At 66.9% G+C, this 55,811-nt stretch carries 55 protein-coding genes and 1 pseudogene (1 of these 56 running past the window's edge); 34 read left to right on the top strand and 22 right to left on the bottom strand.

Annotation, left to right across the window (positions count from 1 at the left end; translation table 11 throughout):
* The 3 genes from gcvP to GO986_RS11130 form a co-directional block, all read left to right on the top strand.
* On the top strand, positions 1-1,415 hold the end of the coding sequence (gene gcvP, locus GO986_RS11140; protein ID WP_157459382.1) for an aminomethyl-transferring glycine dehydrogenase. The gene continues 1,453 nt to the left of window position 1, outside the view; 1,415 of the gene's 2,868 nt are visible here — the last part of the coding sequence; its start codon lies beyond the left edge, outside the window; the stop codon is at positions 1,413-1,415.
* Between the two features lie 309 nt (positions 1,416-1,724).
* A complete protein-coding gene (locus GO986_RS11135) occupies positions 1,725-2,174 on the top strand; it encodes a nucleotidyltransferase family protein (RefSeq protein ID WP_198170601.1) in 450 nt (149 codons plus the stop codon).
* Complete coding sequence (locus GO986_RS11130) at positions 2,171-2,368, top strand: hypothetical protein (RefSeq protein WP_157459381.1); 198 nt, start codon at positions 2,171-2,173, stop codon at positions 2,366-2,368. The genes GO986_RS11135 and GO986_RS11130 overlap by 4 nt, the downstream gene beginning before the upstream one ends.
* A gap of 181 nt (positions 2,369-2,549) precedes the next feature.
* On the opposite strand, the gene GO986_RS11125 is transcribed toward GO986_RS11130, so the two are convergent.
* Together GO986_RS11125 and GO986_RS11120 are read right to left on the bottom strand one after the other, a co-directional pair.
* A complete protein-coding gene (locus tag GO986_RS11125) occupies positions 2,550-3,125 on the bottom strand; it encodes a type 1 glutamine amidotransferase domain-containing protein (protein WP_157459380.1) in 576 nt (191 codons plus the stop codon).
* 127 nt (positions 3,126-3,252) lie between these two features.
* Entirely contained in the window at positions 3,253-3,570 is a 318-nt protein-coding gene (locus tag GO986_RS11120; protein ID WP_157459379.1) for a cupin domain-containing protein, read from the bottom strand.
* Between the two features lie 218 nt (positions 3,571-3,788).
* Between GO986_RS11120 and dnaG the strand changes: the two genes are divergently transcribed.
* Complete coding sequence (gene dnaG, locus GO986_RS11115; RefSeq protein ID WP_369409324.1) at positions 3,789-5,564, top strand: DNA primase; 1,776 nt, start codon at positions 3,789-3,791, stop codon at positions 5,562-5,564.
* 567 nt (positions 5,565-6,131) lie between these two features.
* On the opposite strand, the gene zapE is transcribed toward dnaG, so the two are convergent.
* Together zapE and GO986_RS11105 are read right to left on the bottom strand one after the other, a co-directional pair.
* Positions 6,132-7,136, bottom strand: coding sequence for a cell division protein ZapE (gene zapE / locus GO986_RS11110; RefSeq protein ID WP_369409316.1), 1,005 nt, complete (start codon positions 7,134-7,136; stop codon positions 6,132-6,134).
* Between the two features lie 2 nt (positions 7,137-7,138).
* A complete protein-coding gene (locus GO986_RS11105; RefSeq protein ID WP_157459377.1) occupies positions 7,139-7,837 on the bottom strand; it encodes a S4 domain-containing protein in 699 nt (232 codons plus the stop codon).
* Positions 7,838-7,885: 48 nt separating this feature from the next.
* Here GO986_RS11105 and GO986_RS11100 point away from each other — a divergent pair, with 48 nt between their 5' ends.
* From GO986_RS11100 to GO986_RS11090, 3 genes are all read left to right on the top strand, one after another.
* Positions 7,886-8,284: a DUF3197 domain-containing protein gene (locus GO986_RS11100; RefSeq protein ID WP_157459376.1), complete on the top strand. Its 399-nt coding sequence runs from the start codon at positions 7,886-7,888 to the stop codon at positions 8,282-8,284.
* A gap of 134 nt (positions 8,285-8,418) precedes the next feature.
* Positions 8,419-11,055, top strand: coding sequence for a sensor domain-containing protein (locus GO986_RS11095; protein ID WP_157459375.1), 2,637 nt, complete (start codon positions 8,419-8,421; stop codon positions 11,053-11,055).
* Between the two features lie 237 nt (positions 11,056-11,292).
* Complete coding sequence (locus tag GO986_RS11090) at positions 11,293-12,309, top strand: MBL fold metallo-hydrolase (RefSeq protein WP_157459374.1); 1,017 nt, start codon at positions 11,293-11,295, stop codon at positions 12,307-12,309.
* A gap of 184 nt (positions 12,310-12,493) precedes the next feature.
* Here the strand turns inward: GO986_RS11090 and GO986_RS11085 are convergent, their stop codons facing one another.
* Entirely contained in the window at positions 12,494-15,409 is a 2,916-nt protein-coding gene (locus tag GO986_RS11085) for an insulinase family protein (RefSeq protein WP_157459373.1), read from the bottom strand.
* Positions 15,410-15,676: 267 nt separating this feature from the next.
* On the opposite strand from GO986_RS11085, the gene GO986_RS11080 reads away from it, so the two are divergent.
* The 5 genes from GO986_RS11080 (at position 15,677) to GO986_RS11060 (ending at position 18,473) form a co-directional block, all read left to right on the top strand.
* On the top strand, positions 15,677-16,654 hold the full coding sequence (locus tag GO986_RS11080) for an Ig domain-containing protein (protein WP_157459372.1): 978 nt from the start codon (positions 15,677-15,679) through the stop codon (positions 16,652-16,654).
* Complete coding sequence (locus tag GO986_RS11075) at positions 16,651-17,109, top strand: hypothetical protein (protein WP_157459371.1); 459 nt, start codon at positions 16,651-16,653, stop codon at positions 17,107-17,109. The genes GO986_RS11080 and GO986_RS11075 overlap by 4 nt, the downstream gene beginning before the upstream one ends.
* Positions 17,106-17,627, top strand: coding sequence for a hypothetical protein (locus GO986_RS11070; protein ID WP_157459370.1), 522 nt, complete (start codon positions 17,106-17,108; stop codon positions 17,625-17,627). The genes GO986_RS11075 and GO986_RS11070 overlap by 4 nt, the downstream gene beginning before the upstream one ends.
* A gap of 109 nt (positions 17,628-17,736) precedes the next feature.
* On the top strand, positions 17,737-17,937 hold the full coding sequence (locus tag GO986_RS11065) for an RNA-binding S4 domain-containing protein (protein ID WP_157459369.1): 201 nt from the start codon (positions 17,737-17,739) through the stop codon (positions 17,935-17,937).
* 2 nt (positions 17,938-17,939) lie between these two features.
* The gene (locus tag GO986_RS11060; protein ID WP_439648709.1) at positions 17,940-18,473 is read left to right on the top strand and encodes a DUF1684 domain-containing protein; all 534 of its coding nucleotides are present in this window, start codon (positions 17,940-17,942) and stop codon (positions 18,471-18,473) included.
* A 40-nt stretch (positions 18,474-18,513) separates the two neighbouring features.
* On the opposite strand, the gene GO986_RS11055 is transcribed toward GO986_RS11060, so the two are convergent.
* Together GO986_RS11055 and GO986_RS11050 are read right to left on the bottom strand one after the other, a co-directional pair.
* The gene (locus GO986_RS11055; RefSeq protein ID WP_157459367.1) at positions 18,514-19,158 is read right to left on the bottom strand and encodes a ComF family protein; all 645 of its coding nucleotides are present in this window, start codon (positions 19,156-19,158) and stop codon (positions 18,514-18,516) included.
* A complete protein-coding gene (locus GO986_RS11050; protein ID WP_369409315.1) occupies positions 19,155-19,664 on the bottom strand; it encodes a hypothetical protein in 510 nt (169 codons plus the stop codon). The genes GO986_RS11055 and GO986_RS11050 overlap by 4 nt, the downstream gene beginning before the upstream one ends.
* Positions 19,665-20,103: 439 nt before the next feature.
* Here GO986_RS11050 and GO986_RS11045 point away from each other — a divergent pair, with 439 nt between their 5' ends.
* The gene (locus GO986_RS11045) at positions 20,104-20,382 is read left to right on the top strand and encodes a hypothetical protein (protein WP_157459366.1); all 279 of its coding nucleotides are present in this window, start codon (positions 20,104-20,106) and stop codon (positions 20,380-20,382) included.
* A 332-nt stretch (positions 20,383-20,714) separates the two neighbouring features.
* On the opposite strand, the gene GO986_RS11040 is transcribed toward GO986_RS11045, so the two are convergent.
* Together GO986_RS11040 and GO986_RS11035 are read right to left on the bottom strand one after the other, a co-directional pair.
* Positions 20,715-21,152, bottom strand: coding sequence for a hypothetical protein (locus tag GO986_RS11040; protein WP_369409314.1), 438 nt, complete (start codon positions 21,150-21,152; stop codon positions 20,715-20,717).
* Positions 21,149-21,676, bottom strand: coding sequence for a DinB family protein (locus tag GO986_RS11035; RefSeq protein WP_157459365.1), 528 nt, complete (start codon positions 21,674-21,676; stop codon positions 21,149-21,151). The genes GO986_RS11040 and GO986_RS11035 overlap by 4 nt, the downstream gene beginning before the upstream one ends.
* 36 nt (positions 21,677-21,712) lie before the next feature.
* On the opposite strand from GO986_RS11035, the gene GO986_RS11030 reads away from it, so the two are divergent.
* Together GO986_RS11030 and GO986_RS11025 are read left to right on the top strand one after the other, a co-directional pair.
* Entirely contained in the window at positions 21,713-22,195 is a 483-nt protein-coding gene (locus tag GO986_RS11030; protein WP_198170599.1) for an erythromycin esterase family protein, read from the top strand.
* 314 nt (positions 22,196-22,509) lie between these two features.
* Positions 22,510-22,917, top strand: a pseudogene (locus tag GO986_RS11025) (erythromycin esterase family protein); the annotation flags it as partial.
* A 61-nt stretch (positions 22,918-22,978) separates the two neighbouring features.
* On the opposite strand, the gene GO986_RS11020 reads toward GO986_RS11025, so the two are convergent.
* From GO986_RS11020 to gatC, 4 genes are all read right to left on the bottom strand, one after another.
* Entirely contained in the window at positions 22,979-24,889 is a 1,911-nt protein-coding gene (locus GO986_RS11020; protein WP_157459362.1) for an endonuclease, read from the bottom strand.
* A 72-nt stretch (positions 24,890-24,961) separates the two neighbouring features.
* Entirely contained in the window at positions 24,962-25,675 is a 714-nt protein-coding gene (locus GO986_RS11015) for a hypothetical protein (protein WP_157459361.1), read from the bottom strand.
* A 63-nt stretch (positions 25,676-25,738) separates the two neighbouring features.
* The gene (gene serS / locus GO986_RS11010) at positions 25,739-27,016 is read right to left on the bottom strand and encodes a serine--tRNA ligase (RefSeq protein WP_157459360.1); all 1,278 of its coding nucleotides are present in this window, start codon (positions 27,014-27,016) and stop codon (positions 25,739-25,741) included.
* A gap of 70 nt (positions 27,017-27,086) precedes the next feature.
* Positions 27,087-27,380: an Asp-tRNA(Asn)/Glu-tRNA(Gln) amidotransferase subunit GatC gene (gene gatC / locus GO986_RS11005; RefSeq protein ID WP_157459359.1), complete on the bottom strand. Its 294-nt coding sequence runs from the start codon at positions 27,378-27,380 to the stop codon at positions 27,087-27,089.
* A gap of 175 nt (positions 27,381-27,555) precedes the next feature.
* On the opposite strand from gatC, the gene GO986_RS11000 reads away from it, so the two are divergent.
* Positions 27,556-29,034 (top strand): serine hydrolase, encoded by a 1,479-nt coding sequence (locus tag GO986_RS11000; RefSeq protein ID WP_157459358.1) that lies wholly within the window; start codon positions 27,556-27,558, stop codon positions 29,032-29,034.
* Positions 29,035-29,259: 225 nt separating this feature from the next.
* A complete protein-coding gene (locus GO986_RS10995) occupies positions 29,260-29,829 on the top strand; it encodes a flagellar hook assembly protein FlgD (RefSeq protein WP_157459357.1) in 570 nt (189 codons plus the stop codon).
* Positions 29,830-30,027: 198 nt separating this feature from the next.
* On the opposite strand, the gene GO986_RS10990 is transcribed toward GO986_RS10995, so the two are convergent.
* The gene (locus tag GO986_RS10990; RefSeq protein ID WP_157459356.1) at positions 30,028-30,312 is read right to left on the bottom strand and encodes a DUF427 domain-containing protein; all 285 of its coding nucleotides are present in this window, start codon (positions 30,310-30,312) and stop codon (positions 30,028-30,030) included.
* A gap of 106 nt (positions 30,313-30,418) precedes the next feature.
* On the opposite strand from GO986_RS10990, the gene GO986_RS10985 reads away from it, so the two are divergent.
* The 4 genes from GO986_RS10985 to GO986_RS10970 all read left to right on the top strand — a co-directional run bounded on the left by GO986_RS10985 (position 30,419) and on the right by GO986_RS10970 (position 35,897).
* Positions 30,419-33,502, top strand: coding sequence for an alpha-amylase family glycosyl hydrolase (locus GO986_RS10985; protein WP_157459355.1), 3,084 nt, complete (start codon positions 30,419-30,421; stop codon positions 33,500-33,502).
* Between the two features lie 129 nt (positions 33,503-33,631).
* Entirely contained in the window at positions 33,632-34,270 is a 639-nt protein-coding gene (locus GO986_RS10980) for a DUF47 domain-containing protein (RefSeq protein ID WP_157459354.1), read from the top strand.
* Between the two features lie 17 nt (positions 34,271-34,287).
* Positions 34,288-35,286, top strand: coding sequence for an inorganic phosphate transporter (locus GO986_RS10975; protein ID WP_157459353.1), 999 nt, complete (start codon positions 34,288-34,290; stop codon positions 35,284-35,286).
* 71 nt (positions 35,287-35,357) lie between these two features.
* Entirely contained in the window at positions 35,358-35,897 is a 540-nt protein-coding gene (locus GO986_RS10970; protein WP_369409313.1) for a GNAT family N-acetyltransferase, read from the top strand.
* Between the two features lie 115 nt (positions 35,898-36,012).
* Here the strand turns inward: GO986_RS10970 and GO986_RS10965 are convergent, their stop codons facing one another.
* Positions 36,013-36,498: a DinB family protein gene (locus GO986_RS10965; RefSeq protein WP_157459352.1), complete on the bottom strand. Its 486-nt coding sequence runs from the start codon at positions 36,496-36,498 to the stop codon at positions 36,013-36,015.
* A gap of 157 nt (positions 36,499-36,655) precedes the next feature.
* The gene (proS, locus tag GO986_RS10960) at positions 36,656-38,140 is read right to left on the bottom strand and encodes a proline--tRNA ligase (RefSeq protein ID WP_157459351.1); all 1,485 of its coding nucleotides are present in this window, start codon (positions 38,138-38,140) and stop codon (positions 36,656-36,658) included.
* A 111-nt stretch (positions 38,141-38,251) separates the two neighbouring features.
* Between proS and ybiA the strand changes: the two genes are divergently transcribed.
* The 8 genes from ybiA (at position 38,252) to GO986_RS10920 (ending at position 45,935) form a co-directional block, all read left to right on the top strand.
* Positions 38,252-38,725, top strand: coding sequence for a riboflavin biosynthesis intermediates N-glycosidase (ybiA, locus tag GO986_RS10955; protein WP_157459350.1), 474 nt, complete (start codon positions 38,252-38,254; stop codon positions 38,723-38,725).
* Between the two features lie 79 nt (positions 38,726-38,804).
* Positions 38,805-39,068, top strand: a complete 264-nt coding sequence (locus tag GO986_RS10950) for a DUF2171 domain-containing protein (protein WP_157459349.1) — start codon at positions 38,805-38,807, stop codon at positions 39,066-39,068.
* A 198-nt stretch (positions 39,069-39,266) separates the two neighbouring features.
* Positions 39,267-40,103 (top strand): alpha/beta fold hydrolase, encoded by an 837-nt coding sequence (locus tag GO986_RS10945; RefSeq protein WP_157459348.1) that lies wholly within the window; start codon positions 39,267-39,269, stop codon positions 40,101-40,103.
* 111 nt (positions 40,104-40,214) lie between these two features.
* Positions 40,215-42,149, top strand: coding sequence for an alpha-amylase family protein (locus GO986_RS10940; RefSeq protein WP_157459347.1), 1,935 nt, complete (start codon positions 40,215-40,217; stop codon positions 42,147-42,149).
* Positions 42,146-42,283 carry a hypothetical protein gene (locus tag GO986_RS10935; protein WP_157459346.1) on the top strand — a complete coding sequence of 46 codons (138 nt, stop codon included), beginning with the start codon at positions 42,146-42,148 and terminating at the stop codon, positions 42,281-42,283. The genes GO986_RS10940 and GO986_RS10935 overlap by 4 nt, the downstream gene beginning before the upstream one ends.
* A 341-nt stretch (positions 42,284-42,624) precedes the next feature.
* Entirely contained in the window at positions 42,625-43,047 is a 423-nt protein-coding gene (locus tag GO986_RS10930) for a pyridoxamine 5'-phosphate oxidase family protein (RefSeq protein WP_157459345.1), read from the top strand.
* 144 nt (positions 43,048-43,191) lie between these two features.
* Positions 43,192-44,832, top strand: coding sequence for a diguanylate cyclase domain-containing protein (locus GO986_RS10925; RefSeq protein ID WP_157459344.1), 1,641 nt, complete (start codon positions 43,192-43,194; stop codon positions 44,830-44,832).
* Positions 44,833-45,338: 506 nt separating this feature from the next.
* Positions 45,339-45,935 (top strand): HD domain-containing protein, encoded by a 597-nt coding sequence (locus GO986_RS10920; RefSeq protein WP_157459343.1) that lies wholly within the window; start codon positions 45,339-45,341, stop codon positions 45,933-45,935.
* Positions 45,936-45,988: 53 nt separating this feature from the next.
* On the opposite strand, the gene sufD is transcribed toward GO986_RS10920, so the two are convergent.
* The 6 genes from sufD to sufC form a co-directional block, all read right to left on the bottom strand.
* A complete protein-coding gene (sufD, locus tag GO986_RS10915) occupies positions 45,989-47,341 on the bottom strand; it encodes a Fe-S cluster assembly protein SufD (protein WP_157459342.1) in 1,353 nt (450 codons plus the stop codon).
* Positions 47,342-47,372: 31 nt separating this feature from the next.
* Positions 47,373-47,729: a DUF1304 domain-containing protein gene (locus GO986_RS10910; protein WP_157459341.1), complete on the bottom strand. Its 357-nt coding sequence runs from the start codon at positions 47,727-47,729 to the stop codon at positions 47,373-47,375.
* Between the two features lie 78 nt (positions 47,730-47,807).
* On the bottom strand, positions 47,808-48,227 hold the full coding sequence (locus GO986_RS10905; RefSeq protein WP_157459340.1) for a DUF7832 domain-containing protein: 420 nt from the start codon (positions 48,225-48,227) through the stop codon (positions 47,808-47,810).
* A 5-nt stretch (positions 48,228-48,232) separates the two neighbouring features.
* Entirely contained in the window at positions 48,233-49,639 is a 1,407-nt protein-coding gene (gene sufB / locus GO986_RS10900) for a Fe-S cluster assembly protein SufB (RefSeq protein ID WP_157459339.1), read from the bottom strand.
* A gap of 12 nt (positions 49,640-49,651) precedes the next feature.
* Positions 49,652-50,263, bottom strand: a complete 612-nt coding sequence (locus GO986_RS10895) for a hypothetical protein (protein WP_157459338.1) — start codon at positions 50,261-50,263, stop codon at positions 49,652-49,654.
* 9 nt (positions 50,264-50,272) lie between these two features.
* Positions 50,273-51,028, bottom strand: a complete 756-nt coding sequence (sufC, locus tag GO986_RS10890) for a Fe-S cluster assembly ATPase SufC (protein ID WP_157459337.1) — start codon at positions 51,026-51,028, stop codon at positions 50,273-50,275.
* Between the two features lie 178 nt (positions 51,029-51,206).
* On the opposite strand from sufC, the gene GO986_RS10885 reads away from it, so the two are divergent.
* The 5 genes from GO986_RS10885 to GO986_RS10865 all read left to right on the top strand — a co-directional run bounded on the left by GO986_RS10885 (position 51,207) and on the right by GO986_RS10865 (position 55,756).
* Complete coding sequence (locus GO986_RS10885; protein WP_157459336.1) at positions 51,207-51,899, top strand: MotA/TolQ/ExbB proton channel family protein; 693 nt, start codon at positions 51,207-51,209, stop codon at positions 51,897-51,899.
* Positions 51,900-51,903: 4 nt separating this feature from the next.
* Positions 51,904-52,326 (top strand): ExbD/TolR family protein, encoded by a 423-nt coding sequence (locus tag GO986_RS10880; protein WP_157459335.1) that lies wholly within the window; start codon positions 51,904-51,906, stop codon positions 52,324-52,326.
* Positions 52,323-54,110, top strand: a complete 1,788-nt coding sequence (locus GO986_RS10875) for a hypothetical protein (RefSeq protein ID WP_157459334.1) — start codon at positions 52,323-52,325, stop codon at positions 54,108-54,110. The genes GO986_RS10880 and GO986_RS10875 overlap by 4 nt, the downstream gene beginning before the upstream one ends.
* Before the next feature lie 119 nt (positions 54,111-54,229).
* Complete coding sequence (locus tag GO986_RS10870; protein ID WP_157459333.1) at positions 54,230-54,931, top strand: hypothetical protein; 702 nt, start codon at positions 54,230-54,232, stop codon at positions 54,929-54,931.
* 48 nt (positions 54,932-54,979) lie between these two features.
* On the top strand, positions 54,980-55,756 hold the full coding sequence (locus tag GO986_RS10865) for a type III pantothenate kinase (protein ID WP_369409312.1): 777 nt from the start codon (positions 54,980-54,982) through the stop codon (positions 55,754-55,756).
* The last annotated feature ends 55 nt before the right edge of the window (positions 55,757-55,811 follow it).

The raw sequence follows: 55,811 nt of genomic DNA, 5'->3' as shown, positions 1-55,811 counted from the left end.
GCTACCTCAAGTCCCTGGAGAACAAGGACTACAGCCTGACGCACGGCATGATTCCGCTGGGCTCCTGCACCATGAAGTTGAACGCCACCACGGAAATGATTCCCGTGACCTGGCCGGAGTTTGGGCAGCTGCACCCCTTTGCCCCCGCCGACCAGACCGAGGGCTACGCCGAGATGCTGGCGGAACTGGAAGCGTGGCTGGCCGACATTACCGGCTACGACGCTGTGTCCCTGCAGCCCAACAGCGGCGCCCAGGGCGAGTACGCGGGTCTGCTGGTTATTCGCAAGTACCACGAGGCGCGCGGTGAGAGCCACCGCACCGTCTGCCTGATTCCGGCCAGCGCCCACGGCACCAACCCTGCCAGTGCCGCCATGATGGGCATGCAGGTGGTCGTCGTGAAGACCGACGCCGACGGCAACATCGACATGGACGACCTGAAGGCGCAGGCCGAGAAACACAGCGCCAACCTGGGCGCCCTGATGATCACCTACCCCAGCACCCACGGCGTGTACGAGGAGCGCGTGACGGAAGCCTGCGAGCTGATTCACCAGCACGGCGGGCAGGTGTACCTGGACGGCGCCAACATGAACGCCCAGGTGGGCCTGACCAAGCCCGGCCTGATCGGTAGCGACGTGAGCCACCTGAACCTGCACAAGACGTTTGCCATTCCCCACGGCGGCGGCGGCCCCGGCATGGGCCCCATTGGCGTAAAGGCGCATCTAGCCCCCTACCTGCCCAACCACGTCGTGCGCGCCGTGAACGAGAGCGAGACGGGGGCCGTGAGTGCTGCGCCCTATGGCAGCGCCAGCATCCTGCCTATCTCGTACCTGTACATTCGCCTGCTGGGCGCGCAGGGGCTGAAGAAGGCCACGCAGGTGGCCCTGCTGAACGCCAACTACATTGCCCAGGGGCTCAAGGGCGCCTACCCCGTGCTGTACACCGGGCGCAACGAGCGCGTGGCGCACGAGTGCATCATTGACCTGCGCCCGCTGAAGCAGGCCACGGGTGTGACCGAAGAAGACGTGGCCAAGCGCCTGATGGACTACGGCTTCCACGCCCCCACCATGAGCTTCCCGGTGCCCGGCACGCTGATGATCGAGCCCACCGAGAGCGAGCCGAAGGCCGAGCTAGACCGCTTTATTCAGGCCATGCTGGGTATTCGCCGCGAGATTCAGGATGTGCAGGACGAGCTGATTACGGCTGGGGACAGCCCGCTGAAGCACGCGCCCCACACCCAGGCCGACCTGATCGCGGAGAACTGGAACCGCGCGTACAGCCGCGAAACGGCGGCCTACCCCACGAGCACGCAGAAGGCGTGGAAATACTGGCCGGCCGTGAACCGCGTGGACAACGTGTATGGCGATAGGAATTTTGTGTGCTCTTGCCCGCCCGTGGAGGATTACGTCGAGGCGTAAATCACCTCACGATTCCAGACCTGCAACGGCTCCCAGATGGAAGCCGTTGTTTTTCGTTGTGGCCCAGCCCATTTCAGGCCGCAGCATTTAACGGACTGTGAGCGTTTTCTCGCATTGCAGTCAGTTGATTGAGGACGCAAGCGATCTAGCCTCACTCCGTCTTTCACCCGCTACACCAGTCAGGCTCTATGAAGACGCCATATCCCACGACCGCCCTGAACCGCTTCACTAAAATTCCTGGGCTGCCCCAGCCTGGGCCTGGGCGGGCCGGACTCCAATAACGAGCTGAGCCCGTTCTAAACTGAAGTCGTGACGCACCTCTCCGACGATTTCCGTGACTTTTTGGAAGCGCTGAATGGGCGTCAAGTGCGGTACCTGGTAGCAGGCGCATTTGCCTTAGCTGCCCACGGCCACCCGCGATACACCAAAGACTTGGACATCTGGTTAGAGATCAGCGTGGATAACGCACAGAGACTTGTAGCAGCTCTGCGTGACTTCGGTTTCAGTAGCCTGGGCCTGACTGAGCAGGACTTTCTGACAGAAAACATCGTGGTTCAACTCGGTTATGAACCGAACCGCATTGACCTCTTGACCTCCCTGGATGGCGTGACATTTAGCGAGGCCTACCCGCGTCGCGTGATGCTCTCGCTGGCAGGTTATTCAGCCCCTGTGCTGGATATAGAGACACTCAAGACGAACAAACGCGCCACAGGCCGCTTGCGCGATCTGGCCGACATAGAAGAACTGGGAGATTCATGACCCGCAAAGCCACCGTCAAGATTTACCAGAAGGGCGCCGAGCCCCCGGCTTCAGCCGAATGGCGTGACCGCACGCCAGAGGAACGGGTCATGGAAGTATTCCGCCTGCGCGCTATGTGGGGTGCCGACAAAGAGCCGATGGAGCGCGTCGTGACCATTCGTCCTTTGAAGAAGGAGATAGCCGTTCAAAGGTAAACTCGTACAAAATAAAAAACCCGCCTTCTTCGGCGGTGATAAAACCAAGATAGCCCGATATGCACCCAGTGTCAACTCTCACGCATTCAACTGATTCACAGCGTCCAGCACAGCATTTCCAAACTGCCTCAATCTCATGTATGCAAGGGAGAGGCGGGCGCTGCGGCCCGCCTCTCCCCTTCTACCGTTTGCTGCTGTGATCCCCCTCTTGAAATTCCTCAATCATTTTCTCAATAAATGCAGGAATATCGTCCGGCTTCCGACTGGTCACGATGCCCCGGTCCACGACAACTTCCTTGTCCACCCACTCGGCACCCGCCAGCTCCAGCTCGTGCTTCAGGCTGGGCCAACTGGTCATTTTCAGCCCTTTGGCGATCCCCGTTTCGCTCAGGCTCCAGGGCCCGTGGCAGATCGCGGCCATAGGCTGCCCGTGGTCATAAAAGGCGCGCACAAACTGCATGGCGTAGGCGTCCAGCCGCAGCTTGTCGGGGTTGACGGTGCCGCCGGGTAGCAGCAGGCCGTCGTAGTCGCTGGGGTTGGCCTGCGTGACCGTGTGGTCCACGTCGTATTTGTCTTTGGGCGTGATGTCGCCTTCCATACTCTGAATCTGGCCTGGCTTCAGGCTGATCAGGTGGGTGGTGGCCCCGGCAGCTTCCAGCGCCTCTCTGGGTTTCACCAGTTCCACCTGCTCCACTCCATCGGCGGCGAGAATGGCAATCACTTTGCCGGCCAGCGGCTTCCCTGTCTGGTCGCTCATGCGCCTTAGCGTGCCGGGAAAGGGCTCAGGCGGGGTGACGGCGCCCTGAAGGCAAGTTCATGAGGGCTTGGGCAAGAAAGAGCGCCGCCCCAGCGGTGGGCTGAGCGGCGCCTGGACTCCAGTGCGTTTACTTCTCGGTGGGCGGGCTGGTGACTTCCACGGCCGTCAGCGTTTCCAGAATGCGGTAGGCGTGCGGCGCGTTCATAGGCACGCGGTAGGAATCGCCGGGCGCCAGCGCAATGGTCTGGCCGTCCACGGTCAGCTCGGCGCGGCCTTCGATGACGTAGCCCAGCGTCTCGTACTCGTTCATGGTTTCGGGCTTCTCGCCGCTGGGCTCCTCGCGGTGCCACAGGCGCATGCTGCTCTGCTCGCCGCGAATCAGGTGGTGCTCGCCTTCGGGGCCGTGGGTCGTGTCGCTCTGGCTGACTTTGTAGCTGCTGGTCATGTGCCCAGCCTCGCCTGTCCGGTTTCCGGGGGGATGAGGGACACCTTCAGACGCGGTTATGTGGACTAAAGGGGGCGGGAGACCGTTCAGGCCGGCCTCCCCGTCTCTCATGCTTTTTTTGCTGTCCCAGAGGTCATTTTCTGGCTCTAGCGGGAACACGCAGAGGCAGAGTACACTGGCCGTCTATCGGGCCGCTGAGCCCAGGGGGGTGAGGACACATCGGCACCAAGGAGGACGTTCGTTCGCGGCTGAACATCGCGGACGTGGTGGGCGAATACGTGCGCCTTACCCCAGCAGGTAAGGGCCGCCTGAAGGGCCTGTGCCCCTTCCACAAGGAAAAGAGCCCCAGCTTTCAGGTGGACACCGAGCAGGGCTATTTCTACTGCTTTGGCTGCAAGGCGGGCGGCGACGTGTTCGCCTTCGTGCAGCGCACTGAGAACCTAAGTTTCGGGGACGCCCTGCGCAAACTGGCCGAGAAGGCGGGCGTGCAGGTAGAAGCCAAGTACGGCGAGCGCAGCAGCCGCGACCTGTACGACGTGAACGCCTTTGCCCTGGGCTATTTCCGCGACAGCCTGGCCGGTCCTCTGGGCGCAGCGCCCCGCGACTACCTGGCCCGGCGTGGCCTGACCCCGGCGACCATTGACGCCTTTGAACTGGGCTTCGCACCCGACGGCTGGGACGGCCTGCTCAAGCACGCCCGCGTGAAGGGCGTCAGCGAACGGCAACTGCTAGAGGCCGGTCTGTTGACCGAGAACCCGGAATCTGGCCGCGTGTACGACCGCTTCCGTGCCCGCGTGATGTTTCCTATCCGCGACCATCTGGGCCGCCTGGTGGGCTTTGGGGGCCGCGTGCTGGACGACAGCAAGCCCAAGTACCTGAACACGCCAGAAACCGAGGCGTTCCGCAAGGGCGAACTGCTGTATGGGCTGGACAAGGCTCGGGGTGGTCTGAGCAGCGGCGCCGATCTGGTGGTGGTCGAAGGCTACATGGACGTGATTACCATGCACCAGCACGGCTTTACGGGGGCTGTGGCGTCCCTGGGCACCGCCCTGACCGCCGAACACGCCGCGCTGCTGGAACGCCTGGGCGCCCAGAGCCTCGTGCTGCTGTTTGACCGCGACGAGGCGGGGCTGAAAGCCACCCTCTCGGGGCTGGACCAAGTGCTAGGGGCCAAGTTCCGGGTGCGAGCAACCAGTGTGCCCAGCGGCAAAGACCCCGCCGACACCCTGCTGGCCGGCGATGACGAGAGCCTGCGCCGCGCGCTGGCCAGTGGCCTGGATGAAGTGCGCTACCGCGTGCAGGCCGCCATTGAAAAACACGGCACCGCCACCAGCGAGGGCAAGCGCCGCATCTTGATGGAACTGCTGCCCCGTATGCAGAACCTCGACCCCCTGGACGAGATTGCCGAGGGTGTGCGCGCCGCCGCCTGCGAAACGCTGGGCATCAAGCCTGACGCCCTGATGGAATGGATTGCCAGCAAGGCCAAGCGCCGCACGCTGACCGATACCCACCTGGCGGGCATGAGCACCGCCCGGGCCGAGGAAGACCGCGAGCTGGCACTGCTCAAACAGCTTTTGGTAGATCCCAGCCTGCTGGCCAAGCTGGACGGTTCCATGCCGTGGCGCAACGAGGCCGTTCGCAAGGTCATGCTGGCGGCACGCGGCGCCCAGAGTCCTGACGATATTCTGGAAGTGTTCCGGGGACAGCCTGAGGAACAGCTCCTCATTCGCCTGATGTTCGAGGGCCGCGACGCGGGCACGATTGGGCGGGAGAACAGTCAGCAGTACGAGCAGAAGGTGGGGGCGTATGCCGCTGCTGCTGTAGACGACATTCAGGTGGGCCTGAGCATTGACGCGCTGCGGGCTGAGGTGGATCTACTGAAGGCGCAGGTGGCAGGGGCGGCGCCCACCGAGCAGCTCGGGCTGCTGCGGCAGATTCAGGATTTGCAGCGGGCGATTGAGGCGGAGAAGCGGATGCGGCGGGGGAGTGCTTAAGGGCGGAGAAGGCTGGTTGGACGCGCTCGTTTGCCCGGATTGCCCCACCCCCCAGCCCCCTCCCCCAGAGGGGCAGGGGGAGCAGCGCTGCGCTAGGCAGGGATAAGTGGCGCGGCGGAAAGGCCAGGCCTCTCAGCGCTGTGGACGCCGTGGCATACCTGCCGCCCATCGTCTCACGCCCGCGCGCTGCGCGCACGACGGCTTCCGTTGCTTGCCTTGTAAAAGTGGCAGGCAGGAACGCTTCAAACACGAGGTTCTACTTTTCAAAGGCAAGCGCACAAGAGCAACGGCGCCTTCTGTCTTTTCAAAAGTAGAACCTACCGAACGCACCAAGCCTTCCTGCCCCCTATCGCCCAGGTCCAGGCGAGGCCATTGTGCGCGCAGCGCGCAGGCCCTTCCGGTGCGGCGAAGGATGGCGTCGAAGCCGGACACGTTACCGAATGGAGCAATCCCGCCAACTCCAGTCAAAACTCTTGCCCAGTGCCAACGTCTGCTCCCCCTACCCCTCTGGGGAAGGAGGCTGGGGGGTGGGGCAATCGGGGAAACATACATCTACATAACCCCCCTTCACCCCACCCGCGCCTCCTTCAACACCTCCGAAAGCCGAGACAAACACCGGCTGTACTTCTTCGCATACGCCCCATGCCGGTACGTATCGATAAACAGCCCCCCCAGACTCTGCCCCGTAAACGCCGCCGGCAGCCCCAGGTCATACAACTTGTCAATAAAATGCACGAACCTCAGCGCCACGTTCTGGTCAGGCATGGCCGCCAGGTCCGTGACCCCCACCGCCCCCACCCCCTGCAGCAACTGCGCAAACCGGCTGGGATGCACCTGCAGCAGATGCCGGCTCAGGTCCCGGTGACTGATCCGGGCCAATGTGACCGGATTCTGGCGCGCTTCCCAGGCGGCGTATTCTCCGGCGCTCAGGGTGTCCTCGGGCCGCACACCGCGCTGCCGGTAGTCGGGGCCGTCAATACGCCAGGTGTCAAAGCGGCTGGCAATGCCCTGAATCTGCCGCTGAAAGTCGGTGGCGTTAAAGCGGCCCTGCCCCAGCGCGCCGGGTTCAGTGTTGCTGGTGGCGATGACGCTGGTGCCGCCCGGCATCAACTGGCCTAAGAAGGTATTGGCCATGTGCGTATTGCCCGGATCATCCAGCTCAAACTCGTCAATCAGCAGCAGGTCATGCTGCCGGAAGGCGTCCACCGCGCGGATCATGCCCAGGGCGCCGATGATGTACATCAGGTCTTGAAAGCTCATCAGGGCGGCGGTGCCCTGCGCGGCGTGCCAGGCGCTGGCCAGCAGGTGGGTTTTACCCACGCCGAAGCCGCCGTCCAGATACAGCCCTCGGCCCTCGGGCTTGGCGCGGCGAAACAGCCGAAACCCGCCGGGCCGCACCTGCGCGCCCTTCAAAAATGCCTGGAGGGCCGTGCGGGCCGCCGCCTGGCTGGGGTAATCGGGGTTGGGGTGGTAGGTCTCAAAGCGCACCTGCCGGTAGCGCGGACTGGGCACCAGTTCGGCCGTCAGGTCGCTGGGGTTGGGCACCGGATTGCGCGCGGTCAGGTCAATCACGGTTACTTGTGGACGTCCAGTTCGACCTTGTAATTGCCGCGCCGGGTTTCGTTGACCACCCGTTTGAAATCAATGCGGCCCAGGCCGTCAGCACTCAGAGAGTCGCCTTCCCGGATCTCGCTGCTGGCCCGCGCCGGGGCCCCGTTCAGGCGCACCTTGCCGCCGTCAATGCCCTGCTGAAAGTACGCGCGGCTGACCCCAAAGCCCTTGGCGCCCACCACGTCCACCCGCATGGACGGCACCACGACCTCGCGCAGCTTGCTGCCTTTGCCGGCGCTCTCGCCGACCTCTTCGACCTCCACCGGGCGGCCGCCCAATTCGCTTAGAGCACTCAGGGCCTGCGCGGCCTTGCCCGTGGCCGCCAGCAGAAAGCCGCCGCGTTCCTCACGCAGGTCACCCAGCTGGTCTTCATTCAGGCCCAGGCGCCGCAGCTGCACGCTGAAGTCCTGCAGGTCCCAGGGCGGGCCGCCCTCATCTGGGGTCACGCGGTAGACGGTCACGCCGCTGTCCACTTCGGGAATATGGGCGGGGTACAGGGTCAGGACCACCCGGCGGGCGTCGGGAAAGCCGCCGGCCAGCTTGTGTTTCAGGTCGTCGCCACTCAGCAGGCGGCGGTCTATGTCGTCGGCGTTCAGAAACGGCGTGCGGACGACCCGGCCGCCCCGTGCCTGGGCGATAAGGGTGGGAAGGGGGGCGCTCATGCCGCCCAGAATAGTGCGCGCCCAGGGGCACAGGGCTATGCTGCACCCATGAACATTACAGAGCCGCTGGGCGTGGGCGGCGCCCCACAGGAATCGTGGGCCGCGGTCCAGGCGCGCTTTGGGAGCGCTCACCTCTCGGGCGGGCAGCTGATTCTGGTCACCGACCGGCAGGGCGAACGCGAGGGCGCGGCTTACGGCGCGCTGCTGCACCTGCCGGGCGAAACGGTCGTGCTGGCCCGCGCCTTCGGGCCACGCTTTGGCCCGGCGGGCCGGCGCGCCCTGACGGAGCTGGTGCACTGGGGCGCCTCGGCAGGGCTGGCCTTGCGAGAAGCGGTGGTGGGCGCCCCCGAGGCCGCTGAACTGCTGACCGAACCGGACGCGGCCCGTGTGGCGCGGGTGGTGGCGGCCAGCGCCCCGGTTGACCCTGGAATCTTTGGCGGGCGGTAGGGCCGCCGCCCCCGCCCCAGTGTCCGGAGTTTGCACGAAGGCGGTAAGACTTGGCGTGACACGATGCCAGATGTGCGCCCTGTCTGCGTTTTCTCACTCCCCGCGCCGCTGCGCGGCCTGAACCGAGGTTTAGCATGAGTCCTGCGGCAACCTTTTCTGCCGTGCAGTCGGCCCTGAGTGACCTGCTGCGCGTTCACGCCCCCCACGCCGTCCTGCTGGCCTCGCTGGGCGAGGAGGTGCTGCGCGTCCAGGCCGGCGCTCCGGCCCAGAATGCTGGCCCCGACCTCGTGCCCCCCGACGAGTGGTTCGAGCGCGGTGAGATGACCTGGCTGACCCGCGACGGCGCGCTGCTGGGCCTGCTGTGGTCCGATGGCCCGGCCGTCCCCGACGCCGCCGCGCAGGTGCTGACCATGCTGCTGGCCGCCGCGCGGGTGGACAGTCAGGGCCGCGAGACCGAGGTGCTGGTCACGCAGCTGCCGGTGGCGACCGCCTGGCTGACGGGCGACCTGGCGTTTCGCAAGGTCAGCCGGCCTTTTCTGGAACTGTTTGGGATCAGCGAAGCCGAGGTCACGGGCCGCCCCGCCACCGAGGTCTTTCAGGACCGGCCCGGCTGGCTGAGTGCCCTGGCGCAAGCGGGGGCGGGGCGGTCGGTGCGCCTCCCCGACGAACAGCTGGAACAGGGTGGACAGGCCCTATGGGTGCGCGGCGAGGCGAGACCCTACTACGGCGCGGCCTCCGCCGGGGTCATGCTCACCCTGCAGGATGTCAGCGGGGAATACGAACGCGCCGCGCGGGTCTCGGCGCTGCTGGACACCGAAACCCCAGCGGCGCTGCTGTCCGAATCGGGGGCGGTCTTGCAGGCCAGCCACGGCCTGACCGAACTGCTGCCAGCGGCGGCGCCCGTGACGACCGGGGCGCCGCTGTGGGTGTGGCCCTGCTTTGCCAACGTGCCGTCCGAGCCGGTGCGCGACCTCGTGCGGCTGGCGGCGATGGGCGGCGCAGCCCGTTCGGACGTCGAGCTGGCGGCGGGCGGCACTCTCAGCCTCAGCGTGCGCCGGACCTCGGAAGCGGGCCTGCTGGTCGCGCAGGGCGAGCTGAGCAGCCAGGCCGGGCGCGCGCCGCTGGGCGTGATGAATCAGGTGCTGTCGCTCTCGGAGGACGCCACGATTCTGGTGGATCACGCCGGCCGTGCCCAGCTGGTCAGCGAGCGGGCCGCCGGCCTGCTAGGCGTGGACGCCGCGCGGCTGGTGGGCCTGGCGGTGTCGCGGGTCATGAGTGAGCTGGGCGTGCGCCTCTTTACGCCGGACGGCGAGCCGCTGACAGTGCCCGAATGGCGCGACCTGAAGCTGCCGCTGCGCCGCGAAATTCTGCTGGCCCTGCCCGACGGCACCGTGCGCCAGATGGAACTGCGCGCGGCGGGCGTGGGCGGCGAGGCCGGCGGGTCGCGCGGCAGCGTGCTGCTGACCCTGCGGGACTTGACGGCGCTGCGCCGCGCCCAGGCCAAGATTCGCCACGACGCCCGCCATGACGCCCTGACCGGCCTGCTCAACCGCACCGGCCTGCGTGAAGCGCTGGGTGGCGCGCAGCCCGCAGGCGAAGGCGCCACGGTGGTTTGCCTGGACCTGGACGGCTTCACTGAACTGAACGCGGCGCTGGGCCGCACCGCCTGCGACCGCCTGCTGATTCAGGTGGCCGCGCGCCTCAATGACCTGGCCGCCGAGACGCAGGGCCAGGCAGCCCGACTGGCCGACGACTCGTTTGCCGTGCTGCTGCCCGGCCTGGACGAGGCGGCGGCGCTGGCCCGCGTGCAGAGCGCGCTGGAGGTGCCGCTGCGTGCGGGGTCCCGCGACGTGGCCATCACGGGGGCGCTGGGGGCCGCCAGCCGGGTGGCGGGCGCCGCCGGGGACACGCCGCTGGCCGACGCTGAGGTGGCCATGCAGCACGCCAAGCGGCAGGGCCGCGACCAGCACAGCGTCTTTAATCCGGCCCTGCGCGCCCAGGTGGCCCGCGCCTTCGAGATGGAAGAGGCGCTGCGCGGCGCGCTGGACAAGGGCCAGTTCACGCTGCTTTACCAACCGGCCGTGTCGCTGCGCAGCGGGCGGGCGCTCAGCGCCGAGGCCCTGCTGCGCTGGAATCACCCCACACTGGGGATGCTGAGCCCCAGCACCTTTCTGGACCTGGCCAGCCGCAGCGAACTGATTACCCATATCAGCGAGTGGGTCGTGCAGGAAGCCGTGCTGGGCCGCCAGGCCGTGCGCGGCGCCCTGGCAGGGGCCTACAGCGAGTGGGCGGTCAGCGTGAACCTGGGCCTGGAGGAACTGCGCCGCAGCGCGGGCCTGCGCCGGCTGCTGCCGCTGCTCTCGGCCGAGGGGGCGCCCGACATCGAGGTGGCGGCCGGCAGCCTGCTTGACCACAGTCAGGAAACCCTGGGGCTGCTCGAACAGTTGCGTTCTCTGGGCGCCCGCCTGAGCGTGGACGATTTCGGCGAGGGCGCCAGCAGTCTGACCGCCCTGACCCGCTTTCCCCTGAGTGCCGTCAAGCTGCACCCCACCCTGACCGCCCGCCTGCCCGGCGACGAGAAATCGCTGACGCTGACCCAGGCCACCATCGACCTGGCGCACCGCCTGGGCCTGCAGGTGGTGGCGGTGGGGGTGGAGACCCAGGAGCAACTTGACGTGCTGCGCGACCTAGGCTGCGACGCCGCGCAGGGGTACGCGATCACCCCGCCGCTGGCCGAGCCCGAGCTGCTGGCCTGGCTGCGCGCACACTGAGGCCGCCAGTCCTGAATTTGACGCTGATTCGGCTACAGACTTTTGTCAGTTCAGTCCACCTGACTTAGCTCTCTTCAAGACCTAATCGCAGCCCGCATGAGCTGAGGGTCAAGCAAGCCTGAAGGTCCTCAGGCAGAAAAGGCAGGCCCAGCAACACCTTGACGGTAGCCGGGCCATTTAACGTGAAGGCGTCCGACTTGCCGCCTGCCGCCGCCTTTCTTCTGGAGGTTTTCTGTCATGGCCCCTGACCCCGCTGCGCCCGCCCTTCCTGATCTTCAGCCCAACGCCCGCCGCGACACCCTGCGGCTGCTGGGAGCGGCTGGGGCCGTCCTGGCCGCCGCGCCGCTGGCCCGCGCCCAGACGGCGCCCGCCACCCCGGCGACACCCGCCACGCCCGCTGCGCCGGCCACCCCTGCCCTGCCCATGAACGGCAACGGCTTTTACCGGCAAAAGATTGGGGACATGACCCTCACAGTGGTCAGTGACGGCGCCGCACCCTTACCGGCGTTGCTGCCCACATGGGGCGCCAATCCTGAGCGCCAGGCCGAGTTTGCCGCCACCCTGGCCGAGTACAGCGTGGCCGCTGCGAACACGGTGAACCACTTCAATCCGGTGGTGCTGGACATGGGCACGCAGCGCATTCTGGTGGACACCGGGCGCGGCGGCACGGGCGGGCAGCTGGCGGCCAATCTGGGCCGGGCAGGCATCGAACCAGGCAGCATCACGGCCGTCTTTATCACGCACGGCCACGGCGACCACATCGGCGGGTTAACCACGAACGGCTCGCCCACCTTCGCCAACGCCCAGCACCTCATGGGGGAAGCCGAATACAACTTCTGGGCAACTCAGGCCAGCCCCAGCGCCGCCGTGCAGGCCAACCTGATTGCCCTGAAAGACAAGTTCACCCTGGTGCAGCCAGGACAGACCATCCTGCCAGGCCTGACCACGGTGGCCACGCCGGGCCACACCGCCGGGCACCTGAGCCTGCTGGCAGGCAGCGGCCCCAGCGGCGTCATGGTGCTGGGCGACGCCGGCGGGCATTTCCTGCTGTCTCTGAAGCACGAAGGGGCGTACGTCAGCTTCGACACCGACGGCGCGCTGGCGGCCCGCACCCGGCAGACTATCTTTGACCGGATTGTCACTGAAGGGCTCTGGGTCACGGGCTACCACTTCCCCTTCCAGGCCCTCGGCCACCTGCGCCGCCTGGGCGCCGGGTCGTATGAGTACGAGCCGACCGTGTGGAACTGGAGTTAAACCGCAGCAGAAGGGGGCCGCTCAGCATCACGCTGGCGGCCCCTTGTCTTGCCCGGCTTAGACAGATGGCGCTTTGTAACGGTCAAGAAGGGGACTGCCTACGCCTCTCTCACGGCAATCCTTTTCCTGCCCACCCTGCCCAGAGTTCACCGGGCCTCCTGCTTAAGGCCGGTCGGAGGCCGGCTTAAATGCTCTGCACGTCGAACGTCAGGCCCAGGTCCTGCACACCCGTGTCCTCGTTGGGGTCGCGGCCGGTGACCACGCCGTAAGCGGCGCGCTCTGGGGTCAGCCAGGCGGCCATGACGCGGCGCAGGTCGGCCAGGGTGACGGCCAGCAGGCGGGCCTTGTACGCCGCCTGCACGTCGGGGGTGTAGCCGGCACTGTCGCTGAAGACCCGCGCCGAGCCCGCCGTGTCCGGGCTGGTCAGCGGGTCCAGCACCTTGCTGGCCGAGAGAATCGCCTCGGTCAGTTCACGGTCGCCCAGTTCGGTGTTCAGGAAGTCGCGGGCCGCCGCAAACACGCCGAAGGTGCGGGCAATGTGGGGATCACGGTAGCTGCTCATGGCAAAAAGGCCGGTGCGGGGTTCAAAGCTGGCGCCGCCCCCGTAGGCCCCGCCCTTTTCCCGGATTTCCGAGAGCAGGTATTCGCCGCGCAGCAGCCGCGACAGCACCAGCAGCGCCGGACTGTCCGGGTGGGTGTAGGGCACCGTGGGCCAGGCCAGCGCGTTGTATGACACGGGCGTGTCGGTGGTGCGGGCCTGCGGCTGCCGGGGGGCCAACGCCGGGGCAGGCCGACCGACTGGGGCGCCGCCGGTCAGGGGCTCTGTCAGGGCGCTCACGTCCAGCCTCAGGTCGGCCTCGGTGGCGGTGACCGTCAGCAGGGCCTCACTGCTGAGCAGCAACGCCTGTAAGCGGGCGAACTGCAGCAGCAAGGTCTCCAGGCCGTCCTCTTCTACAGTGCGCTGCAGAGTGGCCAGCGCCGAGAGGCCGCCAAAGCGCTCGCTCAGCGCTCCCGACAGGCTGACCTGCGCGGTCGCCAAGCGCTCGGCGTACACGTTGCCACTGCTCACCACATTGGCTTTAAAGCCTGCCAGGCGCTGCTTGAGCAGCTGCTCCAGACGCTCGCGGGTAAACTCGGGGGCCACGAGCAGATCGCGCAGCACACCCACCAGTTCGGGAGCGTTGCGGGACAGGGCTTTGCCGCTCAGGGTCACGGCCAGGCGCAGGGCGTCCACATCGTCCGGCGGGTTGCCCACGCCCACACTCGCGCTGACGCCGCCGGTCACGGCCTCAATGCGGCGGGCCAGCGCGGCGTAGTCCTGACCGGCCGCGCCGCTGCGCGTGAGGGCGTAGGTGTACAGGGGCAGCGCGTCCAGCAGGTCATCCGGCAGGGCTGGCAGGCGCAGGCGCAGGTCCAGATAGGTCAGGCCGCCGGTGGGCTGCGGCGCGCGGGCCACCTGAACGTGGGCCTCTCCCTGGGTGATATACGGCGCGGCCGGCACCTGAGCGGGCACATCGGCCAAGGTGAGGGTGGGCAGGATATTCGGGTCGCTGGGCTGGCCCTGCACCTCCTTCAGGCGGGCGCTGTCGGCCAGGATGCGCGCGCGGTCCTCGGGGGTAAAGTCGGCGCTCAGGCGGGCCACCATCGCGGCCTCGTCGGCTTCTACCTGGGCGGCCAGGGCAGGGTCAGGCACCAATTCCAGGGTGACGCGGTGGGGGTTGTCCAGCAGGGCGCGCAGCAGCGGCTCGAAGACGGGGCCTGCCGCCAGGTCGGCGCGCAGGGCGTCCAGGGCGTCGTCCAGGCGCAGGCCCGTCACGGGATCGCCGCCGTGCAGCCACGGTCCCAGCAGCCGGAACATCACCTGCAGGCCGTAGGGCTGCCCGCTGTTGCTGACCTCTTTTTGCATGATTTCAAACTGGTGCAGGCTGCTGCTAATCAGCTCGGGGTCCAGGCCCGCCCCGGCAATCTCGCGCAGGGTGTCCAGCACCAGGGTTTCCACCTCGGCGGCTTTGCCGGCGGGCAGGCCCTTGAGGCCCGCCGCAAAGGCGCCCTCGCGGAAGGAATCGCGGTAGCCGCTCAGGTCACTCAGGGCGCTGCCCAGGCCCGACTCGATCAGGGGGCGCGTCAGGGGCGCCGCCGGGTTGCCCAGCAGCACGTCGCTCAGCACACTCCAGCGCAGGTTCAGGTGCGGGTCGCTGCTGTGACCAAGTTTCCAGCCCACCAGCACCTGCGCGCCGCGCTCGGTGTCGCTGCTGGGGTAGCGCACGGCCTCGCGCTGGGGCGCCGAGAATGGGGCCTGGTCAGGAATGCTGACATCCAGCACCTGCGGCGAGAAGCGGGACATGACGTGCGCTTCAATCTCCGCCAGGATGCGCTCCAGGGGCAGGGCGCCGTAGGTGTAGAAAAAGGCGTTGCCGGGGTGATAGTGCGCGGCGTGAAAGGCCCGCAGCGCGTCGTAGGTCAGGCCCGGAATATCGCCCGGCGCGCCGCCCGAGTTGTTGGCGTAGGTCAGGTCCGGGTACAGCGCCTTGCCAAACGCCCGCCACATCACCGAACTGGGGCTGGCCATCGCGCCCTTCATCTCGTTGTAGACGACGCCCTGCATCTTCAGCGGCGTGGTGGGGTCGTCGGGCGTCTCGAATTCAAAGCGGTGGCCGTCCTGCCGGAAGCTCTCGTAGCGCATCAGCGGAAAGAACGCCGCGTCCAGATACACCGAGAGCAGGTTGAAAAAGTCCTTTTCGTTGCGGGTGGAAAAGGGATAGGTGGTCCAGTCGCTGGCCGTCATGGCGTTCATGAAGGTGTTCAGCGAGCGCGGAATCATGGAAAAAAATGGGTCCGGGACAGGAAAGCGCTGGCTGCCCATCAGGACGACGTGCTCCAGGATGTGCGCCACGCCCGTGCTGTCCCTGGGTACTGTGGGAAAGGTGACGCCAAAGGTGGTGTTGTCGTCGGCGCGAATGACGTGGGCGTGCCGGGCACCCAGGTCGTGGGTCAGCAGCACCAGCGTGCCGCTCATCTCGGGCAGAGGTTCCACGCGCTGCACGGTGTAGCGGCCCAGGCGCTCGCCCACGCGGGGCGGGGCGGGAAGTGTCATGGTCATGGCGGGCAGTGTAATGCGGCTGGGGACCGCTCAACTCTGTCAAAAGACTCAGAACATGGCCTGAGGGGTCGTGACCAACCTAGAACAGCCCTGGACCGCCGTGCCCAGCGGATGCCCGAACCGCAAGCTGACCCACTGCCCCTGGCCTGAGTTCACCCCTGATCCCCGTGGCTGCCGGCCCAGAGGACGCCGCCGAGTCTCCCCCTGGCCCGCCCACATGCAGACCTCACCGCAGCAGGGCGGGGACGCGGGTAAACTGCTGTGCATATGGCACTCTCCCGTTCGACGGGCCGCGCGGGTGCGTGGCTGCTGGGCGCCCTGCTGGCCGGCGCGCTGGCTGGCTGCGGCCAGGAAATCACCGGCACCTCGGCCACCACCGGGCGCGACGCCCTGGCGTTTGTCGAGGCGCCGTCCGGGCTGCCCCCGGTGTACCTGAACGAGCCGTACACGGCCCCAGTGACCGTGGCGGGCGGGGCCGGACCGTACACCGTGCGCGCGACGGGCGGCACCCTGCCGCCGGGCATCAACCTCAAAGGGCAGCAGCTGGTGGGCACCCCCACCAAGACCGGCACCTACACCTTCACGCTGGAAGTCACCGATTCGACCCTCAGCACGAGGTCGAAAACCGTCACGCTGACGGTGCAGGACCTGCCGCCCCTGAGCCTGGCCCTGAACCTGCCGGCCGGACAGATTCGCGGCGAGACCCGCATCCCACTGACCATCAACGCGCCGCGCGCCGTTCGGGCCGCGCGCTTTGGCTGGGAGCTGCCAGCCGGCGTGACCGTCACGCGCGTGCAACCCGAGGGAAGCAACGTGGTGTTCTGGCGCCAGGAGGGGCGGCGCGTGCTGGTGGACATCGGCTTCAAAGCGGTGCCGCGCACTGCCGCGCGGGTAGCGCTGCTGACCGTCAAACCCACTGCCATGGTGACCCTCGCCAGCCCCGTCCTGGCCTACGAGGGCCGCGACGGCGAGGGCAAGTTGCTGGCCCAGAAGCTCTTTCCCGACGAGGAAAAGAAGCTGGCAGAGCAGAAGGCAGCGGAACAAAAAGCCGCAGAACAGAAGGCCGCAGAGCAAAAAGCAGCCGAGCAGCAGGCAGCGCCGGCAGTGACACCCACGACCACCCCAACCGGGACGTCAGGAACGACCCCGGCGGCGCCAGCCCCAACCACACCAGCGCCGACTGTCCCAGTCACCTCCCCAGCCCCAGTAACGCCCCCGCCGGCGGCACCCGGAGACCAGAAATGAGGGCCATCCTCCGCACCGCCCTGACCGGCGCGGCCCTGCTGACTTCGCTGGCCGTGGCCACCACCGCCCCCACCCTGACCCTGGCCCAGCAGGCCAAGAAGGCCGAGGTGATTGTGCGCGCCAAGCTGGGCACCAGCGTGGAAGTCAAAGATGGCGCCGTGACCTACCTGGTTTACCCGCTGACGGTCACCGAAACCATCGCAGGCGACCCCGCGCAGTTGCCGAAGCAGGAGGGCGCCCCGGCCCTGTTCGTGCTCAAAGACTTGGCCGACGTGCCGGCCCTGCGGCCGGGGCTGGAGGTAGTGGCGCTGCTGTACACGGCGCGGCTGGACAGTCCCTTTGTGGGCTTTAACCAGGGCTTTTATCCGGTGACCGACGGGCGTGTGGAAGCCGGCACTATTACCGACCCGGTCAAGCTGCGTGAGGCCCTGGTGGCCGCGCGGGGAACGCCATGAAGCGGGTGCTGCTGGCCCTGCTGCTGCTGGCCCCTCTAGCCAGTGGCGCCCAGGCCGCCACCGTCAAACTGCGGCCCCAGGGCGACGAGCTGACCAGGGCGGTGCAGGCGGCCCTGACGGCCCTGAGCAGCCCCGACCTGCCGGTTACGTTGGACACCAAGAGCGGCGTGGTGCTGGCCCTGGGCGGCGCGGCGCCCTTTAACCCGGATGTGGCGGCGCGGGTGGTCACCGTCAACGGTGAGCGGCGCATCGAGTTCAACCCGCGGGGGCCGCTGCCGCTGCAAGACGCCCTGCGCACGGAGCTGGCGCGCGAACTGCGCCTGACCGACTGGACGCCCGCCTCTGCCCGCACCCGCCTGAGCGGCGCCGACCTGAACGGCGACGGCAAGATTGACCTGGCCGACCTGGCCGTGCTGATGAACAACCACGGCAAGACGACCCCCGTGGGCGACCTGAGTGGCGACGGCAAGGTGGACGACGCCGACGTGAGATTGTTTGCCGCGCAGTACAAACCCTGAGGGCAAGCCTCGATTGACCGCACGATTCCCGCACTGCACGGGGCCGGTCAGGGCTGAGGGACCGGCCCCTCACGGTTCCGGGCGGCCCAACCCTGTTACGCTGCCCGGCATGACGAATGAACAGGACACCATGGACCTTCAGGATTTCCTGAAACTGCGCGGGCTGGTCGAGACAGGCGGCGAGGCCAAGTTCCGGGTGCAGGGCGGCGAGGTGCGCCTGAACGGCGACATTGAAACGCGCCGCCGCAAGAAGCTGCGCCGGGGTGACGTGGTGGAATACGCCGGGCAGCGCGTGAAGGTGGACTGGTAAGCGTGACCGCCTACGCGGACGCCCTGCTGGACTTTCGCCGCCGCAAGGATGAGCATTTTGCCGCTGGCAACGGCCCCGTAAACACGGGGACCTTTCGCGGCCTGAGCTACTTTGCGCCCGATGAAGCGTGGGCGTTTACCCTGCCGCTGACCCGGCTCCCCCAGGACGCCAGCGCCGAGTTTCCGCTGGAGACCAATACCGGTGAGGTGCGCGTGATGGCCCGCTACGGCGAGGTCACGGTGCCGCTGCCCGGCGGTCAGCACACCCTGCTGGTGTTCACCCCCCTGGGTGAGGAAGTGCCGGCGCGCGTCTTCCTGCCATTCCGGGACACCACCAGTGGCGCTGAGACCTATGGCGCCGGGCGCTATCTGGACGCCCCGCTGGACCAGCAACTGGGCGGCGACGGCCCCCTGATCCGGGTGGATTTCAATTTGGCCTACCACCCATACTGCGCCTACAGCCCGCAGTGGACCTGTCCCCTGCCACCCCGCGAGAACTGGCTCAGTGAAGCCGTACCAGTCGGGGAAAAACTGTAGGCAGAAGGCGGTGCGCGGGAACTCACCGCGCACCGCCTCTTCATCTGGCCACCACAGCCATATACACAGCGGGGACGCCGGCCACCCGCAGCACTTCCTGGCAAGCCAGGCCAGTCTGACCGGTGGTAAACACATCGTCCACCAAGAGCACCGCGCCTGGCGGCAACACGGCAGAACCCCGCTCAAAAGCCCCCCGGAGGTCTTCCCGTTCGGCGGCGCGGCGGCGGGCCTGCTGGGCGCCTGCCTGCGTGCGGCGCAGGGCGTTCACGCACGGCACCCCCAGCCCCGTGGCCAGGGCACGGGCCAGCAGTTCAGCCTGGTTAAAGCCGCGCTCACGCTGACGGCTGGGATGCAGCGGCACCGGTATCACCGCCTGCACCGCCCACTCGGCGGGCACGCCAGCAGCCAGGGCGGACCCCAGCACCCCGGCCAGCTCGCGCACCTGGGCGTATTTCAGTGCCCTCACCGCGCGCCGGCGGGCCCCCGAATACGGCCCCAGCGTCAGTAGATGCGCCTCGGGACGTGGGCGCAGGGGGCTGAAGTGTTCCACACGTGCGCGCAGGTCTACGCGGCACGCTGCACAGAGGCCGACCTGCGTTCCCAGTTGCGCGCCGCAGCCGGGGCAGGGGCGGGGCAGCAAGGCGCGGCCCAGTTGCCCCAGCCGGGCCAGCAGTGGCCCACTCATCCGCTCAGCTCGTCCAGAAACAGGGGCGGACGGGTGGCCTCAACGCGCTGCCAGGCCGTGTTCAGGCCGTCGGGGTCCAGCATGGGCGCGGCCAGCGCAAAACAGGCAAGGTGGTGGGCGCACACCTGCGCCACCCCGGCTTCGCCCAGCCGGGCACGTTCTCCCGGCGTCAGCAGGGCCGCAAACGCTGCCGGTTCGCCCAGCGCCGGGTGACTGCCCTCACGGATGGCCGCCCGCAAAAAGGCCGCCACCTCGGCCGGATTCAGCCAGAAGCCAAACATCAGCTGGTCCGACAGGCTGTCCAGGCGCCGCATCCACACCGCGTCCAGGCCCTCCCGGACCAGGCGGCGGGCCAGGTCCTGCCGTTCCAGCCGCACGGCCGCGTAGCCGGCCAGGGTCAGTTGGTCCCCCGGCGGCGCCACCCGGCCCCCCACAGCGCGGCGCAGGCGGTAGGCCAGCACATACCCCTGATATTCCTGCAACAGTTCGGACACGGGGGCCGTCACACGGGCAGTGTAGGCCAGAGGCGGCGGCCATACTGCCAGTTTGAGCGGCGCAACCGATGGCACTGTGCTAGCGGAGGCTGTTCTCTTCCAGGTACAGGCGCCAGGCTGGCCCCTGCGGTGAGAATGACCGGTTGACCAGGGCGGTGGCAGACCGCTAGTGAGAGAGAAGCCTTGCCAGTGGAGGCACACCCAGCCTGAAAGCGCCTCCCGTATGAGCGCCCCCAGACCAGACACACCCCTTTTTCACGCCCGTCCAACAGAGCTCGGTCATGCTGCGCCCATCAGCAAGAACACCCCGGCGGGGGGGACAAAGGCCACCAGGCCACCCCGTAAGCTTGAAGGCGAACCTCAAGCCGTGCCCCGCTGTCCACACTGTCCCGGACACTGCTGTCGTCTGCCGTTTTCTTCGCCGCTTTCCCCTTCCAAGGAGCCAAGACCTATGCACCTGCTGCGCCGCGCCCACGCTTTCGAGTACCGCGCCCCCACTGGCGATGACCGCCTGGGGACGGCCGATATCTGGACGAACGCCGGCGCCACACGCGCCGTGGTGGTCTTGCAAGGGATTCCGGCCAGCGACAGCGCCCGCGCCCTGTCGGCACTACATGACTCGGCGCTGCCGTACCTGCTGCGCCCCGACACGCGCCTGCTGGTCCTGAACCTGCGCCCGCGCGCCCAGGGCGAGAAGGCTCGGGCAACCGTCCTTCCCCTGAGCGCGTAAGGCAGCGCCGGGCAGGCATAGGGTGGCGTCGGTCTCCCCAGCAGTGCTCAAGGGGCAGCGGGGGAACCGACACGCCAACAGACGACGATGGCCCCACTGATACCGGCGGGGCCATTCAAGTGGCTGGAGAGAGCAGCGCCGTCAGGCGGGCAGATGCAGAAACGAGGCGGGCGCGATTCCGCTTAGTGAGCGCGCTAGACAGCGGGCTGTGTCAGCGGAGTCGCTAAGAACGGGTGACGAGGTCAACTGCGCCCCCGCCCCCGTTGCAGACCGGCGTTTGCGTGTAAAGGCCTGCTGATTCCCTCTGAACGGCCGTCGCCCCTCCCTCTTCCCTACTCCAGCACGAAGCGCACGCCCGGTTCAAAGGTCACCTCGGCCACCCTGGCGCGCGGCAACACGGCGTTACGGCGCCAGGGCATCCAGTCGGTCTGCCCCTGAGCGCTGCGCAGAAAGCCGCGCACGCCGACCTCCACATAGCGGGCCGGGCCAACCAGCAGCGCAGCCAGAGCCGCGCGGACGACTTCCGGGTCGCGCAGGGGACCGGTCAGGCGGGCTGAAGGCACACCTGCGTCCGCGTCCAGGCTTGCCTCCTCCCCTTCCCGGCGCAGGGCCGCCGGATGCGGGCGGTAGAGGTCCAGCGTGAAGCCCTCCAGCATCAGCAGCGCCGCGCGGGCCTGGGCTTCGGGGAGAGGCTGGGCAAAGGCCACATGCAGGTCCAGCTCAAAGCCGCGCACCCCCTTGTCGGTGCGGGTCTGGGCGGGCAGCGTCACGCGCTGGCACTCCGTTCCAGGGCGCGGCGGTGCTGGTACAGGTGGGCAGTCACCATCCGCACCCAGTCCAGGGCGTCCAGCTCTCCAAAAAAGGGATGCCAGAGGGTGCGGCCCGGCGTGGCGCGCAGGTCAGCAGTCACCGTGTCCAGCGCGGCGCGGCCCTGTGCCCAGCGGTCTGGCCACTCGGCCCAGGCCACGCCGGCTTCACTGGGACGGGTGTGGGGAGGCGCCACGCGGCGGCCGTCCGGCGTCAGTTCGCCGGGGGTCTGGGGACCGGGGCGCACCTCGCGGTCAGACAGCAGCAGGCCAATGCCGCGCGCAATCCCGCTGTTAATCAGCAGGACGTGTTCGGTCTCCTGGGCCGGGGTCCAGTCGCGGCCCGGCTGCACCTGCGTCCAGTCGGCCTGCCGGCCCTGCAGGTGGGCTTCCAGGCGGTCAAATTCGCGGTTCAGGCGCTCGCGGGTGGCCTCGGGCGTGTCGCCAAACGCCGCCAGCACCGCGCGGTCAAAGGGAGAGGTGGACATGGGCGCAGTGTACGCTGGCCCTTACCCTGTGGACTGGTGAACACCGAGAGAGAATGCGAACTGGCCCAGAGACCGGAGGTGCGCGTGCTGGGGCTGGGCGAACCCACCCACGGCAGCGCCGAAGCCTTTACCTGGAAAGGGCAGGTGCTGCTGTCCCTGGCCCAGACGGGCCGGCTGCGTGTGCTGGCCTGGGAATGCGGCTTTGCCTCTGGCCGGCGCCTGGACGCCGCCCTGCGCGGTCACAGCCAGGAACCACTGGCCAGTGCGCTGCGGGCCCAGGGCTTCTGGTGCTGGAACACCGAAGAGATTCTGGCGGGCCTGCGCGACTTGCAAAGCTGGAATGCGGCCCAGCCTCCGGCCGAGCGGGTGCGTTTTGTGGGCGTGGATGTGCAGCCGCCGCACGTGGGGGTGCAGCTGCTGGTAGATGCCGGCCACGAGGCGCCGGTGCTGCGGGAGCTGTGTCTACGGATTCCGCTTAATTGCAGCACAGCCGGAAAAGCACCGTCTGCGCTTCCATAACGCAAAATCCGTATCTGTTCCTGCTCGCTCCGCTCGGATTTCATCGAGCATTCTGCTCGATTCAATCGGAGTTTGTATCAGGCCGGCAAACTTGAACCCGGCTACCCACGCGCCCACGACGCCCTGCGGGCCCTGCGCCAGATCGAGACGGTAGACACCGACCCCCAGCGGTAAGCCCTGGCCCGCAACGCCGCGCGTTTTGTGGATGCCTACCTGCTGGAAGCAGATCATGCCCGGCTGGGCTTACGCGACACTTTCATGGCCCAGACCCTGCTGGAGGAGGCGCTGGAGCCCAGGGGCTCACGGTCTTCTGGGCCCACAACGAACACATCGCCGTGAACCCCGATTTTGCCGGTTCCCCCGCCGCCGGCTGGGTGCTGCGTGAGGCGCTGGGACAGGGGTACAGCGCGGTTGGGGCCCTGACAGGCCAGGGAACCTTCCGCGCCCGCACACTGGAAGGGGCCGGACGGCCTGTTACGGCTCTGTCCCTGGGTAGGCCTCAGCCTTACCAGACCGACACCTTGTTTCTGGGTCAGTCAGCAGGTCTCTTTCACACTCAGGACCATCCACACCCTGGCCCCCGGCGCTTCCTGGGCGGGTTTTACGGCACGCAGCGGGCCGCAGCCCAACCGGAACTTTTTGAGATGAACCGGCCGCTGAGCGACTTTGACCAGATGCGCTGGTTTCCGCAGACGACAGCCGCTCGGGGACTGCCAGAATGACGCCCAGAGCCGCACAGGCTTCCGCCTGGAGAGAGTTGACCGGCTCCAGCCCAGACCGCTATCAGCCCCCCAGACCCGCTGCGAAGTCCAGCTCCGCCGCCCACTCCGGGTGGTCAATCAGCGGGTTGCGGTTGCCCTGCGCGGCAAAAATCGTGGCGTTCCGGTGGCGTTCCCAGTCACCCGGAGGCTGCGCCGCATGCCAGGCCAGCAGGGTTGCCAGGTGGCGGGGCGCGTACTGACGCACCACGCCGGGGTAGCGCAGCAGGAAATACAGCGTGGCCCGCGCCGCCGCACCCTTGCCCGCCGCCGGCTCGAATTCGCCCGGTTCACGCCGGCCACACTCGCTGCGCAGCGCCTCGCCGAAATCGGGAAAGTCGAAGTACGGCGTGTTGCCCCGGAATGAGTTGCAGTCTGGCTCGCAGGCAAACAGGTGGTGCAGGTCACCGCGCATGGGCTCGCGCGCCCCAAACCAACTTTGCGGCACCACATGCTCGCAGTTGTAGGGAAAAGCTGCTTCCAGGGTGTCGGGGTGCAGCCCTTCCTGCGCGGCCAGGCGGGTGCGGCGATCTTCAGCGGCCTGGTCGGCGGCGATCAGTTCGGCAGGGCTGTGCACACGGCCCGAGTACAGGCTACGAATCTGCCCGTCCGGCCACAGGTCCACCCAGGGGTACAGCTCGCGCGCCGGGTTATACCGCCTGGGGCGGGTGTGGGTGCGGGTCAGCAGGGCGCTCAGGGCTGAAAAGCGTTCGGCTGGGAGGCTGCTGTCCGGTAGATCGCCGTAGTAGGCGGCGGCCTGGGCAGCGTCGGCGGGGTCCAGGTAGGGCTGGGCCTCGTCGGGGACCGGGGCAGCTGAGGGGGCTACCCGCAGCTTCAGCGTGATGGGCAGCGTCACCGTGCCGTCGGGAGTGGGGGTCACAGTGCCCAGATTCAGGGTGCCAGCGGCTGGCCCGGCACGTTCCGTGGGCGGCGCAGGACGCGGGGCATTCAGCAGGTCACGGATCAGCGGCGTCTGGGCCTCGGGACGGCCCCGCAGGTCCTGCAGAATCCGGCTGACCCGCACCCCCTCGTTGGCAATCCAGTCAATGACAGTATCGGGGTCGCCGGGCGCGGCGGGGCGGCCATCCCGGCGCAGCACCCGGCCCTGCGCGTCGGTGCGCGGCACGCCGCTGTGATGCAGGGCCACGACCTCCCAGGCGTCGTTAAACACGGGACTGCCGCTGCTGCCAGGCGCCGTGTCGGTCTCGTAGTGCAGGAAGTCCGGCAGCCGGTCCACCAACCGGTTTTCCCGCAGCGCGACCTGCTTGGGTTCGCCGCTGGGGTGCTGAATGATGCTCAGGGCCTCGCCAATCACATGCTTGTCGGGAGCGTCCAGCAGCGGCAACCAGCCGAAGGCCGCCGTGTCCCCGGCGACGGCCACCAGCGTGTAATCCAGCGCCTCATTCGTGATGAACAGGGTCTCCGGTGCCAGTGGAAGGGTCACGCGCTCCCGCAGGGTGCCGTCCATGCGCAACTCGTACCAGAACTCCGCCTGGGCGGCGCGGGCGTCCTCGGCCGTGCCCAGCACATGGTTGTTGGTCACGATCACCTGCGGGCTGCACAGCCAGCCGGTGCCGTAGCCCACCGTACGCCCCTGCGCACCCCGCAGCACGATGCGCGCCACGGCATTGGCCGCTGCCCGCGCCTGTTCCAGATACGCCACGCCCACCAGATCGTTGGCGCCCAGCAACCGCTCCAGGTTGCCGCGCGCCTCTGGGGGCAGGCGCGGAGCCACGTCGGCGGGGGCTTCCTCGCCGCGCGCCAGCGCCTGAGCGTCGGGCAAGGGCACATGCAGCCGGGTCAGGCGGGCGGCCAGACGCTCGGGGCTGTCGGCCACCTCGCCAAAGGTCAGCCCCTCCAGCCGGGCGCGGCGCTGCGACTGGCGCAGGGCAAAGCGGGCCTGCGTTTCCTGCACGACCTGACTGGGGGTGTCCATGTGACCAGCATAACATTCTGTCCACAGTTACTTTTTTAAAAGTTTTTTGAATTAAACAGAATGCCCGTCGGCTCAGGGCTTGGGAAGACTGTCACTCAGAAAGGTCCAGGTGACACCGCTGCCCAGGGTATCGCCCTGCACCGTGACCGTACTGCGGTAAATCGTCTGCCCAAACGCCTGCACCTGTCCGGTGGAGCGCGACTGCACCGCCAGCGCGTTCCAGCCGATCTTCAGCGCGAGGTTCACACTGCGCGCTTCTTCCAGCAGGACAGTGGGCTCTGAGGTGCGGCTGCGGCACACCCGCTGCCCACTGACGGTAACGTCGTGGGGCACGTACAGCAGGGTCACAGCGGCCTCACCCCGCTGGGCACGCAGTTGGGGCGGTTGGACGACCGGACTGTTGGCGGCGCCGAGGGCCGGTGCGCCCACGGGCAGGGAGGTCAGCACAAACGCCTCGGTGCCTGGGCGGCTGAGGGTCACCGTGTTCAGCGAGCAATCGGCGCCTTCCCACAGACCCAAGGCGGTCAGCAAGGAGACCCGAGGCAAACCGGCGGGCGGCTGAGCAGCACTGACGGTAAAAGCACCGTCCGCTGCCACCTCCCCTATCGCCGCGCCGCCCGCCACCCAGCGCAGGGTCGCGGCCTGGCCCGGCCACCGCTCGGCGCGGCCCGAGAGGCTCAGGGTCTGACCAAGCGCGCTGCTGGACAATGGCGGCAGGGGATCAGGGGTCAGCGGCGGGGCGCAGGCGGTCAGGGCCAGCGCAGAGACCAGAACAAAACGCTTCATGCCCCCAGCGTAAAGGGCAGGCGCCGCCGCTGTGGCCGCACCTGCCCTGCTGGCCGCCCTGACTTACCGCACCGGCTGGCCCAGGGTCGCCTTGCCGCCCAGATAAGGGCGCAGGGCGGCGGGCACCCGAATGGTCCCATCGGCCTGCTGGTGGTTTTCGAGCAGTGGCACCAGAATGCGCGGCGCGGCGATGCCTGTGTTGTTGAGGGTGTGGGCGTACACCAGCTTGCCGGCCTCGTCGCGGTAGCGCAGCCCGGTGCGCCGCGCTTGCCAGTCGCCCAGGTACGAGCAGGAGTGCGTTTCGCGGTACAGGCCCTCGCTCGGCACCCAGGTTTCGATGTCGTACATCAGCACCTTGCCCGCGCCCATGTCGCCCGTGCAGTTCTGCACCACACGGTAGGGCAGCTCTAGCGCCGCCAGCAACGCCTCGGCGTTGCCCAGAATCGTCTGGAACCAGTGCAGGCCCACTTCCTCGCTGGCCTCACACAGCACGTACTGCTCGACCTTGCGGAACTCGTGAACGCGAATCAGGCCGCGCACGTCACGCCCCGCCGACCCAGCCTCGCTGCGAAACGCTGCGCTGATGGCCGCGTAGGTCATGGGGAGCTGGTCCAGGGTGAGCTGCTCGCCGGCGTACAGGCTGTTGACGGGCACTTCGGCAGTGCCGGCCAGCATCAGCTCGTCGCCCTCGATTTTGTAGACCTGATCCTCGCCGCCCGGAAAGTGCCCGCTGCCCACGAATGCGTCGGGGCGGGCCAGCGCGGTGGTCGACAGTGGTGTAAAGCCGCGCCCCGCCAGGAAATCCATGGCGAACATCAGCACGGCCATTTCCAGCATGACCGCGTCACCTTTCAGCAGGTAGCTGCGGCTGCCCGACACGCGGGCCACGCGCTCGGGGTCGCTCCAGCCCTGGCGGGCCAGCAGGTCCACATGGTCCAGCGGCGTAAAGTCGAAGGTGGGTAGGGTACCCTCACGGCGCAGTTCCACGTTCTCGCTGTCGTCCTTGCCCACCGGCACGCTGGGGTGCGGAATGTTGGGCACGCGCAGCAGCAGCTGTTTGAGATTGTCCTCATGGGCGCGCAGGGCGGGTTCCAGGCCCCTGAGTTCCTCGGCCAGGTCCTTGCCCTTCTGAATCAGGGCGGGGCGCTCGTCGGGGGTGGCTTTGGGCACCAGCTTGGCGTTGGCGTTGCGCTCGGCCTGCATGGCCTCTATGCGCTGCTTGAGTTCCACGAGTTCGCGGTCCAGCCGCAGCACCTCGTCAATATCCAGGGCCACACCCTTGACCTGAACGGCGTGTTTGACGGCCCCGACATGTTCGCGGATGAATTTCAGGTCGAGCATCACAGCCTCCCAGGGCGGCCGGCGACAAGCAAGACAGGCGAGGGGCCGCCCCTGAGCTTCAGGCCAGCCATCAGCCGGCCTCGACCGTGCGGGGCACGCGGATATGGCCGTCGGGTAGGCTGTCGGGGGCCAGGGCCGTCACGACCGATTGCGGCAAAACCTCGCCGGGCACGTCGTCGCGCAGCACATTCACCAGGTTGACAGGGCGCTGCATTTCTTCAACCCCACTCGTGTCCAGTTCACCCAGTTGCTCGAAGTAGCCCAGCATGCGGTTCAGGTCACTGTGCATCGCCGCGCGTTCTTCTGGGGTCAGGTGCAGCCGGGCCAGCTGCGCGAGGTGGTCGAGTTGGGCCGCGTCAATCATGCCGAGCAGTATAGAGAGCATTCAAGGGCCGGGCGGCAGCCCCCGGAAGGGCCCACAGGGCAGCCAACAAGGCAGAGCCGCTGCCGGGTGACCAGCCCAGGAACGCCCTGGCCCGCAGTCGGGCCACGCCTGACCTCTTTGGAACCTCTTTCACCATTCGCGCGTAAATCAGAGCATGCGACCTCTTTCCGTCCTCGCCGCTGCCCTGACCCTTACGGCCACTGCCCAGGCCCAGACCCCCGCTGCTGTCGCTCAGGCGGTCACGCGCCTGCTGAGCGGCCAGACCCAGGAGGCCGACTTTGCGCCGTCCTTTCTGGCGCAGGTGCCGTTTCAAGCGCTGACTCTGAACCTGGACGCCCTGCGCACCCAGTACGGCGCCTTTGTCCGGGTCGAGGAACAGGGCGGGACGCTGCGGGCGGTGTTTGAACGCGGCGCGCTCCTTCTTCCCTCGGTGTCACTGGATGACCAGGGCCGATTTGTCACGCTGCTGTTTGCCCCGGTGCCGCCCAGCACTGCCGAGGCCGCCGGGCGCGAGGCAGCGCTGCGCGCCCTCTTTGAAGTGCCGCTGAAAACCGACCTCCTGACCCCAGAGTTTCTGGCCGCTGTGCCTGCCGCAGAGCTGAGCGCCCTGCTGGACAGCATCCGGGCAGAGTCCGGCACGCTGCAAACGGTCACCATAGAGGGCCAGGGGGCCCTCCTGACCTTCTCGGACGGCACGGTGCGGGTCACGAGCCTGACGCTGGACCCCCAGGGCCGCATTGCCGGGCTGCTGCTGGCCCCGCCGCGCGAGGCCGTCAGCTTTGCCTCGCTGGAGGAGGCCCGCGCCGCCTTCGCCGCCCTGCCCGGCCAGGTCAGCCTGCTGGTGCAGGAGGTGGGCGGCTCTGGGCTAGCCAAGCCCGCGCTGACCGAACTGAATGCGGGGCGCCCACTGGCAGTAGCCTCGGCGTTCAAGCTGGCGGTGCTGGGTGAGCTGCAGGCCCAGGTGCAGGCGGGCACGCGGGCCTGGACCGACGAGATCACGCTGCAGGACGCCGACCGGGTGCCGTCCAGTGCAGCGCTGGAGGGCGCCCCTGTCGGCAGCCGCTTCACGCTGCGCGACCTGGCCGCGCGCATGATCGCGGTCAGCGACAACACCGCCACCGACCTGCTGCTGCGCGCCGTGGGCCGGGCGGGCGTGGAAGCGCGGCTGGGCCAGGCCGCCCTGCCCAGCACCCGCGAGGCCTTTGCCCTGAAAAACCCGGCCAATGCGGAATTGCTGCGCGCCTACCGCGCCGCCACCCTGAACCCGACGGCCCGGCGCGCGGTGCTGGCCCAGGCGGCCACGGCGTCGCTGGCCGGTCTGGAGGGCTGGGGCAACCGCCCCCTGGCCCTGGACGTGGAATGGTTCGTCAGTGCCCGGCGGCTGTGCACCCTGATGGCCGGTGTCTCGGCCCTCCCCGAAACCCAGCTGAATCCGGGGGTGGCCAGCGCCGCCGACTTTCGGGCGGTCAGCTACAAGGGCGGCAGCGAGCCCGGCGTCCTGAACCTGACCACGCAGGTCACCACCCAGGCGGGCCGGACCTTATGTGTCACCGCCACCTGGAACGCCCCACAAGCCCTGAACGAGGAGCGCTTTACCGACCTTTACGGAGCGCTGCTGAACCTGCTGCGGTAGTCCACTCAGGCCAGAACCTCACCTCTGGGGGCAGATCACACCCCCTCAATGCCGCCTCCGCCGCGGACTCTTGCGGTCACTTGTCCTGTTCGCCTCAGATCGGCTGAGGTTCTGCCGTTCACCGCCCTGGGCTCCGCTGTCCGTGACCTGCTCTGTGGACAAACCCTCACGCTTTCTTCAGTGGGCCTCACGCAGCGTCAGGCAGCCCGCCTCAGAGTGAAGGGCATGACCCCGCGTCTTCTTCTGACCGCTGCCCTGCTGGGGACGTCCCTGGCCCATGCCCAGACCACCATCTTCACCATTCCGGCGTTGCCGCCAGGCCGCACGGCGCCGGCCACGCCTGCCACGCCGGCCCCCACCACCCCGGCAGCCCCCAGCACCGGCGCCACCACTCTGCCCACCACGGGCGAGGTGCTGGAGATCCCGCACAGCGCGGCCCTGAGCGGCGCAGGCAGCCTGAAAGTCGGGCAGGCCGATACCTGGACCTTTACCCTGAGCAATCAGGGCGAGGAACCCATCCGCCTGGAACACGGCGCCTGCGACGTACGCTTTGAGGTGCTGAACGCCGCTGGCCAGGTGGTACGCCCCAACCCCACCGACACCATCTGCACCCTGCAAATCGTGCTGACCGAGGTGGGACCAGGCGAAACGATGGACGTGCAGGCCATCCGCTGGGACGGGCGCGACGCCCAGGGCCGCGCGCTGCCAGCAGGCGAGTACATCATCCGCGCGGTCTTCAGTGGCGCGGGCGTGCGCATTGTCGCTGAGGACTTTCCGGTCACGCTGGAAAACTGAAGTCGGGTTAGACGATGGGCGGAGGGGTAACCTCTCCGCCCTTCCTTTTGCCCCTCCAGCGGCTAGCGGCCATTCGCCATTCTCCTGCCTTGCCTGCCTCAGAGCGGTCAGAGGACGCCCAGCATGACGCCCGACAAGGGGACACCGAACCGATTGCGCAGGCAGCGGCCTTCCTTTCGACCAGCGCCACCTCGTTCTTCACTCCTCAGACACCTGCACGCCCTTCCAGAAGGCCACGCGGCCCTGAATCTGGCGGGCGGCGTCTTTGGGTTCAGGGTAGAACCACGCCGCGTCCCTGTTGTCCTGACCGTCTACAGACAGGGTGTGATAACTCGCCTCGCCCTTCCAGGGGCAGGTGGTGTGGGTGGCGCTGGGCCGCAGATATTCGGCCTTCACACTGTCAGCCGGGAAGTAATGGTTGCCTTCCACGACCACCGTATCGTTCGACTGGGCAATGACGGCGCCGTTCCAGGTGGCTTTCATAGAGCCCAGGGTAAGCCGTGCCCAGTTGGATAACCGTCAGCCTTCCTGCTGACCCGCCGGCTCCCATTGACATTCGGAAGCGCTTCCCCATTCAATAAAGCTCTACATGAAACGCTTCCAGACCTTCGGGCATGCCGGTGCCCTGATTGCCCTGACCCTGTCGCTGTCGGCCTGCCACCCCTTTCGCTCGCCGGAAGCGGCGCCCCGCAGCTGGCAAGATGAGGTGATCTACTTCGCCATGACCGACCGCTTTGCCAGCGGCAGCGCGGCCAACGACAACGGCCTCAACCGGGAGGCAGGTGACCGGGCCGACAAAACCAACCCTCTGGGCTGGCACGGCGGCGACTTTGCCGGCCTGAAGGCCAAGATTGAAGAGGGGTACTTTAAGCGCATGGGCTTTACGGCCATCTGGGTGACCCCGGTGGTGGTGCAGGTGCCGGCCATTCCCGTGGGCAGCGGCCCCAACCAGGGCAAGGCGTTTGCCGGCTACCACGGCTACTGGGCCGAGGACTTTAAAAAGATTGACCCCCACTACGGCACCCTGGCCGAGTACCAGGCCCTGATTGACGCGGCGCACAAAAATGGCCTAAAGGTGATTCAGGACATCGTGGTCAACCACGCTGGCTACGGCGCAGCCCTAACCAAGACCAACCCCGAATGGTTCCATACCGACAACCCAGACGGCAACCCGAACACCGATGACGGCGACTGCCAGCAGTCAAGCAACAAGACCACCGACTGTCCTCTGGCCGGCCTGCCAGACTTTAAGCAGGAATTGCCCGCCGTGACCGCGTACCTGAATGACTTTGTGCGCTACTGGCGGGACACCACCCAGATTGACGGCCTGCGCATTGACACCATGAAGCATGTGCCCGACAGCTACTGGCAGCAGTTTTTCGCAGCGGGCGGCGCGGGTGACCCGGCCAGACTCTGGTCGGTGGGCGAGGTGTTTGACGGCAACCCGGCGTATCTGGCGGGCTTTATGGACAAGCTGGGATCGCCCAGCGTGTTTGACTTCGCGCTGTACTTCGCCATGAAAGACCACCTGACGAGTGCGGGCGGCAATCTGGACCGCGTGGCCGACGTGTTCGCGCAGGACGGCGCCTACCGCGACCCCACCCGCCTGACCACCTTCGTGGACAACCACGACGTGCGCCGCTTCGTCAGCGAGGTCGCCGACCGGGGCGGCAGTGCGGCGCAGGCGGCCGAGCGGCTGGACATGGCGCTGTCCACCATGTATTTCTCGCGCGGGACACCCAGCGTCTGGCAGGGTACCGAGTACGCCCAGACCGGCAAGGGCGACCCCTACGATTACCCCCTGGGCCAGGGCAACCGCGAGGACATGGACTTCAGCCGGCTGGCGGGCAGCACCCTGGATGAGCGCCTGGGCGCCCTGGCTGCCGCTCGCGCCCAATACCGCGCCCTGACGCGCGGGGCCCAGCAGGAACTGTGGCGTCCCAATGGCGGGGCTCCCGTGCTGGCCTACCGCCGGGTGGTCGCGGGCGTGAACGGCGCCGCCGGGCAACCGGTAGTGTTTGTGGTCAACGGCGGCGACACGGCCCTGGACCTGTCCACCCTCAGCGGCGGGGTTCCGCTGCTGGGCACCTTCTCGGGGACGGCACTGACCGAGGTCACGGGTAAGGCAAGCACCCTGACCGTCAGCAGCGGCAAACTGGTGGGCACCGTGCCGCCGCGCAGTGTGCTGGCCGTCACCGCCCCCGCTGGCGCGGGAGCGGCGGGCACCGTCAACCCCAGCCTGCCCGAGGTGGCGGCCCTGAGCGTCCAGGCGGGCGACAGCGCCGCCCAGCTGTCATGGACCCCCAGCAGCGACGCGAAAGTCAGCGGCTACCGCCTCTATGTCCGGCAGGGCGGCGCCGAGCGCCTAGTGAATTTTGCGCCGCTGGGCCGTGACCAGGGGACTTATCTGCTGAGGGGCCTGAGCAACGACACGGCCGCGACCTTCCGCGTGGTGACAGTGGACGCCAGCGGCGCCGAAAGCAAGGGCAGCAGCGTGACGGGCACCCCCAGCACCAGCAACACCGTCAAGGTCACCTTCACCGTGGACGCCCGCAGCCAGGGCAACGGCCCTATTGAGCTGCGCCGCTTCGATACAGGGCAGCAGATCGAATTGCCCATGACCCAGACCTCGCGCGGTCTCTGGAAGACCGAGGTCACGCTGCCCCTCTTCCGCGAGATCAAGTTCAAATTTGGCAACGACGGCCCTGGAGCCAAAAACAGCGGCTACGAAGGCCCCGGCCAGGGCGACCGCGCGTATGTGGTGGGCGTCAGCGGCGCCTACACCGGCACCTACGACTTCATTGATAAGCCTGTCCCGACGGCGACCATTGAGGGCCAGGTGACCGGCGCAGGGCAACCCCTGAGCGGCGCCCTGGTCGAGGCCACCACGGCTGACCCGAACCTCAACTACGCCCTGACGTTTGCCGACGGCACCTACACGCTGTTCGCCCCAGCCGGCGCCCAGACCCTGAAGGCCAGCGCCGGCGGCTACCTGGACTCCACCCGCGCGGCCACGGCCCCGCAAACCGGCGCGGACCTGACCCTGAGCCGCGACGCCCGCACCAAGTACAGCATTGACGGCAACCTGGCCGATTGGACGGCGCCCAAGGTGACCGTGCAGAGCCCGGCGGAGGGGGTCTTTGGGGCCAACAACAACTGGCTGGGTCTGCGCGCTGACAGTGACAGCCAGTACCTTTACCTCGCTTACACCTACCGCGTGGCAGGCAACAGCGCCATTCTGTACCTGGACACAGGCGCAGGCGGCGCGGCCCAGGCCGACAATTTTGACGCCTGGAGACGTGCCGCCACCTTCAGCGGCGGCGTGAATGGCGTGGACGCCTTTGTGGCCCGATACGAGAACCAGACCGCACAACTGCGGCGCGTGCAGAGCGCCTCGGCCACGCCGGAAGTGAACGCCGCTGACTACTTCCAGGCCGCCAGCGGCACCTTGCCCGAGCAAACCGTGGAGTTGGCCATTCCCTGGACGGCCCTGGGCCTGAGTGCGCCGCCCGCAGGCGGCGTGAAGGTCATGGGCGGCATCTTTGGCGGTGACGGCTACGGCGCCGGCGACATCATCCCCGACGCCGGCAGCACACCGGGGGGCGCCAACACCATTGGCAGCGACGGCGAGCAGCGGCGCGCGACCTTCACGGCGCCGATCACGGTGCCCTGACGCCCGCGCTTCCCCATCACTTACACTAGACCCCTAAGCGGGAGGCCCACCCAGACGCCTCCCGCTCCACTTTGCCCGCCCGAGCTGACATTTCTATGACATTCGGGCACAAGATTCGGGAGGATTGTCATGGTTCTGTCTAAATTCATGCCCAGCAACCCCAAGTTCAGCGAGAAGTTCACGGCGTCGGCGCGCAACGCCCACGCCACAGCCCAGGCCCTGGTGGACCTGCTGGAGAACTACACGGATGTCGAGGCCAAGGTCCAGCGCGTGCGCGACCTGGAACACGAGGGGGACCGCCTGACTGGCGAGATCACCAACCTGCTGGCCGAGTCCTTTATCGTGCCATTTGACCGCGAAGACATCATCAGCCTGAACAACGAGCTGGACGACCTGGTGGACGACATGGAAGACGCCGCCCGCAAGCTCAGCCTGTACGGCGTGCAGCAGCCGCTGCCCCAGATGGCCGAGCTGGCGCGCGTAGTGGCCGCGCAGTGTGACCTGCTGGCCCAGGGCATGCCGCTGCTGGAACAGGGCAGCCGGGTGGGCGAACTGACGCGCATCACCAGCGAAATCCGGGCGTTGGAAGACCAGGGCGACACCATCAGTGACCAGGTGCAGCGCCACCTGTACGACAGTGTCAAGGATGTTCCTGACATGATTCGCGCCATGCGCGGCGGCGAGATTGTCAATCTGATTGAAGACGCCAGCGACCAGGCGCAGCGCGTGGCCAAAACCATCGAGAGCATCCTGCTCAAGAACGCGTAAGGACTGACGGCCCAACTATGGAAACGGCTCTGATTGGCCTGATTGTCATCGTGACACTGGCCCTGATTTTTGACTTTATCAACGGCTTTCACGACACCGCCAACGCCATTGCGACCAGCGTGGCCACCAAGGTCCTGACCCCGGCCCAGGCCATCGCCATGGCCGCCGTCTTGAACGTGGTGGGCGCGCTGACCGGCACGGCGGTCGCCAAGACCATCTCCAAGGACATCGTGCCGCAGGACTTCGCCACGCTGGAACTGGTGGGCGCCACGCTGCTCAGCGCGATTTTCTGGAACCTCTTTACCTGGTGGAAGGGCCTGCCCAGTTCGTCCAGTCACGCGCTGGTCTTCAGCCTGGTGGGCGCCGGGGTGGCGGCGGGCGGCTGGGGCATCATCATCCCCAAGGGCGTGCAGAAAACACTGACGGGCCTGGTGACCAGCCCGGCACTGGGCTTCATCGTGCCGATTCTGCTGATGTTCCTGCTGTCGTGGCTGGTGCTGCGCTGGATGAAACCGCGTGTGGTGACCCGCACCTTCCGCACCCTGCAAATTTTCAGCGCCGCTTTCATGGCCTTTTCGCACGGGGGCAACGACGCCCAGAAGACGATGGGCATCATCACCTTCGCGCTGGCGGCTTACCTGGGCACCGAAATCGAGACAGTGCCGCTGTGGGTCATCCTGTCGGCGGCGGCCGCGATGGGTGCCGGCACCGCCATTGGCGGCTGGCGCATCATCAAGACGATGGGCTTCAAGGTCGTGGACCTCAAGCCAGTGGACGGCTTCGTGGCCGAAACCAGCGCCGCCCTGATTATCGAAACCGCCAGCCGCCTGGGGATTCCGGTGAGCACCACGCACACCATCTCGACCAGCATCATGGGCGTGGGCACCACCAAGGGCTTTAAAAAGGTCAAGTGGCAGGTGGCCGGGCGCATCGTGCAGGCGTGGATTTTTACCATCCCGGTGTGCATCGCGCTGGGCTGGGTGTTTCACAAAATCATCCTGGCGCTGGGCGTGTAACGCCGGAGGCCAACACGAAGGCGCCGCACGTGCAGCACGCGGCGTCTTTTTTGGTCTCTACACTGCCGGGCGTGTCCACCTTAACCTTGCGTGACCGTCAGCCCGGTGACCTCCCTGTCCTGTGGCGCTGGCTGCACGGGGAACCGTCACCTGCCTGGCAGCAGTGGGACGCCCCCTATTTTCATGCGGCGCGCCCACCGTCAACCACCACCCTGGAACTCTTCATGGCCCGCGTGCAGGCACAGGAGCCTTCATCAGACCGGCGCATCATTGCCCTGGACGGCCAGTGCATCGGCCAGGTGACGAGAGACGAGGAGGCCCCCACGGGCGGCGGCTGGTGGGAGCTGGGCATCCTGATTTACGATCCACAGCACTGGGGCGGCGGCCTGGGCACGGAGGCCCTGCAGCAGTGGACGGCCGCCACCTTTGCCGAGACAGGCGCCCACGTCCTCACCCTGACCACCTGGGACGGCAACGGGCGCATGATCCGCGCCGCCGAACGGGTGGGCTACCGCGAATGCGCCCGGATTCCGGAAGCGAGGCTGTGGCAAGGCCGCCGCTGGGACAGCGTGAAACTGGCATGCCTGAGACGGATGGCGTCCGATTCCTGAGGATTCGGGAAAGCACCGCGTCCTCATCCATCTCCCGTAACCCGTCTCCTTTGCTTCTCGCTCCGCTCGGGTTGACCGTAACGGGTCAACTTCTATAAGGGGCAGCTGGCCGCCGTCAGGCTTCGCCCGTTGACAGACGTTCGAGCAGCACCAGCTGCCCCAGGTGATAGGCATTGTGGTCCGCCACCAGTAGAAAGGCCCGCAGCCAGGTCTGGTCCTCTTTGCCGTTTGGCACGAGGGCCAGCAGGTCGGTGTGCGGGTCATCCAACAACTCCAGCAGCGCTGCCTGATCGTGCCGAAAGGCTTGTACCTGGTTCTGCCAGTCCTGCGCGCTTCCCTCTTTTTTCTGCGGCCAGTACGCCTGGGGCCAGGGCACCGCCTCGTAAGGTGCTGGCCGCACGAAGTCCAGAATGTCGCGCTGCGTAAAGCGCAGGTGCCAGAGCACCTCGAAGGCGGAATACGGCACGCCGGCCCACCGCCGGTTGATGCTTTTCAGCGGAAAGTCAGCCAGCACGGCCTCTGCCGTCAGGTGGGCTTGTCCCTGGGTCAGCAGGGCGCGCACATGGGCCCGCAGGGCGGCGTCGGTAGCGGCAGGCAACATAAGCCAGTGTAAGTGGGGCCAAGACAAACCGCCGCCTGACACTCAGGCGGCGGCTCATCTTCGCTCAAGGGCACTGGCGTCTACCCATTCTCCGTTTGTTCGGCTCCCCAGTCAGAGCAATCTGTCTACCAGAGGTTTTCCCACTGCCCAACCGCCCTTAGTACTGACGACCGAAAATCACGCGCTTGCCGTAGGCGCTGGGCCGGCCGCACTTGACGCAGACGCCCTCTCCGGCTTCGTGGAAGAACTCGGCGTCGTCCAGGGGCACATTGCGGGTGGTGGCCTTGGTGTCGTCCTTGATGCTCTTTTCGCACGCCGCGTCGCCGCAGTGGTAGGCGCGCACCCAGTTACCGCCCTCAATAGCCTCCTGGAACGCCTCGTAGGTGTCCACAGTCAGGGTGTGGTTCAGCAGGTACTCGGTGGCGCGGCCATACAGCCAGTCGTGAATCTCGTCCAGGCGGGCCGTCATGCCGCTGACCGCCTCGGCGCGGGCCAGGGTTTCTTTTTCCTCGCCGTTGCGGTTTTTCACGACCACAACGCCGCTCTCCAGGTCACGGGGGCCCAGTTCAATCCGCACCGGCACGCCTTTGAGTTCCCAGTTGTTGTACTTGAAGCCATTGGTCACGCCGTCGCGCTTGTCCACCTTGACGCGCAGTCCCTGGGCGCGCAGTTCGGCGGCCAGCTTTTCGCCTTCCTCGACCATCTGGTCAAAGTTGTCTTTGCGGCCCACCGGAATCACCACGACCTGAATGGGCGCGATGCGGGGCGGCATGATGAGGCCAAAGTCGTCCCCGTGCGTCATGATGATCGCGCCAATAATCCGGCTGGAAATCGCCCAGGAGGTCGTGTGGGCAAATTCTTCTTTCTGCTCTCGCGTCTGGAACTTCACGTCGAAGGCCCTGGAAAAGTTCTGGCCCAGGTAGTGGCTGGTGCCAGACTGCAGCGCCTTGCCGTCCCGCATCATGCCTTCAATGGAGTAGGTCGCCACGGCGCCGGCAAAGCGCTCGCTGGCGGTTTTCTCGCCGCGCACCACGGGCAGCGCCAGAATGTCACGGCAGAACTCGTGGTAGATGTCGAGCATCTGGCGCACTTCGGCGCGGGCCTCGGGCTCGTCGGCGTGGGCGGTGTGGCCCTCGTGCCAGAAAAACTCGGAGGTGCGCAGAAACGCCTTGGTGCGCAGCTCGGCGCGGAACACGCTCCCCCACTGGTAGTGCAAGAAGGGCAGGTCGCGGTAGGAGTTGAGCCAGCCGCTCCACATGTGCCCGATGATGGTTTCGCTGGTGGGACGCATGACGTAGGGCTCGGCCAGTTCCTCGGTGCCGATTTTGTTCACCGTGAACAGCTCGGGGGCAAAGCCTTCAACGTGGTCGGCTTCTTTCATGATGAAGCCCATGGGAATCAGGGTCGGGAACACCAGCGACTCGTGGCCCGTCGCCTTGAAGCGGTCGTCCAACCAGCGCACGATGTTCTCCCACAGCGCGCTGCCGTAGGGCCGCACGACCATAGCACCGGCCACCGGGCTGTTGTCGGCCAGATCGGCTTTTTTCACGACCTCGTTGTACCAGTCGTTAAAATCTGCGCTCTGGGGGGTGACGCCGTACTGCGCCGCCTTCTTGTCCTGTTTGCCGCCGTCTTTCGTCATCGCCCCGCATGATACCGGGCGCGGGGACAAGCTGAATCGGCCAGATAGAAGAGGCGGGCCAAGCCAGGTGGCGCAGGACACGCACGCGGGCAAAGGGCAACACTGTCACGCATGACCGTGCCCACCCATTACTTTTACCGAACGGCGCACCCGTTCTCTAATTTTCACCCCAGCCTGTTTGTTGAGGGCGGCGTGACCTACCACTGGGCCGAGCAGTACCTGATGGCGCGCAAGGCCAGCCTGTTTGGCGATGAAGCCACGCTGGCACAGATTCTGGCCGCCTCTACCCCAGCCGAGTGCAAAGCGCTGGGCCGGCGGGTCACGCCCTACGACGATGACCTGTGGGCGCAGGTGCGCGCCGAGATTGCCCTGGACATGCTGCGGCTGAAGTTTGGGCAGAACCCGGACCTGCGCGACTTTCTTCTGGGCACCGGAGCGGCCGAACTGGTCGAAGCCGCCGCTAATGACCGCATCTGGGGCATAGGCTTTGACGAAGCCCAGGCCGAGGGCGCGCGGCAGGCCTGGGGTCAAAATCTGCTGGGCAAAGCGCTGATGGCGGTGCGGGCCGAGCTGACGGGCACCTAAGCATTCACTCAAGGCCGAGTTGAAGTGCCCTGAATCTTCCTGCCATCAGGCGGCCATCTTGGCGGCACACACTGGCGGCATGACCCAGAACCAAGCCGGTGAAATCAGCGACCGCATTGCCCAGAGCGTCAAAACCCGTCTGGAACAGGGCGGCGACCACCTTCAGGTCAAAGACGTGAACGGCGAGCATGTCGGCACAGTGGACCATCTGGAAGACGGCCGCGTGAAGCTGACCAAAAACGACAGCGCCGATGGCCAGCACCACTATGTCGAGCTGTCGCAGGTCGAGAGCGTGGATGACGTGGCGGTGTACCTGAACGTCGAGCGCAGCGCCATCGCCTGAGCGTAGACCCCTTCTGTCCACCACTGCGGCTTGCCTTGCGGTGGTGGTTTTTATGGCCTGCCGCCAGTCTTCAAGAGCGGCCAACAGGTGCTCAGGGGGCCTCAAGGGGCGCCTCAGAGAAGCGCAGCTGTAATTCCCTACGGTACGAAACACACGCTTTCACCCTTCTCCTCGCCTTTCTTTCCCCGGAGGTTGTCTATGCCCACCATTCAGACCAAACACACCCTGGCCCCCCAGACCGAGCTGTATTACGAGACTTACGGCGAGGGCCGCCCCGTGGTGCTGATTCACGGCTGGCCGCTGTCAGGCCGGATGTGGGAAGCGCAGATTGACGCCCTGCGCCACGGCGGCTACCGGGTCGTCACCTATGACCGCCGGGGCTTCGGGCAATCCGGCAAGACGGCCACCGGCTACGACTACGAGACCTTCGCCCACGACCTGAACGACCTGCTTGAGAGCCTGAATCTGAACGACGTGACCCTGGTGGGCTTCTCGATGGGGGGCGGCGAGGTCAGCCGTTACGCGGGGCTGTTTGGCACCCAGCGCCTGCGCAGCGCCATGCTGGTGGCGTCGGTGGCGCCGTACCTGCTCAAAACGGCCGACAACCCGGACGGCGGCCTGACCCAGACCGAGGTCGAAACCATGGTCGAGCAGGTGGCCAAAAACCGCCCGCAGTTTCTGGCGGGCTTTACCCAGAAATTCCTGAACTGGCGTGAACACAAGGGCAAGCTGGGCGACGAGTTTCTGGATTTTGCGGCCAGCCTGTACCTTCAGGCCTCGCCGGTGGCCACCCAGGAGTGTGTACGCGCCTTTGGCATGACCGACTTCCGGGCCGACCTGGCCAAACTAACGGTGCCCACGCTGGTCGTGCACGGGGACAAAGACCAGATCGTGCCGCTGGAAGCGAGCGGGCAACGCGTGTCGCAGTACCAGCCTGGGGCCGAGCTGCACGTCATGAAGGGCGCGCCACACGGCCTGAACGCCACTCACGCCGAGGACTTCAACAAGATTCTGCTGGACTTCGTGGCCCGCTGACCGCCACGCCCCGCCGGGCCGCCAGCCCCAATAATCTGGGCTGGCGGCCCCTTGTCATGGGGCGGCCTTGAAATATGGAAACAGTTCCAAATTCAGTTTATGCTGGGCGATATGGCTCAAGTTGACCCCCTCCTGCCGCTGGATGCTGGGGCTGTGCGGCATGCCTTTGACGATGACCGCGAGGCCGATACCTTTGCCCTGCGCCTGAAGCGCTACGGCCCCGAACTGCAAGAGAGCCTGCGGGCGGTGTACGGCGACCAGATAGGGGCCCTGCTGCCGGAGCTGTTAGAAGTCATGCTGCACGCCTTTCACACCCGCCCCGCTGACCTGAAGCGGCTGGACGAGGCCCGGCTGCTGCGCCCGGACTGGTTACAGCAGCCGGACATGGTGGGCTACGTGGCCTACGCTGACCGCTTTGCCGGCACCCTCCGGGGCGTGCAGGACCATGTGCCGTATCTGGAAGGGCTCGGCATCAAATACCTGCACCTGATGCCGCTGCTCCGGCCCAGGGACGGCGAGAACGACGGCGGCTACGCGGTGGCCGATTACCGAGCGGTGCGCCCTGACCTGGGCAGCATGGATGACCTCTCGGCGCTGGCGGCCGACCTGCGGGGGCGGGGCATCAGCCTGGTGCTGGACCTCGTGCTGAACCACGTGGCGCAGGAACACGACTGGGCGCAGCAGGCACGCGCCGGAGACCCCGTTTACCGCGACTACTTTCACCTCTTCCCCGACCGCAGCGGGCCAGACCAATACGAGCGCACCCTGCCTGAAATCTTTCCTGATTTCGCGCCGGGCAACTTCACCTGGAATGACGAGGTGGAAGGCTGGGTCTGGACCACCTTCAACACCTATCAGTGGGACCTGAACTGGGGTAATCCGGCGGTGCTGCGCGAGTTCGTCGAGCTTATCCTGTACCTGGCCAACCGGGGCGTGGAAGTGTTCCGGCTGGACGCCATCGCGTTTCTCTGGAAGCGGCCGGGCACCGACTGTCAGAACCAGCCCGAGGTTCATCACCTGACCCGCGCCCTGCGGGCCTGCGCGCGCATTGTGGCCCCGGCGGTGGCTTTCAAGGCCGAGGCGATTGTGGCCCCTGCCGAGCTGATTCATTACCTGGGCACGCGGGACCACCACGGGCGGGTCAGCGACATGGCGTACCACAACAGCCTGATGGTGCAGCTCTGGAGCAGCCTCGCCAGCCGCAACGTGCGCCTGTTTGAAGAGGCCCTGCGCGCCTTTCCGCCCAAGCCGACCAACACCACCTGGGGCATGTACGTGCGCTGCCACGACGACATCGGCTGGGCGGTCAGCGACGAGGACGCGGCCCGCGTGGGCCTGAGCGGGCCAGGTCACCGCCACTTTCTCAGTGACTTTTACAGCGGCGAGTTTCCGGGCAGTTTTGCGCGCGGGCTGGTGTTCCAGCACAACCCGCAGACCGGCGACCGGCGCATCAGCGGGTCGTGCGCCAGCCTGGCCGGCCTGGAAGCGGCGCTGGACGCGGGCGACCCCCGGCAGACCGACCTGGCCGTGCGGCGCATCCTGCTGCTGCACGCCGTCACGCTGGGCTTTGGCGGGGTGCCGCTGCTGTATATGGGGGACGAACTGGCGCTGCTGAATGACCCCGACTACGGCGACACCCCCGAACACGCCCTGGATAACCGCTGGGTTCACCGCCCCCGCATGGACTGGGCGCGCGCGCAGGAGGCAGCGGCCGACCCCAGCACCCCGCACGGGCGCGTGAATTCGGGCCTGCGCCACCTGATTGCGGCGCGCCGTGGGCTGGCCCACCTCCACGCCAGCGTCGAAAGCCGCCCTGTGGACAGCCCCGACCCCTGCGTGCTGCTGCTGCGCCGCGACCATCCGCAGGGCGTGCTGCTGGGCGTGTACAACTTCAGCGAACACACCATCAATTTCCCAGCCTGGGCGCTGCGTGACCAGTTGGGTCCGCAGGCGCTGGACCACCTGGCGGGCAGCGCCTTTACCTTCGGGCACGCGCCCGTGGTGCTGGACCCCTACCGCGCCCTGTGGCTGACCGCTGCGCCGTGAACACCGGGCGCCTCCGCTCGCAGTGCGGCGTGCCGAACAGCAGCCAGCCGGTGCGACTAGACCAAGCGGCCGTGGTGAGCACCCCGGCGCAGCTTGACACCCGGCTGGCTGACCACGGCTGGACCACTGCCTAGCGTGGTGGCAGCTATGAGTGTCACCACCCCCATTCCACCGCACATGAAGTGCTGGTGGTGATGCGCGGGCAGGCAACGGTCACGCTGGGCGGCGTGCGGGTAGTGCCCGCAAGCACGGGACACGGCAACGCAGGAAGCAGCCTCAGCTGTCTCATGGTGGGCGCCTCTGCCGGGGGCCGTGACAGGGACCTGTGCCGCCCTGAAGACACGGGACTGTACGCCGCATCGCCCGCGTGCCCAACCCTGAACGCGACCCCGTGATCGGCGGCGACCCTTAGGCGTAACCAAACGGTCAAGGCCGCTGCATCATCCGGCGCGCGGGGCTGCCTACCATCGGAGGCATGGCAAAACCATCCATGAAAGCCCTGGCACAGCTGATGCGCGGCCTGGACTACTGCCTCCTGACCACCGTGACCAGCTACGGCCACCTGGGCTCGCGGCCCATGAGCAACAACGGCGAGGTGGACTACGACGGCACCAGCTATTTCTTTACCTGGGCCGAATCCCGCGCCGCGCGCGACATTGAGAAAAACAAACACGTACAGCTCAATTTTCAGGCCCAGAAACGCACGCTGTTTATCGCCGTGCAGGGCGAGGCGACCCTGACCAGTGACCGCGAGGCGATGGAGCCCCACTGGCAAAGCAGCCTGGAACAGTGGTTCAAAGACGGCCTGGACACGCCGGGGCTGACCATGATTCAGGTTGAGGCGAGGCGCATCAAATGGTGGGGCGAGGAAGAAGGCGAGCTGGAACTGGAGCGGTAGCCCCAGGGCAGGGCCGCTGGGCCCGGCGACCAGGAAGGCAGAAAGGCGGCCGCTGGTCGCCTTCCTTTTCACAGGGATGCTAGAGCTGACTTGAGCCTCGTGTTCTGCAAGGTGGGTGTCAGACGCGCGGCTTATCCTCAGGGGATGAACGGCGGGGCCACCACACGAAGCGCGCGGGTCCAGCCGACCGACACAGAGCGGCTGGACCTGGACGCGCAGCTGGCCCTGGCAGACGAACTGCTGGTGGTGGACCCGGCCCGCGCCGAGGCCGTGGCGCGCGGCGCAACCGCGCAGGCCCAGCGCGACGGAGACCAGTTGAGGTTTGGGCAGGCCCAGGTGCTGCTGGGGGCCACGCTGTTTTTCCAGGCCCAGTACGAGGACGCCCAGAAGGCCTTTGGGCGGGCGCTGGACGCCGCCCGGCAGCAAGGGGACCAGGCGCTGGAGGCGCGGGCGCTCAACGGAATCGGCAACGTTATCAGCCACCTGGGCGACTACGCCGGGGCGCTGGAACGCTTTCTGGACAGTTCGCGGCTGGCCCTGGCCGCCGGGGACGAGCAGGGACGTGTCCGGGTACTGAACAACATCGCCGCCGTCTGGTCCGAGCTGGGTGAAAACGCCAGCGCGCTTCAGGCGCATCAGGAAGTGGTAGAGGTGGCCGGGCAACTGGGCGACAGCGCCCTGCAAAGCAGCGCCCGCGTCAATCTGATGGTGGATTATCACGCGCTGGGCGACTACGAGCAGGCCCTGGCGCTGGCCAAAGACATGCGGCCAAACCTTCAGACCAGAGACCTGAAACAGCATCTGGTCGTGACGCAGGCGTATGAAGGAGACAGCCTGCTGCGACTGGGCCAGCTGGACGCGGCCCGGCAGGCCCTGCTGAGCGCCCTGCCGCTGGCCGAGGCCATCGGGGAACAGGTGCATCTGTGCATGATGCTGCTGAGTCTGGGCGTAACCTACCTGCAGCAGGGCCAGACGCTGCTGGCGCTGCCTCACCTGGAGCGCGCCTTGCAGTTGGCGCAGGAACACAGCATTAGCGGGCAGGAACGGGACGCGCTGGGCGCCCTGAGCGAGGTCCGCGAAACCCTAGGCGACTACCCCGGCGCCCTGAGCGCCCTGCGGGCCCACCACGCGCTGGAACGCCAGATTCATGCCGAGGACGTGGACCGCAAGACCCGGTTCCTGACCGCGCAGTTTCAGCTGGACACCCTGCGGCGTGAGGCCGAGCAGGAACGTCAGCGCACCCAGAAGCTGCTTGAAGACCACACCGCGCTGCAAGAGGACCACGCGCTGCTGGCCCACCGAGCCGCCCATGATCCCCTGACGGGCCTGGCCAACCGGGCGCACTTTCAAGCGGTGGCTGAACAGACCCTGCAACGCAGCCAGGCCCTGCCGGTGGGCCTGCTGTTTCTAGACTTGGACGGCTTCAAGGCGGTCAATGACACCATGGGCCACGACGCCGGAGACGACCTGCTGCGCCAGGTGGGGGCGAGGCTGCGCGCCGAGGTGCGCCGCGAAGACCTGGTGGCCCGGCCCGGCGGCGACGAATTTACCGTGCTGCTGCCGGCCCTGCGCGACCCTCAGGACGCCCGCGCTATTGGCCTCAAGCTCTTGCAGGTGCTGTCCCAGCCTTTCACGGTGCAGGGGCAGCCGGTGGCCATCAGCGCTTCTGTGGGCGCAGCCGTGGCCCCGCAGGACGGCCTGGCATTTGCAGAGTTGCAGCGCCGCGCCGATGAAGCCATGTACCGCGTCAAACACAGTGGGCGCAACGGCGTTCAAACCGCCTGAAAGGACGACGTGGGCCGCTGTGGACAGGTGGCCAGTGTCTGTGAAGAGCAGTTCGCGCTGAGGCGCCGTTCTCCAGGTGGACTTGCCCCAGAGCCTCTTCGGAAGACGACCTCTATACACTTATGGGGAAGGAGTTGACGCGCTGGGTTCAGGCCAGGAGAGCGAACGGCGCCCTCACGGCTTGGTCGGAGGGCAAAGACGTTCAGAGTGCCGCCCGGTCTCTGTGGCCTGACGCCACGGAACAGCGGTCTTGCGTTCTGCTGATGGAGCACCAGCACGTCCCCATCAGCCTGTCGTCTGCTCCGCCTATACACCGCCAGCGCATCAGTTTGCCTCTCCTCCTGCGGAGTTGGCTCAGTCTCCAACTCCGCCCGACTTGAACCGTTCTTGCGAACGGTGGGAACAGCGTCTGTCTCAACTCCACCGACTGTTAGGGCTATCACTCCCTCCGACTGCGTGAAAGCAAAAAAGGCTCACGCCGGCCGAAGACCTTTATATGCTGCCTCATGCCGCCGCACCTGCCCGCCCAGCTGGAGTTTCTGCTCATGTGTGACCGCCTCAAGGCCGTAAGCCGCAGCACCTTTCTTCACGACGGCAGCCGACCCGAGAACAGCGCCGAACATTCCTGGCACCTGGCCTTGATGGCGCTGACCCTGGCCGAGTACGCCGCGCCCGGCACGAACCTGCCGCGCGTGGTGGAACTGCTGCTGACCCACGACCTGGTCGAGATTCACGCCGGAGACCTGCACTTTGCCGCCAGCCCCGAAGCGCACGCCCGGCAAGCCAGGGCTGAGACCGAAGCCGCCGCGCAGCTGTTCGGCCTGGTGCCCGAGCCGCAGCGCGCCACTTTTCACGCCCTGCATGCCGAATTTGAGGCTGCGCAGACGCCCGAAGCCCAGTTTGCCCGCGCGCTGGACGCCCTTCAGCCTCTGCTGCTGACCTGGGCCGGGGGCGGCCTGGGCTGCGCCATGCGCGAGCCCGACCTGACGGCCGCGCGCCTGCGGGCGCTCAAGGAGCCTCGCCTGCGCGCCTTTCCGGCGCTGTGGACCCTGGCGCAAACGGTGCTGGCCGACGCGGTGGAGGTCGGAACCCTCCCGGCATAACAACGCCGCCCGACCTTACAGGGGTGGGGCGGCGAAGGCAGCTGCCTCTGGCGTTAAACCGCGCCGACCTTGCGGGCAATGATGCCCTCAATGTACTTTACGACGCTTTTCAGCGGCACGCGGCCCAGCACGTCTTCCAGGAACGCTGTGACCAGCATCTTCTCGGCCGTCTCCCGGCTGATGCCGCGCGAGCGCAGGAAGAACAGGGCTTCCTGGTCCACCGGGCTGGTGGTGCTGCCGTGCGAGCAGCGCACGTCATTCGCGTTGATTTCCAGCTGCGGCACCGAGAAGTTGCGGGCCTCGCTGGACAGCATCAGGGTGCGGTGCTTCTGGTAGGCGTCGGTCTTCTGGGCCCCCAGGTCCACCTTGATCATGCCGCTGAACACGCCGACACTGGCGTCGTCGTTCACGCCCTTATACAGCAGGTCGCTGTGGGCGTTCGGGGCGGCGTGGTGCTGCAGGGTGTAATGGTCAAAGTGCTGGTTTTCGTTGGCAAAGTACAGGGCCAGCATCTCGCTGTCGGCGCCCTGGCCGCGCAGGTAGCTCTGCATCTCGGTGCGCGAGAGGGTGCCGCCCATCGTGACCACCAGGCTGTTCAGGGTGGCGTCGCGCTCCACGTCGCCGCGCTGGCGCTGAATATGGGTCACGCCCTCGCCCCAGTTCTGAATGGACACGTAGCGCAGACGGGCGCCGGCCTTGACCACCAGTTCCACGGCGCCAATCGCGTAGGTGCCGGGCAATGCGTCGCTGGCCTGCTCATCAATGAACGTCACCTGGGCGTTGTCCTCGGCCACGACCAGCGTGCGGGTGGCGGTGTAGGTGCCGGCCTCGCTCATGACGCGGAAGGAACCCAGGGGCAATTCAACCTCGACCCCGCGCGGCACGTACACGAACGCCCCATTGGTCCACAGGGCCGCCGCCAGCGCCGAGAACTTCCCTTCGCTGGGGTCAGGGCTCTTGCTGGGGGTGGTGCCGGGCGCGGCAATCGTGGTGTCGTCGGGCACTTCGGCGGGCACCACGGAGTAGAGGTACTGCTGCACTTTGTCAGCGTGCTGCTCTACGGCCGTTTTCAGGTCGGTGAAGATCACGCCTTTCTCGGTCAGCTCGGCGGGCAGTTCGGTGCGGTAGACCACGTCGGGGCCGTCCAGCACCAGAAAAGCGCCCACATCGGTGCCGTTGAGGCGTTCCTGCACGCTGGCGGGGAGGGCCGCCACGTCGCTGACTACGTCGCGCTTGCCGTGGGGGCGCAGGGCCGTGAAGTCCACGTCCACCTGGGTGTATTTCCAGGCTTCGACGCTTTCAGTGGGCACCTGCAAGGTATTAAAGAGGTCCAGGCTTTCGCGGCGCTTGCTCGTCAGCCACTCGGGGCCGCCGTGTGCGGCCAGTTGGTCGGTGAATTGGGTCATGGGGTCTCCTGAAACAGCGGCTCTGGCGGCGTTAGCGGCCCAGCCAGAGCAGCAGCAGTCCCAGCGTGGCCGGGACCGTCTGAACGAAATGGATTCTTGGGTTGCGGGTAGACGTGGCGCCGTACACGCCGGCCACCAGCACACACAGCAGGAAAAAGACCTTGACAGCAAACTGGTCCGTGACCAGGCCCCAGAGCAGGCCGGCGGCCAGAAAGCCGTTGTAGAGGCCCTGATTCGCCGCCAGGCTCCGGGTCTGGGCCGCCAGGGCGGGCGTGGTGCCAAACGCCTTCATGGCGCGTGGAGTTTCCCAGAGGAACATCTCCAGCACCAGAATGTAGACATGAATCAGGGCGACGGCGCCCACCACAACATTGCCAAGAAGGGTCATGTTTTCCTTTGCACGGGCTCGGGGCGCACGCTGACTCGGTCACAGCAGAGGCAGGCGGGACGCCGCAGCTGCGCCACTTCAGCGTCCGGCCTGCCATTCGGCATAGCGCTCATCAATCAGCCCAGCCACCCGGGCGGCGTTATCCCAGGTGTCAGGCACATGGTAGAAGGACGGCAGATCGTCAAACAGATTGAAGTAATCGTTGAGGTATTCTCCGCCGCCCGTCTCAGAGGCGTAGTAGTGCCGGGCGAAGGCATTGCCCTCCGCCGTCAGCATCTCACTGGTCAGGACACCACCCCAGGCCTCAAACACCTGTGCACCAGTTTGTTGTCGTGTCCGTATAGCCTCGGCGGCGAGACCATCTGCCAGGAGATTTCGCCCGGCCAACCAGCTGATAAACATGCCAGTGTGAACAAACCCCTGTGACGGGGGCAGCTCCGGCGGAAAATCGCCGTCATAGTGCCACTTGGCCTTGTCGTAGCAGATGCCCCCGCCCATGCGCCTTAGCCGACCGAGCCTTCCATTTCCAGTTCGATCAGGCGGTTCAGTTCGACGGCGTATTCCAGCGGCAGTTCCTTGGCAATCGGCTCAATGAAGCCGCGCACGATCAGACCGGCGGCCTCGTCTTCGCTCAGGCCACGGCTCTGGAGATACAGAATCTGGTCGTCATTGATCTTGGAGACGGTCGCTTCGTGGCCCACGCTGGCGTCCTTTTCCTCGATTTCGATGTACGGGTAGGTGTCGGTACGGGCTTCCTCGTCCAGCAGCAGGGCGTCGCATTCCACGTTGGTCTTGCTGCCCTTGGCACCCTCGTAAATCTTGACCAAGCCCCGGTAGGAGCTGCGGCCCGAGTCCTTGGAAATGCTCTTGGAGACGATGGTGCCGCTGGTGTGCGGGGCAAAGTGAACAATCTTGGCGCCCGCGTCCTGGTGCTGGCCACGCCCGGCCATGGCAATGCTCAGCACTTCGCCGCGCGCGCCTTCTTCCAGCAGGTAGCAGGCGGGGTACTTCATGGTGACCTTGCTGCCCAGGTTGCCGTCCACCCATTCCATCACGCCGTTCCCGTACACGGCGGCGCGCTGGGTCACGAGGTTGTAGACGTTGTGGCTCCAGTTCTGAATGGTGGAGTAGCGGAAGCGCGCGCCCTCTTTCACCACGATTTCAATGACGCCCGAGTGGAACGAGTCGCTGGAGTACGCCGGGGCCGTGCAGCCCTCGATGTAGTGGGCCTGCGCGCCCTCGTCAATGATGATCAGGGTGCGCTCGAACTGCCCGCTGCTTTCCGCGTTAATGCGGAAGTACGTTTGCAGGGGAATGTCCACCTTGACGCCCTTGGGGACGTACACGAACGATCCGCCGCTCCAGACGGCGCTGTTGACCGCCGCAAACTTGTTGTCTTCGGGCGGCACGATGGTGGCAAAGTGCTCGCGGAACAACTCGGGGTATTCCTTCAGGCCGTCTTCAATGGACAGGAAGACCACGCCCAGCTTTTCCCACTCCTCTTTGAGGTTGTGGTACACCATTTCCGACTCGTACTGCGCGCCCACACCGGCCAGCGCGGCACGCTCGGCTTCGGGGATGCCCAGGCGCTCAAAGGTCTCTTTGACGTCCTGCGGGACGTCGTCCCAGGAGCGGGCGTTGAAGCCTTCGGGCTTGATGTAGTAGTAGATCTCGTCGAGGTTCAGGCCGCTCAGGTCGGCGCCCCATTCGGGCATGGGCTTGCTCAGGAAGATGTCCAGGGCCTTGAGGCGAAAATCCAGCATCCACTGGGGCTCGTCTTTGGCCTTGGAAATCATCTCGACGACGTCGCGGCTCAGGCCCTTGGGGGCCTTGATGGCGTAGCGTTCGGGGTTGCTCCAGCCGTATTCGTAGCTGGTGTTGATTTCACTTGCTTCAGGATTGACGGTCATGGTGACCTCCTTTTAGTCGGCCCAGAAAAGGCAATATGTGGTTTTCTCAGGGTTTCTGACGATATCGACATCCGAATAATCTTTACGGTCATACTGCTCTTCGTCAAAGCTTATCTTTCCGCGAGCGATGGCAAATGGCTGATCCGGGTCAATCTCACAGGGTGTTTCCGATTCGTCAAACTGATTGTATTTGAATACATATGTCAGGCATTCCGTCTCAGCAAACTGACCCCCCTCTTTTCGACACTCGTTCCAAGATGTGATCCGCGCATTCCTGGCTTCGATTGGCTCTTTGAAGTCGATCTGGAAGTAGAACATCCTGACCATCAGCGCCATACGGTAGAGGAGGATCTGAGACTGCTCTAGTTCTTCCCCAAAAGTTTTTCTGGAGATGAACGTGATTGTGTCGAAATGGCTCTGGACCGACGACTTATATTCCAGAAAAAAGAAGTTGGTCAGGGCGGCAGCGAGGATCAGGGCCACGATTGAAACGGAAAACAGCAATTTCCTTTTGCGAAAGACTGCGAAGAAAACGCTGAAGAGAAGTAGAACTCCAAGCAGACCCAGGGTCGGGTAAAAGACCATTCCCGCTTCAGTCGAATTCAACCACTGAGAAAAGCTCACGGACTAGGCTCAGGCAGTTGCCAGTTCCTTGACCCAGTCGTAGCCCTGGGTGTCCATCTTCTTGGCGAGTTCTGGGCCGCCGGTCTGCACAACCTTGCCGTCCAGAATGATGTGCACCTTGTCGGGCACGATGTAGTCCAGCAGGCGCTGGTAGTGGGTAATGATGAGGCCGCCCAGGTTTTCGCCGCGCATGGAGTTCACGCCCCCTGCGACAATCTTCAGCGCATCCACGTCCAGACCGCTGTCGGTCTCGTCCATGATGATGTAGTTGGGTTCCAGCATCAGCATCTGCAGAATCTCGTTGCGCTTCTTCTCGCCGCCAGAAAAACCTGCGTTCAGGTAGCGCTCCACGATGCTCTCGTCCCATTCCAGGGTCTTCAGGGCACTTTGCAGCTTGCCGTAGAACTCGGCAAAGCCCACCTCTTCGCCCTCGGCCTTGCGGGCCTGCATGGCCAAGCGCAGGAAGTTGGCGATGGTCACTCCAGGGATCTCGACGGGGTACTGGAAGGCCAGGAAGACGCCCAGGCGGGCGCGCTCGTCGGGTTCCATCTCCAGAATGTTCTGCCCGTCCACCAGGATTTCGCCTTCGGTCACGGTGTATTCGGGGTCGCCCACAATCACTTTGGCGAGGGTGCTTTTGCCGTTGCCGTTTGGCCCCATGATGGCGTGCAGTTCGCCGCGCGGGACGACGAGGTTAATGCCTTTGAGAATGGGCTGCCCCTCCACAGAGGCGTGCAGGTTGCGGATTTCGAGCTGGTGGGTCATGAGGCTCCTTCGGGAATCACCGGGGGTTTGTTAGGAATGATTCCTACTTACTGGCCTATTTTACCCGCCAGGGCCTGCAAAGTCGAGTGAGTTGCTGGGGATTGCGGCCGTGTCCTCATGAGGGAGGCGCACCGCTTTTTCACGCTCCCCACGCGGGCGCGTGCTACCCGTAGGGGCCATGACCAGCCTCGATTTACTGCGCGCCGCCGGGCCTCTGCTCTGGGTGCTCCTGGCCCTGTCGGTGTATGTGGTGTACCTGATTGCCGTGCGCGCTCAGGCCCTGGCGCGGCTGGGACAGGACGCCCGCACCCTGACCGAGCGTGCCCGCGCCGTCACCGCCGAAAGTGGCCCCGCCGCCGCCCTGGCTGAAGTGGACCGCGCCGCCCACCCCAGCCCGGCCGCCAGTGTGCTGCGCGCCGGATTGGCCCGCGCTGACCGGGGCGTGGACGCCGCCGAGCGCGCCATGCAGGCCGCGCTGCTGGACGCCGAGGAGCGGCTCTACGCGGGCCTGAGTACCCTGGGCACCGCTGCGCAAGTGGCGCCGCTGCTGGGCCTGCTGGGCACCGTGATCGGCATGGTGCGGTCGTTTCTGGTCTTTAGTCAGACCACGGCGCCCACACCCGCGCAACTGGCCACCGGCATCAGCGAGGCGCTGGTAAACACGGCGGCGGGTCTGGTCGTCGCCATCCTGGCCTACGTGGCGCGCGGCGCCCTGCGCGCCCGCGCTGACCGGATTGCCACCCAGGCCGAGCAGGTGCGCGAGGAACTGCCGGGCTGGCTGGTGCGCGCCCCGGCGGCCCCGGTGTGGGCGGGGTCAGCCCCGGAAGCGCCTTTGCCCGAGGTCGCCCTGAACTTCGGCGGAGCGCGCTGAGCGCATGACCCGCCGCCTTCGCCGCCGCCACCGGGACGCGGACCCCATCACCTTCGACTTTGCCCCCATGGTGGACGTGGTGCTGCTGCTGCTGATTTTCTTTTTCCTCACCAGCACGCTGGGCGCCCGGCAAAACGCCCTGCCGCTGGACCTGCCGCGCGCCAGCAGCAGCGTGCAGGAAACGCCGGACCTGCCCGTGGTGAGCGTCAACCGCGCCGGACAGATTTTTCTGAATGGCAAGGAAACGACCCTGACCCGCCTGGGGGCGCTGCTGAGGCCACTGGCGGCGACCAGTGGCGGCGTGGTAGGCCTGCGCGCCGATGAAGGCGGGCGCTACGGCACGGTCGTGGGGGTTATGGACGAGATTAAAAAGGCGGGCGGCACCCGCCTGGCCCTGGGCACCGAGACCCCAGAGGCCGCGCCGTGACCGCCATGCCCCTCCCACGCCCGCCCGAACGCCACGAAGGGCGCCGCGCGGCGCTGGCAACCCTGCTGCTGCACGCCGCGCTGCTGGGCGGGGTGCTGCTGTGGCGCGCGCCGCCGCTGGCGGCGGGCCCGGTGCCGGACGCAGCCCGCGCCCCGCTGGAGGTGGTGACGCTGCGCCCGGTCCCGGTGACGCCGCCCACCACGCCCACGCGGCCCCTGACGCCCCCAGTCACGGCCACCTCGCCCGCCCAACCTCAGACCCCGCCAGTGACCCCGGCCACCCCACCAGCAGACGCAACCCCAGAGCCGACGCAACCACCCACGCCCCAGCCCACCCCACCCACAGCGGCGCCGTCTCCGGCCGCCACAAGTCCCGTCCCCGAGGCAGTACCGGCGGCGCCTGGGAGGACAGCGGCCCCAAGCTCTCCGCCAGTGGCCGTGCCTGGGGCCAGCGAGCCAGTTCTAGCTCCCTCCTCCCCGGCACCGACCTCGCCCACTCCCGTCGAGGCCACGCCTGAAGTGCCTGAGCCAGCGCCAGTGTCTCCGGCTTCCGAGCAGACGCCCACCCCAGCCGAAGCGGCGCCTGCACCAGCGTCGGCTGAGCCCATTCCAGCCCCAGCGGGCGAAGCGGTCACTGCACTGCCCCGGCGCGAGGACCTGACCCCAGAGACAAACCCGGCTTTGCCGGCCACCGCTTCCGCTGGCCAGGACACCGCCTCAGGGCCGCCTGAACCGGCCGCTGAAGCTCGGGGGGCAGCCGCTCAGGCCGTGCCCACGTCAAACACACCCGAACCGGAGCCGGCAAGGGCAACGCCCGCGCCCACCCCTCCCGCTGAGGCAGCCGCGCGGCCGATGGCCCCGACCACGTCCACAGCCTCTATTCCGGCCACGCCGGTGTCGCCTGCCCGTGGACCACAGGTGGACTCTGGCGCCCCTGAAGCCGCCCAGGCCAGCGCCCGACCCAGCACCCCGGCCAGCGCTGTTCCAGCTGTGCCCACAACTTCTGCGGCGACCGCCACTAGACCAGCGCCAACCACGCCCGCCGACCCTACGGCGGCGGCCCCCAGCACCCGGCCACCGTCCACCCCATCAGCCACCGACCCCGCCCAGACCACAACCCGCCCCGCGCCCTCGGGCCAGCCGTCCGCTGGAGCACCCGTTGACGGAGGGACACCGGCTGCGAGCCGCCCTGGACCACCCAGCCAGGGAGAACCTGCGGCCGCCACACCGGGGGCGCGGCCGGCTGGTCCAACGTCGCCTGCTGGAGGCCCAGACGAGGGCGGCGGGGCACTTGGCCGCCCTGGGCCGGCCAGTGGGACAGGCACGGCCGACACCCCAGGGGCAGGGGCACGCGCCGCGCCGGCTGCATCAGGGGCCAACCCCGTTCAGACGCCCTCGGCCCCCCGACCAGCGGCGGCCCCGGCCGCCAGCAGCGCGCGCCCTCTGGGCTGCACGGTGGGCATTGACGTGCGCGGCCTGGGCAATTTCCAGCGCGACATGACCAGCATCGTGTATGTGGGCGGGCAGCAGCTGTGGCCCGACGCCGAACTGATTAAGGGCGTGGGCAGCGCCCTCGTTCAGGAGGGCAATCTGCACACCTACGTCACCACCGAGGCCGCGCTGGCCGCGTTTCCCAATCTCACCCGCCTGAAGGCCGAGCGCATTCAGGCCAGCCGCTTTGCCCCGACCTCGAACGTCTTTACCGATGTCAGCCTCTCGCCGGAATCCGCCGCGCAGTTCCGGGCGGCGGGTGAGGCCTGCCGCGTCGTGTACCTCAAGAACTGAGGAGGTCGTGGCGGGTGGGCGCCGTAACCGCCCTGTGCCCACCACGACGTTCTTTGCCCACTCTTCGCCCCGGCCGGTTCATCAAGGTAACCGGCGGCCGACTGAACAAGGAGACCCCTATGCCCACCCCCCGCCCCCTGCTGGCCCTGAGCCTTACCCTGCTGCTGACGGCGCCCGCCCACGCCTGGGTGCCCCAACTGGACGAAACGAGCGCCAAAGCGGTGATTGACAGTGCCTACAGCCGCCGCGACCCGGTGCCGACCTACCTGAGTCTGAATCTGGACGTCAAAGACGGCGCCTTTGTGGCGGGGAAAACGGCCGTGACTGCCTTTGACGGCGGCGACGCCTGCCTGGCCGACTGGCTGGCCGCCCCCAGTGACTTTGCGCAGGGCAGCCGGCCTCTGTCCGTGACTGCCAGCGGGCAGGCCGATGGGCTGTTCTTTCAGGCCCAGGCCGCCCGCGACAGCTTTAAGAACCTGACGGTCAAAGACGCGCTGGCCGAGGACGCCGCCAAGGGCCGTCTGCCTGCTGGGCAGTTGCGCGTGGACCTTGCCGTGCGGGGCCTGCCTAGCGAAAAGGCCAGAAGCGCCTATCTGGTGCGTCTGAAGGGTAAGGGTGGGCAGCTGCTGGCCCCGGCCCGCAGCACTTATGTCAACGACTTCAAGCAGGAGGGCGGCACCTGGGGCGGCACCCTGGTTTACTACTTCGAGCCGCTGAAGGCCGGCCTGGGTGCCACCGACCGCGCCGAGCTGCTGCTGCGCACCGAGGCCGACACCAGCTGCGCCTACAGCATTCCACTGGACCTGAGCCTCTTTCAGTAGGCGGGGGCGCCGGACACGCCCGGCCACGCGCCCCGTACAATGCGGGGCGTGCCTACTTTTCCTCTCCTGGCCGCAGACATTGGCAACACCAGCACCGTTCTGGGCCTGGCCGATGAAGGGCTGAACCTGACCCACACCTGGCGCGTGCGCACCAACCGCGACGTGTTGCCCGATGACCTGGCCCTGCAACTTCAGGGGCTGTTCGCCCTGGCAGGGGCCGCGCCGCCCCACTCGGCCATTCTGAGCAGCGTGGCGCCGCCCGTGGGTCAGAACTACGCGCTGGCGCTCAGGCGGCATTTTGGCGTGACCCCCTTTGAGGTCAGCGCGACTAACCTCCCTGACGTGCGGGTGGAGCTGGATATCCCCGACGCCGTGGGGGCCGACCGCCTGTGCAACCTGTTCGGCGCCGAGCAGTACCTGAGCGCCCACGAATACGCTGTGGTGGTGGACTTTGGCACCTCCACCAACTTTGACGTGATCGGGCGGGGCCGCCGCTTTATAGGCGGGGTGCTGGCCACGGGCGCGCAGGTCAGTGCCGACGCCCTGTTCGCCCGCGCCGCCAAGCTGCCGCGCATTGCGCTGGAAGCCCCCCAGACCGCCATCGGCAAGAACACCACGCACGCACTGCAATCGGGCCTAGTGTACGGCTACGCCGAGATGGTGGACGGCCTGCTGCGCCGTATCCGCGCCGAGTTGCCGGGGCCAGCAGTGGCGGTGGCCACCGGCGGCTTTGCCCGCACCGTGGAAGGCATCTGCCGTGAGATTGACCACTACGACGACACCCTGACCCTGCGCGGCCTGGTTGAACTCTGGGCCAGCCGGTAGAGAGACAGAGAAAGGGAGAGGCCGAAGCGTGCCTCTCCCCTGTCCTGTGCCTACC

This window comes from Deinococcus arboris, from assembly GCF_009755355.1.
Taxonomy (GTDB): domain Bacteria; phylum Deinococcota; class Deinococci; order Deinococcales; family Deinococcaceae; genus Deinococcus; species Deinococcus betulae.
The sequence above is the reverse complement of the archived record's forward strand: the minus strand, read 5'-3'. Positions and strand labels throughout refer to the sequence as shown.

Excerpts from the sequence above, each read along its gene's own strand:
- GO986_RS10870 (WP_157459333.1), top strand. The coding sequence starts at position 54,230 with ATGCCCACCCCCCGCCCCCTGCTGGCCCTGAGCCTTACCCTGCTGCTG.
- GO986_RS10925 (WP_157459344.1), top strand. The coding sequence starts at position 43,192 with ATGAACGGCGGGGCCACCACACGAAGCGCGCGGGTCCAGCCGACCGAC.
- GO986_RS10985 (WP_157459355.1), top strand. The coding sequence starts at position 30,419 with ATGAAACGCTTCCAGACCTTCGGGCATGCCGGTGCCCTGATTGCCCTG.
- GO986_RS10880 (WP_157459335.1), top strand. The coding sequence starts at position 51,904 with ATGACCCGCCGCCTTCGCCGCCGCCACCGGGACGCGGACCCCATCACC.
- GO986_RS11075 (WP_157459371.1), top strand. The coding sequence starts at position 16,651 with ATGAGGGCCATCCTCCGCACCGCCCTGACCGGCGCGGCCCTGCTGACT.
- sufB (WP_157459339.1), bottom strand. The coding sequence starts at position 49,639 with ATGACCGTCAATCCTGAAGCAAGTGAAATCAACACCAGCTACGAATAC.
- GO986_RS11130 (WP_157459381.1), top strand. The coding sequence starts at position 2,171 with ATGACCCGCAAAGCCACCGTCAAGATTTACCAGAAGGGCGCCGAGCCC.
- GO986_RS11055 (WP_157459367.1), bottom strand. The coding sequence starts at position 19,158 with ATGAGTGGGCCACTGCTGGCCCGGCTGGGGCAACTGGGCCGCGCCTTG.
- GO986_RS11020 (WP_157459362.1), bottom strand. The coding sequence starts at position 24,889 with ATGGACACCCCCAGTCAGGTCGTGCAGGAAACGCAGGCCCGCTTTGCC.
- GO986_RS11065 (WP_157459369.1), top strand. The coding sequence starts at position 17,737 with ATGACGAATGAACAGGACACCATGGACCTTCAGGATTTCCTGAAACTG.
- GO986_RS11000 (WP_157459358.1), top strand. The coding sequence starts at position 27,556 with ATGCGACCTCTTTCCGTCCTCGCCGCTGCCCTGACCCTTACGGCCACT.
- GO986_RS10950 (WP_157459349.1), top strand. The coding sequence starts at position 38,805 with ATGACCCAGAACCAAGCCGGTGAAATCAGCGACCGCATTGCCCAGAGC.
- gatC (WP_157459359.1), bottom strand. The coding sequence starts at position 27,380 with ATGATTGACGCGGCCCAACTCGACCACCTCGCGCAGCTGGCCCGGCTG.
- proS (WP_157459351.1), bottom strand. The coding sequence starts at position 38,140 with ATGACGAAAGACGGCGGCAAACAGGACAAGAAGGCGGCGCAGTACGGC.
- GO986_RS10965 (WP_157459352.1), bottom strand. The coding sequence starts at position 36,498 with ATGTTGCCTGCCGCTACCGACGCCGCCCTGCGGGCCCATGTGCGCGCC.
- ybiA (WP_157459350.1), top strand. The coding sequence starts at position 38,252 with ATGACCGTGCCCACCCATTACTTTTACCGAACGGCGCACCCGTTCTCT.
- GO986_RS10975 (WP_157459353.1), top strand. The coding sequence starts at position 34,288 with ATGGAAACGGCTCTGATTGGCCTGATTGTCATCGTGACACTGGCCCTG.
- GO986_RS11090 (WP_157459374.1), top strand. The coding sequence starts at position 11,293 with ATGGCCCCTGACCCCGCTGCGCCCGCCCTTCCTGATCTTCAGCCCAAC.
- GO986_RS11120 (WP_157459379.1), bottom strand. The coding sequence starts at position 3,570 with ATGACCAGCAGCTACAAAGTCAGCCAGAGCGACACGACCCACGGCCCC.
- GO986_RS11035 (WP_157459365.1), bottom strand. The coding sequence starts at position 21,676 with ATGTCCACCTCTCCCTTTGACCGCGCGGTGCTGGCGGCGTTTGGCGAC.
- GO986_RS10990 (WP_157459356.1), bottom strand. The coding sequence starts at position 30,312 with ATGAAAGCCACCTGGAACGGCGCCGTCATTGCCCAGTCGAACGATACG.
- GO986_RS11095 (WP_157459375.1), top strand. The coding sequence starts at position 8,419 with ATGAGTCCTGCGGCAACCTTTTCTGCCGTGCAGTCGGCCCTGAGTGAC.
- GO986_RS11070 (WP_157459370.1), top strand. The coding sequence starts at position 17,106 with ATGAAGCGGGTGCTGCTGGCCCTGCTGCTGCTGGCCCCTCTAGCCAGT.
- GO986_RS11085 (WP_157459373.1), bottom strand. The coding sequence starts at position 15,409 with ATGACCATGACACTTCCCGCCCCGCCCCGCGTGGGCGAGCGCCTGGGC.
- GO986_RS10930 (WP_157459345.1), top strand. The coding sequence starts at position 42,625 with ATGGCAAAACCATCCATGAAAGCCCTGGCACAGCTGATGCGCGGCCTG.
- GO986_RS10905 (WP_157459340.1), bottom strand. The coding sequence starts at position 48,227 with ATGGGCGGGGGCATCTGCTACGACAAGGCCAAGTGGCACTATGACGGC.
- GO986_RS10995 (WP_157459357.1), top strand. The coding sequence starts at position 29,260 with ATGACCCCGCGTCTTCTTCTGACCGCTGCCCTGCTGGGGACGTCCCTG.
- GO986_RS10920 (WP_157459343.1), top strand. The coding sequence starts at position 45,339 with ATGCCGCCGCACCTGCCCGCCCAGCTGGAGTTTCTGCTCATGTGTGAC.
- sufD (WP_157459342.1), bottom strand. The coding sequence starts at position 47,341 with ATGACCCAATTCACCGACCAACTGGCCGCACACGGCGGCCCCGAGTGG.
- GO986_RS11045 (WP_157459366.1), top strand. The coding sequence starts at position 20,104 with ATGCACCTGCTGCGCCGCGCCCACGCTTTCGAGTACCGCGCCCCCACT.
- GO986_RS10940 (WP_157459347.1), top strand. The coding sequence starts at position 40,215 with ATGGCTCAAGTTGACCCCCTCCTGCCGCTGGATGCTGGGGCTGTGCGG.
- GO986_RS10885 (WP_157459336.1), top strand. The coding sequence starts at position 51,207 with ATGACCAGCCTCGATTTACTGCGCGCCGCCGGGCCTCTGCTCTGGGTG.
- GO986_RS11015 (WP_157459361.1), bottom strand. The coding sequence starts at position 25,675 with ATGAAGCGTTTTGTTCTGGTCTCTGCGCTGGCCCTGACCGCCTGCGCC.
- GO986_RS11080 (WP_157459372.1), top strand. The coding sequence starts at position 15,677 with ATGGCACTCTCCCGTTCGACGGGCCGCGCGGGTGCGTGGCTGCTGGGC.
- sufC (WP_157459337.1), bottom strand. The coding sequence starts at position 51,028 with ATGACCCACCAGCTCGAAATCCGCAACCTGCACGCCTCTGTGGAGGGG.
- serS (WP_157459360.1), bottom strand. The coding sequence starts at position 27,016 with ATGCTCGACCTGAAATTCATCCGCGAACATGTCGGGGCCGTCAAACAC.
- GO986_RS10945 (WP_157459348.1), top strand. The coding sequence starts at position 39,267 with ATGCCCACCATTCAGACCAAACACACCCTGGCCCCCCAGACCGAGCTG.
- GO986_RS11100 (WP_157459376.1), top strand. The coding sequence starts at position 7,886 with ATGAACATTACAGAGCCGCTGGGCGTGGGCGGCGCCCCACAGGAATCG.
- GO986_RS11125 (WP_157459380.1), bottom strand. The coding sequence starts at position 3,125 with ATGAGCGACCAGACAGGGAAGCCGCTGGCCGGCAAAGTGATTGCCATT.
- GO986_RS10980 (WP_157459354.1), top strand. The coding sequence starts at position 33,632 with ATGGTTCTGTCTAAATTCATGCCCAGCAACCCCAAGTTCAGCGAGAAG.
- GO986_RS11105 (WP_157459377.1), bottom strand. The coding sequence starts at position 7,837 with ATGAGCGCCCCCCTTCCCACCCTTATCGCCCAGGCACGGGGCGGCCGG.
- GO986_RS10910 (WP_157459341.1), bottom strand. The coding sequence starts at position 47,729 with ATGACCCTTCTTGGCAATGTTGTGGTGGGCGCCGTCGCCCTGATTCAT.